This is a genomic window from Zhenpiania hominis, assembly GCF_014333425.1.
Lineage (GTDB): Bacteria > Bacillota > Clostridia > Peptostreptococcales > Anaerovoracaceae > Hominibacterium > Hominibacterium hominis.
Window position 1 is genome coordinate 346,029 of the sequence record NZ_JACRYT010000001.1, and the last position, 57,671, is coordinate 403,699.

A 57,671-nucleotide genomic window follows, 5' to 3' on the forward strand; every position below is an offset into this window, starting at 1 on the left:
GCGGCGCGGGCTGGAGGCGGCTTTCCGGGAGAAAACGGGACTTCTGATTGACGCTTATTTTTCAGCGACAAAGCTCAGATGGATCCTGGAAAATGTGGAAGGCGCCAGAAAGCGGGCTGAGGCAGGCGAGCTTTTGTTCGGAACGATTGAGACGTGGCTGATCTGGAAGATGACAGGAGGAAGGGTTCATGTGACGGATTATTCCAATGCTTCTAGGACAATGCTGTTTAACATCCGAACCCTTGCCTGGGATGAAGATATCCTCAGGGAGCTGGAAATACCGGCCTGCATGCTGCCTGAGCCGCGGCCGTCAAGTGAGATTTACGGGCGGACGGATCCGAATATTTTCGGAGGTCCGATTCCGATCTGCGGGGCCGCGGGAGATCAGCAGTCGGCGCTTTTCGGACAGACCTGCTTTGAGGCGGGGGAGGTAAAAAATACATATGGAACCGGAGGTTTTCTTCTGATGAATACCGGGGAACATCCGGTTTTTTCAGAAAACGGCCTTCTGACAACCATTGCCTGGGGAATTGACGGGACTGTGAACTACGCTCTGGAGGGATCGATTTTTGTTTCGGGAGCCGCGGTTCAGTGGCTGCGGGACGAGCTGGAACTGCTTTCCGATTCCGATCAGTCGGAACAGATGGCGGAACGTGTCGCGGACAGTAATGGCGTTTACGTAGTCCCGGCTTTCGTAGGACTGGGCGCGCCTTACTGGGACCCTTACGCGCGAGGCGCGGTTCTGGGACTTACGCGGGGCGCCAATAAAAATCATCTTGTGCGGGCCACACTGGAATCCATGGCGTATCAGACCTGGGAGCTGCTCCAGGTAATGGCTAGGGACACCGGGCAGCAAATTGTTGCGCTGAAGGTGGACGGCGGAGCCAGCGCCAATAATTTTTTAATGCAGTTTCAGTCCGATATTCTGGACAGGCCTGTATTGCGGCCGAAATGTATTGAAACCACATCGCTGGGCGCCGCGTATCTGGCGGGGCTCGCTTCCGGTTACTGGAAAGGCAGAGCGGATATTCTGGAAAACTGGCAGATGGATAGGACTTTTAAATCGAATATGACCAGTGAAAAAAGAGAGCAGTGTTTGAAAGGCTGGAAAAAGGCAGTAAAATGTGTTCTTGGCTGGGCAAAACGGGAGTGATAAATATGACAACAAAAGAACCAAGTATACATGAGTCAGGGAAAAAAGAACGGAATTATTTTTTTGATACCTTTCGGGGGATTTTAATCTGGATGATCCCGATTTCCCATTTCACAATGGTGGGAGGGAATTTTCATCAGGCGTCTTTTGGAGGCGTCGTCTATGTGACCATTAATGTTTTCGCCATGCAGGCTTTTGTATTCCTGTCCGGCTATTTTTCTAAAAAGCCTGCCAGAGCCAGAGAAACGGCCTTTAAAACCTTTTTGTTTCCATATTTGCTGCTGGTTCCTTTTTTCTATGGTGTCCGATATTTTCTAAATGGAGCGGCGAATTTGAACTGGATTGTTCCGCCATTGGCGTTGTGGTATCTGGTCGCGCTTTTTGTGTATCGATTTTTCCTTGTTGATCTGATTAAAATCCGTAGGATCCTGCCTTTGAGTATTGTGCTGTATCTTGCGGCGGGTCAGATTCCGTGGCTGGATACGGAACTGGCATTGGGAAGAATGGTATCTTACTTTCCATTTTTTATGATTGGATATTTCTGTACAAAAGAGCACATTGCTAAAATTCAGCGTTTAAAAGCGTGGCACTGCGTGTTTTTGGGCGTTGTGTTGGTGGCGGTTAATGTGGCTCTGGCCTATTCCCGCATTGTTCCGGTAGGATTTTATTTGCTGCGCTCACCGGCGGCTTCGTTAGGGATAAGCTGGTATATGGATATTCTGATGCGGATTGTGGACTTCATTCTTCCGTGTGGATGGATTATTCTATTGATGAACATTCTGCCCAGGAGTAAGAACTATCTGAGCTATGTAGGCAGGAATACCATGGCAGTCTATATTCTTCACTTGATTGTGCGGCAGGTTGTGAAAAAATACAGCTTTCCGGATCCGAATATGTTCGTCTACTATGCTTGTATATTTGGGCTGGCGTCCGTATGTGTGGTGGTATTCTCAAGTCCTCCGGTATCTAAGGCCTATAATTGGTTTTTTGATTTCTTGTATGAGAAAGGGTACGGTAGTCTGAAACGATTTGTAAAATGGGCGCTGGGCATTGGAACCACCGGCTAGAACCGCAGTATATAGGAAAATCTGGAAGAGACTTATCAATTTGATAGGTCTCTTTTTTTGAGAAATTTGTCGAAATTTGTCAAACAAAAAGGGGTTGTAAAAATTTACCAAAATGGTATACTGGACATGAAAAAAGTTAAAAAAAGTAATTAATGGTAAAAAAAACAAGAAAGGGAGATTATTATGAAAAAGGCAACCGTTTTTTTAGCAGTATTCGTGATGCTGTTTGCAATTGGAGGCGTCTCGGCTTATTTTACGGCGACGGATGAGGCGGAAAACCGCTGGACAGTGGGCGATGTTACGATTGAACTTCTGGAAGAAGAATATGACAAAGTGCCGGAAGAGGAGCGACACAATATTACGCCGGACAAAGTTTTTACAAAAGATCCAATTGTGAGGAATGTCGGAACCAATGACGCCTTTGTATTTCTGGAAGTTTCCGTCCCCAAAGCAAATGTAAGAACCGCGTCTGCAGACGGCACCGCTCAGCCCGCAGCAGTTCAGGAACTATTTTCCTACGGAATCAGCGAAGGATGGACGAAAGTAACAGAAGAAACCAGTGCTTCAGATAAGAATACATACGTTTACGCGTACGCTGATTCGGAAACAGCATGCAGCCCTCTGAAAGCGGGAGGTTCTACGCCGCCGTTATTTAAAAACCAGAAAGTGACTTTTATTAATATTCTGGAAGGTCAGGGGCTGGAAGGGAAAACATTGGAAATTCCGGTTCATTCTTATGGAATTCAAACGACTGATTTGGGTGAATCCGATGCGATATCCCCTTCCGAAGTATGGGATATACTGAAACGCCAGGTGGATTCAAAATAATGGCGGAGAGATGGAGGCATAGAAATGCTGAGAGAAGGAAAACAAATATTTGTTGCAATTGCCGCCTGTATTTTATGTCTGCTGCTGACAGCCACAGGAAGTTTCGCCTTTTATGTGACAAATACCGCCAGAAACAATACCATATCAGTCGGAGAAAATGTGACGGAAATCGAAGAGGTGTTCCAGCCGCCGGAATTTATGGAGAAAGGAAAAGACTATACAAAAAAAGTGACCGTAAGGAACCGGGGAAGTGTTCCATGCTATGTGAGAGTCTTTGCGGAAGCAGTCGATCCCGGTATGTCAGATGCTTTGGAAATCGACTGGAACCGGACGGAGTGGACGGACAAACAGAAAGACGGATATTATTACTATAAAGAACCCTTACCTGTCGGGGCCGTGACAGCGCCACTATTCACTACATTGCACGCGGCAGCGGAGCTGGAGAATTTCAGAATGATCGTATACAGTGAATCCATACAGGCAGAAGGAGCCTCGGCACCACAGGAAGCGTTTGGGGAACAATAAGGGGGAGGAAACCTATGGAAAGTGGAAAAAAACGAAGCTGTTTTCACAGCTTTTGGATTGTGGCAGTATGTCTTATCGTTTGGTTGTCTTTCGAACCTGCGTCAGTTCACGGCGCTTCTTGGTCGAAGTTAATGCCAGTCGGATATGTTCCAAGTACCGGAAGCGCAATTCCACTGAAAAACAGTAATGTGGTTGTGAAAAGTAAAGCGTCGAATATTAAGCAGATCGCTTATAATGGCTCAACGGTATGGTGTGCGAAAATTGCCAATGCTTCAAAAACACAGTCTTACAGCAACTTTTTGACGGTAACCTTCCCGAAAACGGCGAAAATACGTGGCCGAGAGATTGATATTACCATTGCGTTTACGGCAATGACCATTGGAAAAGGGCAGGGGAAAAACACCTTGCTCAACAAAGACGGTTATGCCGCTTTTGCTCGCTGTAACAGCAGCGGACGTTTTTTTCTAGGGGGAATTGGCGACAGTACCAGCCGTCCGTATAAAGCGAAAAAACAAATTACGACCAGCATTACAGCTGCTTGGTCGGACGGAGGGGGGATCGTGAATCTGCCATTTTATCAGGGGGTATCCGATGTGGATGCGGGCATGAGCGCGGATTACTATAAAGAGGCTTGGGAAGGCAGCAGTGGATTTTCCAGTACTTTTTATATCTGGGCAGATTGCAGGAATACCATCAGTGGGAATAAAATGACCGCTTCTTATGGAGACGTAGACGGGAATGATTCTTGGTATAAGGCAGGCCTGATCGCGCCGACAAACGGGGGTCAGTTTACCGTGAAATGGACGGAAGGAAACTGCGAAACCGGTTTTTTACTATATAATCAGTATAAAGATATGCCGGCGCCAACGAAAACAGTCGACCGTACATCAGCCGTAAAAGGAGATATCATCACTTGGGAAGTGAGCCAGAAAACAGGTATCTTTTATCGGAACACATTCAGTCCTTACACGAATTTCAGTTTTGCGGATTATATTCCAAGAGGGGTTGAATATCAGTCCGCGCGCGTTTTTCGCGGAGCAGCGGATATTACATCCCAGGGGATCCTGTCTTATAATCCAGATACAAGATACGCAACGTTTACTCTAAACAGCGGTCAGTTGGGGAGCGCTGCATTTTATCAGGGGCAGGCGATTACAATGAAGATTACGGCCCGGGCTGAGCTTCCGGAGGCCGCGGTCAGAACCGTTCAGAATCAGGCAGCTGTTACAGTTTCCGGGTACGCGCAGGATACAAATCCAGTAACAACGGTAATTCAGAGACCGGATTTGGAAATTTCCAAAGCAGCCGCGGGCAGTGAGTATAAAGGGGGAGATACCATTCCATATACCGTTACAGTAAAGCAGACAACCGCGAATTTGTCCGGGGAAAATATTGTTGTAACAGATGCGCTTCCGGAAGGACTGACCTTAAAGGGAAAGCCGGTTCTTTCAGGCGCAGAGGGGAATGTCACGGTGAAGGGAGATACCTGGAAGGCAGTATTTCCCTCCCTGGCGTATGGACAAACTGCGGTTATTAGTTTTTCAGCAGAGGCAGGGAATGTAACTTTAGAAAAAAGTGTGATAAATACAGTTTACGCCTCTATGGAAGATGCACCGAAAAAAGAGGCAGCCTCAACGATCCGATTGCTGCCCGAACCGCTTGTCGTTGAGGTGGAAAAAGTTTGGGAGGATGAAGATGATTTTTACGGACTCCGCCCGAAGAGTGTAAATGTAGAGTTGCTAAGGGACGGAAAGCCGATTCAAGAGCTGAGACTAAAAGATAGTAATGGTTGGAAGGGGACTTTTGAAAATCTGCCGCAATATCGAACGGAAAATGAAAGATACAACTATCAGGTGAGGGAAGCAGATGTTCCTACCGGATACAAAGCGGATGTAAAGCACATAGAAAACCGGAACGGAGAATTTGAACGGGCTTTTCGGATAACAAATTCTCTCGTTTATTATGAACTGACGATTCACAAACAGATCGCGAAGGCAGATTATTATGAGTACCACGGAAATGAGGTGTTTCTGTACCAGATAACATCTGAAAATAACCCGAACTGGCGCTGGTATGAGGAGATTTCTTTTACAGAAAAAGCTCAGAAACAAGAAGGGGCCGTCTTAACCGCGTCAAAGACAATGAAACTCCCATACGGAGTTTATGAGGCGACAGAGCTGGAAACATTGCGGTATCAGGGGGGAATTGTAAGCGTATCCGCAAACACCAGAAAAACCGGACTGCTGCAGGCGGAAGTGAAGCTGGGAGCAGATGGCGGATCCGAATCGATCACTTACAAGAATAAAAAAGTTCTCTGGGATCGCTACAGTCATAATGATCTGGTCATTAATGAACTGAGGTAAGGAGGCGGAAGCATACATGAAAAGAAAACGATGTGAAAAGAAACTGGTCTCCTGTCTGCTGCTTGCCTGTCTGTTTATCGGGGCAGCCGTATATGGGGCTGTTGGCAGTGGGATTGCGGTAACAAACCACTTTCAAACAGGAAGTGTGGACCTGGAATTGAAGACGTACAGAAAATCGGCAGACGGTATACAGGAGGCAGCGTCCGGAAGGAACATCACCGCTAATCAGAAGCTTTCTTACATACCGCGGATCACAGCCCTGCGGGCGGATTGCTATGTGCGTTTGAATGTCCATATTGCGATGGAAAAAAAGTGTGTGGAGCCTGTAACCATCGAATCGGTCGAACCTCTGGAAAACTGGGTGAAGAAAGGCAGCCAGCTCTATTATACAAAACCGTTAAAAACTGGAGAATCTGTGAACGCTTTTGAGTGGATCCATATTCCGGAGACATGGAATATGAAAACTGCGTCTGGATTCCAGGTGAATCTGACTGCTGACGCGATTCAGGCGGCCCACTTTACACCGGATTTCCATTCAGATATACCATGGGGATCTATAAAAATAGAAGAGGCAAAAGAAAAAGATAAAACGAATTACCGATCTGTGAAGAAAGCAGATCAAACGCATAGACTGATCTATCAGGGAGACGGGACTTTTGAGCTTTCTTCGGAAGATTTGTTCGAAAATTTTCAGACTGCCGTAGCCGGAGATGCTTTTGAGGATTCTCTGAAATTGATAAATCATGGAAAAAATAAGATCCGCCTGTCTTTTAAATGTGAAAGCCGGTCAGAAGAGACCCTGCTGGAAGCCGTTTCCGTAAACTTGCGAATCGGGGACCGGCTTGTTTACAAAGGACCTCTTTCTGCCAAAAAAATAAGTAACTATCAAGTGCTCGCGACGATCGCGCCAAAACAAGAAAAAATCCTGCGCTATGAACTGACGGTTCCTATAAAGTTGCAGAATCTGTTTTCTGTTGAAAAAGAAAAGCTAATCTGGTACTTTCAGGCGGAAGAGATGGACGAAGATGGACGCGCGGTGCAGACCGGAGATGACTCGCTTTTCGGGCTCTCGGCTGCGTTGATCGCAGGAGCCGCGGCAACCGTCCTGCTGCTCCTTTTCAAAAAAAGGAAAGTAAAATTATGAAAAGAAAAATCAGAAATGGAATATTGATGCTGCTGGGTATGCTGTTGGCGGCAGCCGCTCCCTTTGCGGCGGGAATCCGGATGGCCTATGTGAAAAGCGGGAGCATGGAACCGGAGATCCATGTGGGGAGCATTTGTCTGATGGACACAAATGTACGAAAACAGGAAATTCAAAAGGGGGATGTAATCGTGTTTTCCGTTGGAAAAGAGCAGGCGCTTGTAACTCATAGAGTGGCGGATATTACAGAGAAAGGATTCCGTACAAAAGGCGACGGGAACGACAGAAAGGACCCCTGGCTTGTTTCTCCGGATGATCTGAAAGGGAAAGTGCTGGGGGCGATCCCGTACTTAGGATATGTAGCGGCTTTTTTACAATCAGGGCAGGGTATCTTTCTGCTGAGTGGAGCAGGGATTCTTTATGCCGGTTATCTTTTCTGCAGAAAAAGAATGCGGCAGGAGTAGTTGGATAAAGGATGCGGGCAGAACGGAGCGGCTGCTTCCGAACTGCCTTTCAATATTATATTTTCGATTTTGGAGAATTTATAGCATTCCGATAAAGTGCTGCACAACTAAGGAAACCACAGCTACCATAAACCAGCAACACAGTCCAAGGACAATCGGTCTCAGTCCATTGGTCAAAAGTTTTTTTAAATTGGTGTTGAGACCAATGGCAGTCATTGCCATAACAATCATAAATTTACCGATTGTAACCAGGGATTCCGGAAAAACCGCGGGGAGAGGAAGAAAGGTATTAATGACAGCAGTCAGGACAAATCCCAGTACAAACCATGGGAAAATTTTGCGGAGGCTGTAAACGCTGCCTGCGGTACCGCTGTTTTCCTGTGCCCGAATTGCCTTGCGGGTGGTATATACAGCGAGAACCAGGGTAATTGGCACAATCATCAGTGTACGGGTCAGCTTTACGATTGTAGCGAAAGCAAGGGCTGTGTTGTTTCCTGCTGAGGCGCTCCAGGAAGCGCCTGCCGCCACAACGGAAGACGTATCGTTGATAGCGGTACCTGCCCACATGCCGAAGCCAGTATCCGTGAGTCCCAGTAAATGGCCTAACGGAGGAAAAATGAAGACTGCGGCAATATTGAACAGGAAGATTGTCGAGATTGCCTGGGCCACATCATCGTCACCAGCCTGGATGACAGGAGCAGTAGCTGCAATGGCAGAGCCTCCACAGATACAGGTGCCTACTCCGATAAGCGTTGTAGTCTTTCCTTCAACTTTCAGCGCTTTGCCGATAAAATAGGCAGTAAGGAAAGAGGAAGTCAATGTGAAAAGCATCACCATGAGAGACTGGCCTCCAACCTGAATGACATGAAACAGATTCATTTCAAATCCTAGCAGGATAATCGAATATTGAAGAATTTTCTTTGATGTAAATTTTATTCCGGCCGCAATTTTTTTTGGCTGCCAAAAGAGCGCGATGAGTATCCCGAAGAGGATGCCAAATACCGGACCTCCGATGATTGGAAAAGCAATCCCCAAAAACCAGGCGGGAAGGGCGATAACCAGACAGGCCAGGATTCCCGGCATGTTCTTTTTTACAACATTCATAGCATATACCTCGTTTCTTATTGTTCTATCGATATTATGCCACACACATATCATAAAATAAAATGATATATATTTATTTAATAATAAATATATGTTATGATAAGAATAGGAGGTGTTTCAATGCTTGACTTTCGGATTCATACGTTCCTTACCGTATGCAAATATATGAATTTTACAAGGGCAGCGGAAGAATTAGGACTCACACAACCAGCCGTTTCTCAGCATATCCGCTATCTGGAAGAAGCCTACCGGACAAAACTGTTTTTCTATCAAAAGAAAAAAATGTTTTTGACGGAAGAAGGGACGACCCTGCTTCGTGCCGCGGCGGCAGTGAATCATGATGAAATCCACTTGAAAAAACAGATCGCGGAATTGCGGGGAGGGGTGAAAACACTGTCCTTTGGTGTGACTCTGACAATCGGTGAATTCATCATGCCGCGAAAAATCGCGGAATATCTCAGAGCACATCCGGAAACGAATGTAAAAATGACGGTTGCCAATACGCAGGAACTTTTAAAACAATTGAACAGCGGGCTGTTGGACTTTGCGCTGGTAGAAGGATTTTTTACAAAAAGCGAGTATGACAGTCTCGTTTATTCAGAAGAACCGTATATTCCGGTATGCGGTAGAGAGTATTCACCGCGGAAAGAATTGCGCCGCATCGAGGATACCTTCGGTGAACGCCTTATTGCGCGGGAGGCGGGATCAGGAACCAGAGAAATTTTCGAACGGTATCTGGAAAGCCGCAATTTTCAGATCAGAGATTACAAACGAGTGGTGGAAATCAGCAATATAAGTGCAATCAAAGCGCTGACCGAGGCAGGAGCAGGCATCACTTTTTTGTATGAAGCGGCAGTAAAAAAAGAACTGGAAGCCGGAACGCTGGTGCGGATTCCATTGCAGGATTTTTATCTGGCGCATGATTTCACGTTTATCTGGCCGAAGAACAGTATTTTTTCCGAATACTACAAAGAACTGTTCGGGATACTGGCTGTCTGAACGGAAGAGCTATCAATGAAAGATACTTTTCTTTCACACTGGAAAGAGTTACAATAAAAGAAAGATATATCTGCATCAGAAGCAGGGGGTGAAATGATGAGCGCGAATTATGTGATTACGATCAGCAGACAGGCTGGAAGCGGAGGCACCATTTTGGGAAAAGGCCTTGCAAAACATTTCGGATTTTATTATTTGGATAATGAAGTTCTGAAAAGCAAGGCAAGAGAATGGAACCGGGAGCAGACGGATGAGTGGATCGGCAGCCCATCTATGGGTAAGTCATTTTTGGCTCCGAACCTGGGCGGTCTCCCATATCTTTCCGATACCTGGATGATTACGACGGACGCGAATCTTTTCCGGGCGGAGAGTGAGATTATGAAACAGACAGCGGAAAAGGGTTCCTGTATTATTACGGGCAGGTGCGGAGCGTATCTGTTTCGAAAACAGGAAAAGCATGTAAGCCTGTTTTTATACGCGGACGAAGCGTCCCGGATTGGAAGACTGGAGCGGGAACTTTCCTTTTCCCATGACAAAGCGAAGAAAGTAATTGACCGGGCGGATAAAGAAAGGGCCCGCTACTATAGCAGACATACGGGAGAAAAATGGCTGGATATGACAGGGTATGATTTGTGTATTGATACCGGAAAACTGCCGGAAGAAGAGGTAAAGCGGCTCGCGATCCATTATATTGAAGCGCGGTTTCCGCAGCTGAAACGATAAAAGATTGAAAAATAAGGGCTTCCGGCGGTAAAGTGAAAAGAGCGCTTCTGCCGGAAGTCTTTTTTCAATATCGTTAGAAAAGCTGTGGGCGCTGGATTTTTGCATGAGAGAGGGCCGGCAATAAATTTTTAGAAAAAATTTCAAGAAAATTTTCTAAAAGAGTGTTGACAATTCAATATAAGAGTGGTAAATTTAAACTGTAATTAGCACTCATGCAAAGAGAGTGCTAACAGGAGGGACTGAAGATGGATCTGAGTGAAAGGAAGCTGAGAATATTACAGGCGATTATAAGCGACTTTATTACAACAGCAGAGCCGGTGGGTTCCAGAACACTTTCCAAGAAATTCGATCTGGGAATTAGTCCAGCCACGATTCGCAATGAAATGGCGGATTTAGAGGAAATGGGATTTTTGACGCATCCGCACACATCAGCAGGTCGCGTGCCGTCAGAGAAAGCTTACAGGCTGTATGTAAATGACATGATGAAAAAGCGCGAACTGTCAAAAGAAGAGAAGGATGCGATTGCGAAAAAACTCTATGAAAATGTCGCAGAACTGGAGAAAACGGTGCAACACGCGGCTGAAATCCTGTCGGAAATTACCAATCTGACTTCATTCGCGCTGACGCCATCACCCGATGAGGATACGCTGAAGTACATCAATCTGCTTCCGGTGGATGAACATACGGTTGTACTGATGATCGTATCCCATAGCGGAAAAGTTTCCAATACGGCGCTGAAATTAAAAGTGCCTTATACGGAAGAAGGGTTAGAACTGCTGTCAAAGAATATGACCTATAACTATAGGGGGAAAACGATCAGCGAAGTATTGACTCTGGATATTATCGAAAGCTTTGAGACTGATATTGAAGCAATGAGTGTTCTGGCTAAGAAAGTAATGCCGAATTTTGTGAAGACACTGGAAAATATGCTGAATGTTCATTTGTATATGGACGGACTTACCAATATATTTTCCATTCCCGAGTACAATGACTTGGATAAAGCGAAGATGTTCCTTGAAATGCTCGGAAAAAAGGAGGACTTTACGAAAACTCTGATTAACCGGGAAAACGGTGTAATCATTACCATAGGGAAAGAAAACGCGGAAGACATGATGCAGGATTGCAGCCTGATTACCGCAACTTACCATGTGGACGGCAAACTGGCAGGCAAGATCGGTGTAATCGGGCCGACCAGGATGCGGTATGGTGAGATCACGTCAGTAGTTGAATTTTTAACGGAGAACATAAGCAACGCGTTCAAGTTGCCAGGAGGAGGTAAGGATGAGTAACGAGTCGAAGGAATGCAGAGAGAAAGGCACGGCGACGGAGGATGAACTGAAAAAAGGGCAGGATTCCGTGGAGGCTGATGCAGAAGATAGACCTTCCAAAGAGAAGGAGCCCGAACAGACGCAGGGAACGGAAGAAAACAAAGAGGAAGAACCTGCGGAAAAAGAAAAAAAGGAACCGGAAGAGGATGAAAGCACTCGCTATATGAGATTGATGGCAGACTTTCAGAATTACAAAAAAAGAGTGGAAAAGGAAAAATCCGATATCTACTCCTATGCCAATGAAAAATTGGTGACGGAACTTCTGAATGTACTGGACAATTTTGAACGGGCGCTGGAACATGAGGGAGAAGATAAGAGCTTCCATGAAGGCATGCAGATGATTTTCAAACAGCTCTTTGATGTCCTTGAAAAATCCGGTCTGAAAGAAATTCCGGCTCTGGGAGAGGAATTTGATCCGAATTTCCACAACGCGGTGATGAATGAAGACACCGAGGAATATGAAAGCGGAACGGTTTCGGGTGTGATGCAGAAGGGCTACACTTTGAACGGTAAGGTAATCCGGCCGTCTATGGTGAAAGTCGCCAGCTGATAAATGGTTTTTAAATTTAAAAAATAAATAATTTAGAATATAATATAAAGGAGAGATTAATATGGGAAAAGTAATAGGAATAGACTTAGGGACAACAAACTCGTGCGTAGCAGTGCTGGAAGGGGGAGAACCTGTTGTAATCGCTAATGCGGAGGGAAACAGAACCACCCCATCCGTAGTGGGATTCGCGAAAAATGGAGAAAGGCTGATCGGTGAGACCGCGAAGAGACAGGCAATCACCAATCCGGACAGAACGATTTCTTCTATCAAGAGATATATGGGTACCGATCATACGGTAGAAATTGATGGAAAGAAATATACGCCGCAGGATATTTCCGCGATGATTCTGAGCAAGCTGAAAGCGGACGCGGAAAGTTATTTGGGAGGCACTGTGACGGAGGCGGTTATTACAGTACCGGCTTACTTTACCGACAGTCAGAAGCAGGCTACGAAAGATGCCGGAAAGATTGCCGGACTGGATGTAAAGAGAATCATCAACGAGCCGACAGCGGCTTCACTGGCTTACGGCCTTGATAAAGATGAAGCGCAGCATAAGATCCTGGTGTACGACCTGGGAGGCGGTACATTCGATGTATCCATTCTGGAACTGGGAGATGGCGTATTTGAAGTATTGGCAACAAACGGAAACAACAAACTGGGCGGCGATGATTTTGACGAGGCGGTTTTAAATTACCTGGCGGATACGTTCGCGAAGGAAAACGGAATTGACCTGAGAAATGATAAGATGGCTCTGCAGAGATTGAAGGAAGCTGCGGAGAAAGCCAAGAAAGAATTATCGAGCGCGCAGACAACCAACATCAACCTGCCGTTCATTACTGTAAATCAGGACGGACCGCTGCATATGAATATGGATCTGACAAGAGCTAAATTCGATCAGCTGACTTCCGATCTGGTTCAGAAAACCATCGAACCGATGCAGAAGGCAATGAATGACGCGGGCGTAACCAACAGCGATATTTCGAAAGTTATCCTGGTCGGCGGTTCTACCAGAATTCCGGCTGTCCAGGAGGCGGTTAAGAAAGTAACCGGCAAAGAACCGTTCAAAGGAATCAACCCGGATGAATGTGTTGCAATCGGCGCGGCAATCCAGGCAGGGGTACTGACCGGTGAGGTAAACGACGTACTGTTGCTGGATGTAACGCCGCTGTCCCTGTCCATCGAAACTCTGGGCGGTGTAGCGACGAAGCTGATTGAAAGAAATACGACAATTCCGACAAAGAAGAGTCAGATCTTCTCAACCGCCGCGGATAATCAGACCGCGGTAGATATTCACGTAATGCAGGGTGAACGTGAAATGGCATCCGGCAATACAACGCTGGGACGTTTCCAGCTGACCGGCATTCCGCCAGCTCCGCGTGGCGTTCCGCAGATCGAAGTTACGTTTGATATCGACGCCAACGGTATCGTAAATGTACACGCGAAAGATATGGGAACCGGAAAAGAACAGAGCATTACAATCACTTCTTCTACAAAGCTGTCTGACGAGGAAATCCAGGCGAAAGTCAAAGAAGCCGAACAGTACGCGGCGGAAGACAAACAGAGAAAAGAAGAGGTTGAAGTAAGAAACCAGGCAGAAACTCTGGTATATGAAACAGAAAAGAACCTGAAGGAAATCGAGGGAAGCTTATCGGAAGAAGAAAAGACGGCCGTAAACACAGCCAAGGATGAACTGTCCAAGGCTCTGGAAGGCAATAACATTGAAGAAATCAAGGATAAAACAGAAAAACTGACGCAGCAGTTCCACTCCATCTCCGCGAAGATGTACCAGCAGGCGCAGGCTCAGCAGGGACAGGGAGCTGACGGAGCAGCAGGCGGATTTGATCCGAATGCGGGCCAGGCCGGCGGCAGCGCGGCAGGCGGTCCGGCGGGGGACAACGTAGTAGATGCCGATTACGAAGTCGTAGACGACGATAAGAAAAATAATTAATAGCCCTTTTGTCAGAGCACTCCTTTTCAGGAGTGCTCTGCATGGGTATATTACTTAAAGTGAGGAAAGGTAATGGCAGAAAATAAAAGAGATTACTACGAAGTCCTTGGATTGAAAAAGGGCGCCAGCGATGATGAAATCAAAAAAGCTTTTCGAAAGATGGCGATGAAATATCATCCTGACCGAAATCCGGGCGATAAAAACGCCGAGGAACAGTTCAAACAGATTAATGAAGCGTACAGTGTTTTATCCGATCCTGATAAGAAGAGCAAATATGACCGGTTCGGCCATGCGGGCGTAGACCCGAACGCCGGATTTGGCGGTGACGGCGGTTTCGGAGGATTTGGCGGATTCGGAGGCGCCGGCGGCTTTGAAGATATCTTCGATATGTTCGGAGGCATGTTCGGTGGTGGCGGCGGTTCGCGGCAGAGAAGAAGAAACGGCCCGATGAAGGGAAATGACCTGCAGAAGGCCATGACAATCACCTTTGAAGAGGCTGCCTTTGGAACGAAAAAAGAGATCCAGATCAGCAAGTATGTAGAGTGCGCGACCTGTAAAGGCAGCGGCGCAGAGCCGGGAACTTCCAAGAAGTCCTGTCCGAAATGCGGAGGAACCGGAGAGATCCGGACCACGCAGAAGACACCGTTCGGAACCTTCCAGAGTTCTTCACCGTGCCCGGACTGTGGAGGCACCGGGCAGATCAACGAGCATCCTTGCCGTGACTGCGGAGGAACCGGAAAAGTCAGAAAGAATGTTACGATTTCCGTGGATATTCCTGCCGGAGTGGATAATGATTCCGTGATTTCCATTAAGGGACAGGGAGAACCGGGCAGCAACGGAGGGCCAAACGGCGACCTGTATGTGGTGCTGACGGTAAAACCGCATAAATTTTTCGAAAGAAAAGGGCAGGATCTCTGGCTGGAGATTCCGATTACCTTTGACCAGGCGGCGCTGGGCGATGACATCACCGTACCGACGCTGGAGGGCAAGGTTTCCTATAAAGTGCCGCCGGGCACACAGCCGAATACGGTATTCCGCCTGAGAGGCAAAGGAATTAAGTCCCTTCGTTCCAGCAGAAAAGGCGACCTCTATGTGCGGGTAATTCTGGAAGTGCCGACAAAGCTGAACGGCAAGCAGAAAAAGGCAATCCAGAACATGGCCAAAGAAGTGAGGCATGACTGCTACAACAAGAAGAGCGGCTTCTTAGAGTCCATGAAAGAGTTCTTTAGCTAAGTGCAACTTTGATTCTGAATGAGCGGAATTCGAGAATTGAAGAAAAGACTTCTCTTGCTTTTGAGGATATTCAGAGCAGGAGAAGTTTTTTTATGGCAAGTGCGAAGAAGACAGGGGTGCGAACATTGCTGCCTTTCTGAAATCAGAATTGCGGATTTTGAAGCGAATTTTCCTATATATTCCATGTTTGGGAATTTAGACCTTAAAAACAGAGAGACGAAGGGAGAATTTTAGGGAAAAATGCAATTACGCGTTCCTTTTACCCAAAATGTTCGCGCGTCGCGCACCAAGTCCAGAATTTTTGCCGATGTGTTCGCGCGCCGCGACTTCTGTTCTACAATTTCAGGAATTTGTTCGCGCACGAGGGCTTCTCAGTGAACATAAGTCCATGGATAATACCGCCTACTCATCCATCAGCGGCAGCGTACTTTTTTCTATGCGCAAGAAAAAAGTTATGCTAAAATAGTAGAAAACAGCAGGAAAGGATCGAAATGCTATGCGAGTAATTGGAATCGGAGATAACGTGGTGGATCGTTATACCAACAAGCGAATTATGTTTCCGGGAGGAAACGCGGTGAATTTTGCCGCGTACGCTGCTCAGTGCGGAGCGGACTCAGCCTATCTGGGTATCATAGCAGATGATAAAGAAGGACGTCTGGTGCGGGACTCTCTCATTGAAACAGGGGTCGATGTTTCAAAATCCCCTCTCAAAACAGGGCTTGCGACAGAACGGTGCGATGTGATTTTAAAAGATGGAGATAGAGTGTTTACCGGATGCAGCTATGGAGAGGGAGAATATCGGACCTTGACTTTATCAGAAGAAAATCTGCGATATCTGGAACGGTTTGATGTAATTCACTGCGGATGTTACGCGTCCATGGAAGATGAGATAAAAAAACTGCAAGATTTGCGGGCGGTTCGAACGTATGACTTTTCATCTGAGGAAGAATACCGTACAGAGGATTATTTGGAAAAGGTCTGCCCTTATATTGATATTGCTCTCTTTTCCGCGGAAGAGATGACGGAACAGCAAACGGAAAAACTGCGAAAGCAGGTAATCCGGCTGGGAACAAAACTGGTACTGATTACAAATGGCACGAAGGGGCAGAAGCTGTGGGATGGAAGCCGTGAATATTCGGGAAAAGTAAAACTGGTGGAACCGGTAGATACCATGGGAGCAGGGGACTCCTTTTTTACCGCTTTTGTAATTTCCATGGTCAAATCCGGTTATGATAGAGAAAAAGCGGTTACAGTAGAAATGACAGACCGGGCCTTTTCAGAAGCGGCAGATTTTTCCGCACGGACATGTCTTGTGGAAGGAGCGTTCGGCTTTGGAACCTCATATTAATCCGATAAAGAAAAAAAGAGTGTTGACAAAGGATGTTTTGCTGGCGAAAGAGATGGAATATATGTTGGAATCAGAGCATTATACGGAAGGCATGCGGCTGCCTTCGGAACGGGAAATGGCCTCTGCGTTTGGCGTTCAGAGAGGGACAGTCCGAAGCGCGCTGCAAATCCTTCTGGATAAAGGTATGATTCTGGCAAAGCCGCGGGCGGGCTATTTTGTAGCGCCAAGGAGAGTGGATTTCAATCTCAACGCTTATGACTCCAGAAAGTCTGTAATCGAACAGATGGGAAAAACCACCTATGTAAAGCTTCTTACTTTTGAGAAGATTTCCGTGTCAGAAAAAATGGCGGAAAAGACAACATTGGAAGAAGACTCTCAGGTATACCGTATCATGCGCCTGCGTTTTGCCAGTGGTCTTCCTATGGCGTTGGAACGGACCCATATCCGGTGCGATCTGGTTCCGGGCCTGACAGAGGAGGATGTACACAACAAATCCATTTACGCGGCATTGAGGCAGAAATATAAAATACATATCGCCAGATCGGAAGAAAAAGTAACAGCTGTATACGCAAACGGGCTTGAGTCCGAACTGCTTAATACAACGCGTTTCCGGCCGCTTATGAGGTATGAAGGCATAGTATATGACAGCGAGGAACGGCTGATTGAATATTTTGATGATATCATTCTGAAGGAGAAAGTACAGTTTATCAGCGATGCAGTGCATGGCGGCGGGAAAACACATATGGGAAGATAGAAGAATGAAAAAGAAACCAACACGCGGAGGAGACAGCCATTCCCTCCGGATTCGTAAACGGATTATCCGGAAAATCGAACGGGGTGAATACCTGCCGGGAGAAAAGTTGGCCGGTGAACGGGAACTGGCAAAACAGTATGATGTTACCCGCAGGACCGTGCAGTATGCTCTGGACGAACTGGCAAAAAAAGGATATCTGGAGCGAAGACAGGGAAGCGGCACCTTTGTCAGAAAGAACATCGTTAATAAGATGGATCTAAACTATATTTCTGAGCGGGGAAACGCGGGGATCACCGCAATTGTAAAAAACCATGGAGCTAAGATATCTAACAAAATCCTTACAAGGGGAATTGTATCCGGAAAATTTTTTTCCTGCAGATTAGATCTGCCGGAAGGCGCGCCTGTTTATGCGCTGCACCGAATTCGTTATGGAAACGATGAGCCCATTGCCGTAGAGTATACCTATGTTCCGGCTCAGCTTTTTCCGGATATTGATGATATTGATTTTGAAAAAGTTTCTCTTTACGATTATATGGATTCAGAGACGCGTATGCCGAAAAAGTTCATTCAGAAGCTGCAGATTATTGAAGCGACAGAAAAAGAAAGAAATTATTTGGAACTGAACAAGAAAGAGCCGGTCTACTACTTTGAATTTATAGGTTATGATGAGACAGGAGTGATTGTGGAATACACAGAAAGCTACACTCGCTGCGACAAATTCGAATATAAATTTGACGCGAAGGCCTGAATTAATTTCAAATTGGTATAATTAAAAAAAGATTGAAATTTCATAAAAAAATAAGAGTTTTAAAACGTATCCATTGATTGGTATAGTAAAAACCTACAAATGAAACGTTTTTTCTTTTCCCGAAAAACTTGTTTTTCCCTGAAAATTTGCTATTCTTATGTTAAGGAATTGTTAAGAAATTCGTTAAAAAAATAATAATTTGAAAACCATAAAATTATGAGTGATTATTGCTCTCCATAGGTTATCAATAAAATCTTCCAAAAGCCTTGAATATAAAGGATTTTTCGCACTCTGCTCGCCTTATCCCTTTATATGATTTCACACAAGTTTACTCTTTCCCTGACTGCTTATAAGGGCAAAATCAAGGGCAAGAAAATCTCATGACAAGATATAACAGAATGTGGCAATCGGAGAACTGTGGCATATGTGCGAATATATTATACTGGAGGATTTTTTATGGACAAGTACATTTATGATGAAAGCAATGGTCTTTGGTATGAACTGCAAGGAGATTATTATATCCCTTGCCTTGTTTTACCAGCCGAAGAAGAACAGCCAGTCGGTTTGTGGGGACAGCGACACTTACACTATCTCAAAGAGTACCGCAGAGGTACATATATCAATCTTCTTACAAGCGGCAGGCTCAACGCCTACCTTGTGAAGATTGATAAACAGGCACAGGAACGCTTTGAAAGGCTCATTGAGGGCATGAAACGGACACAGGGTATTACTGAACAGTTAAAGGCTGAAAACGGTTTTGAATGGATAAGAAGAATAAATAACATACTGGCATGTGCGTGGGAGATTGTGAACGAAGAAATCATCTTTGCATAAGCAGACAATAAGGCAGCAGGGCGTAATCCCTGTTGCCTTATTGACTTTAAGGGCGGTTTTGATTATAATAAATCAACTGATGTAAAACCATTGATTTAATAAAAGGAGAAATAGAATATGCCACCAAAAGCAAAATTTACAAAAGGAGAAATTATTGAAGCCGCATTAAATATTGTCAGAACAGACGGATATGAAGCTTTAACTTCCAGAGCATTGGGAACATACCTCAGCAGTTCGGCAAGGCCGATTTTTACTGTATTCAAAAATATGGAGGAAGTTCAGCAGGCTATGATTGAAGCTGCTAAAACTCTGTATAAAGAATATGTCAATAAAGGATTAACAGCGGAACACCCTTTTAAGGGGGTGGGTACACAATATATTCTCTTCTCTGTTAATGAGTCAAAACTTTTTCAGCTCCTCTTTATGACGGAGCAAAAACAAATTCCCGACTTATCAGGCGTACTTCCGCTGATAGATGAAAGTTATGAGCAAATTCTATTATCAATTCAAGAAGATTACAAAATTTGCAATTCATCTGCGAAAAAGCTATATCATCATCTTTGGATATATACACACGGAATTGCATCGCTTTGTGCCACAAAAATGTGCCGCTTTACAGATGAAGAAATCAGTACAATGATTACTGAGGTATGTATGAGCATTTTGAAAAAGATAAAGGAAGAAGAAAATAAATAGGAGGAAATTGAATGAGCAATATTATTCAAATCAATAATCTTAACAAGAGTTTTGGAAGTGTAAACGCTGTTCAGAATTTAAGTTTTCGTGTGAAAAAAGGAGAGTTGTTTGCCTTTCTTGGTATCAATGGGGCAGGAAAATCAACTACAATCAATATTATGTGCGGACAACTGTCGAAAGACAGTGGAAGCGTTTTTATTGATAAACACGATTTAGATAAGGATATGGACTATATTAAGCGTGAACTGGGTGTAGTTTTTCAATCATCTGTCTTGGATTCTGCCCTTTCTGTTTATGATAATTTGGAAAGCCGTGCCGCTTTATATGGCATTACTGGAATGGAGTTTAAGAAACGACTTGAGGAACTGGCGAAAATATTAGATTTTGAAAACTTATTGAAACGCATCGTTGGTAAATTATCAGGAGGACAACGCCGAAGAATTGATATTGCAAGGGCTTTGTTTCATAAGCCTAAAATCCTTATTCTTGATGAGCCGACAACAGGGCTTGATCCGCAGACACGCCGACTTATTTGGGATGTTATATCAAGTTTTCGCAAAGATGAAAATATGACTGTATTTTTAACTACGCACTATATGGAAGAAGCTGCGGAAGCTGATTATGTTGTAATCATTGATGATGGGAAAATATCCGCAGAGGGTACTCCGCTTGAATTAAAAAATATTTATACTGGGGATTACATCACAATTTATGATGTAGATGAAAAGGATATTAAAGCACTTGATGTGGAATATGAGCAAATCCGAAACGGTTATCGCCTTTCTGTACCGAATACAAAGGCTGCAACTGAATTGATTATTCGTAATCCGCAGTTGTTTAATGATTACGAAATAACAAAAGGAAAAATGGACGATGTTTTTCTTGCTGTTACGGGCAAAACATTGGTGGGAGGTGCAGAAAAATGAGTATGGCTTTCATTCTTATCAAAAGAAATATCAAATTGTTTTTCAAAGATAAGGGAATGTTCTTTACCTCTTTGATAACGCCTGCTATATTGCTTGTACTTTATGTGACTTTTCTTGGGAATGTGTATCGGGATAGTTTTACATCTAATTTACCTAATTCATTAAAACTATCAGAAAGCATAATAGAGGGACTGGTAGGCGGTCAACTTATCTCATCTATTCTTGCTGTTTCGTGTGTAACGGTTGCTTTTTGTTCTAATTTTTTAATGGTGCAAGATAAAGCAAATGGTACGATAAGAGATTTAAGAATATCTCCTGTGAAGTCAGCTACACTTTCGCTGAGTTATTATGTTGCAACCTTGCTTTCGACACTTATTATTTGCTTTGCTGCAACGGGTATCTGTCTTACTTATGTGGCTATTGTCGGTTGGTATATGTCACTCGCAGATATATTCTTTTTGTTTCTTGATATTTTACTCCTTGTTTTGTTTGGAACAGCATTATCTTCGATTATTAATTTTTTCTTGTCAACACAAGGACAAATTTCAGCGGTAGGCACAATCATCAGTGCGGGATATGGTTTCATTTGTGGTGCATATATGCCTATTTCTTCATTTGGAGAAGGGCTGCAAAAAATAATCTCATTTTTGCCGGGAACTTATGGTACATCACTTATCCGAAATCATACAATGCAAGGGGCACTTGTCGAAATGCAAAATCAAGGTATTCCAACAGAGGTTATTGAAAAACTAAAAGATTCCCTTGATTGCAATCTTTATTTTTTCGGAAGTCAAGTAAATATGGGAACGATGTATATGATACTTGGAATCACTATTTTGGTGTTGATTGGAATTTATATTTTGTTAAACAAATCAAAAAAATATAACTGTTAATTTTGTAGCTGAAAATGATTATGTATGCCGCCGCTATGGGTAACACCATAACGGCGGTTTTTCAATGCCTATCGGCTATCTCTGTCAATGGATTTTTTACGCTGTTTTTGCGGTGGTTGCTGCTTGTTGCGTTCCTGTATCTCACGCAGATGTTTTAACACGCTCTCCCGTTGGGGCAGCGCTGTCTGTTCTTTTTCGGCTGGTCTGCGGTTCTCCCTGACCTTGCGCTCCCATTCGGCAAGCTCCCGGTTGTAGTTCTCTACCACAGCCTCCGCCTTGCGGTAGGTCGCCATGAACGCCCGTACATCGGGATAGCCGTCCTCTTTTAAGATTTCAGGCAGTGCTTCCAGCATGGCGGAAATGTTTTCTTCCGTCCGCCGGATTTTTGCTTCCAGCTCTTTCCGCTCCCTGCCTTTGAAGATACCCTTTGTTTCAGCAAGCTGCGATTTCAGCCTGGGGACTTCCTCCTGCAAGCTGCGGATTTCCCTTGCCCTGTCCTGCACCCGTATCATCAGCTTCTGCATGGCGCCAAACTCCGCCATATCCAGATTGAGCACCGGCTTGGGCGGCAGCTCCGTCTGGCGTATCAGGTTCTGCAAAAACTCTTTCGCTTTGCTAACGATACTGCGGAACAGGTTAGGCAGCCAGCCCTTGCTTTTGATAGACTGGCTCGTTTTTTCGTGTATCTCCGTCCGTTTGATTTCTAAAATCTTTGCCTCCTCTATCCCCGATAAAAGCGCCATATCCGCCGTCCTGTTCCACTCCTGCCTTGCGGCGTTGTCCGCTTCTATCTCGGCGGCTTTGGGATTGTTCTTGCCGATCTTTTTGGTCGGCAAGTAGATACTGTCGGGATTGAACACCCGTAAATGCTGCTCAGGATCGGCGATATGCCGGTTGATAAGGTCGGTGTAATTTCTCTTGACTTCCTCTAAAAACGGCTCGCTTTTGAAACGCCCGTCCTTTACCGTAAAAAGGTGCTGTTCGTAAACGCCGCCTTTCGGGATAACGGTGCAGCCCTTCCGTATCTGCCCGTCCTCCCCTGTGATTTCTTTTTTGGTGCGTACCCGTTTGCCCGTTTCGTCAAAGAATACGCTGCGGGTTGCAATCTTAACCTCCGGCTCGGCAAGCAGCCGCCGTTCGCTGAAGATAAGGTGGATGTGGTAATTGGTCTTTCGCTTGTTGTGATGGAGCGCCGACACGCATTCCACATCATACCGCCTGCGGAATTCCTCCGTGAAATCTTCCAGTACCTGCGACGGCTCGTATTGCGTGTAGGCTTCGGGGAGGGCGATAATCAGCTCCCTTGCTTCGATACACTTCCCCTCTGCGCCGCTTCTCTGAAACTCCTGCTGGCTTTCCCTTGCGAGGCTGCTCCAAAAGGAATGGTCTGCGGTGCGGTAAACCGCATAGAGGTTTTCTTGCTTGGCGTGGCTTGTGATATACGATATTCTTCCCCTGACATTGGACAGCTTTGACATCTGAATAAAGCTGTGGCGTGTCATACATCATCTCCGTTTCTGTTTGGTAAAATGCCTGTCTCATTTTGCAACCGGCTTGCCGGCTGCGGCTGTTCCGATAAGGAGCAGCCAAAGAAAATTGCGCCGCAATTTTCTCTGTATCACAGCGGCGGCAGCCCTGCAAGCGGTGATACAGGCTCCCCGCAGGGGCGAAATACCCGGAGTACAAACCGCAGGTTTGTGCGAGGGGTGTATTTCGCTCTCAAACGCCGAGGGCTTTGAGAAAGTGGTTACTCCACCTTTCGGACATCGTCGGGCTTCAGAAGATTCCTCCCCTGATTGACGGTCATAAACCGCTCCAGCGTGTCCCTGCGGATAATGGTCTTGCGCCCGACCTTCAGCACGGGCAGCTTCCCCCAGTCCACCAGCTTCCGCATGGTGTTCCTGCCGATCCCCGTACATTCCGCCGCTTCCTCTATGGTAAATCCCATTTTGACTGTGTCCATTCTCTCGACCTCCTTCCAAAATACTCATTCTGCAACTTCTACATTGTTATTATACTTACTTTGCTATCGCTTGTCAACTCGTATTAAGCCCATTCAATAAATTTTTACAAAGAAATATGCAAAACAGGGTTGCAAATTCAACTCGCTTATGCTATGATAGTACTCGTTAGGAGGTGAAAGCCTTGAATGACAGGAAAATGCTTACCGCAAAAGAGGTAGGGCTGCGAATCAAGGAACGGAGAAACGAACTGAAAATCTCCATGCCCGAACTCGGCAGGCGTGTGGGCGTAAACAAGTCCACCATTCAGCGGTATGAAACGGACGGGGTAAACCCCACAAGAAGCATGGTCATCAACGGGCTTGCGGAAGCGCTGCTGACCACGCCCGAATGGCTGACCGGCCTTTCGGAAGAAAAAGAGTATTCCGTCCCGACGCTCTGTGAAAACGAGCTGACGGAGCACATCAGGAAGTATCTGGATACGGTTGCTTCCACCGTCAAAGGGGACGGGCACCGGCAGCTTATGACAACCTTTCTCGGAAAGCTGATCGACCTTTACACAATCCTGACCTGCCATTTTGCAGACGCCATGGCCGAGGTTGACCGTGTAGCGGAGGACGAAGGCTTGAAACAATCGCTCAGGCGGTATGCGGTTGAATCCGGGGCGATTACCGAACGGGTATATCGCAGGGAAATGGAACAGCCTATCGAAGATATGAAGCGATTTCTTGACGGGATTTTACATATCTACGATGAGGGACGCACAAAGGTATCCATGGGCGACCTCTTCGGGATAGTGGCGGAAGCCGAAGCACGGCTGTCCGAAAAAGAAAATTCCGTGGCACCTTGACAAAAAAACAGGCCGGTTGAAACCAACCGGCGGAAGTGACACAACTTATTTTACGCACACCATATGTCACAGTCCCGATTGCCACGGATAGGAAGGAGAATTTTTATCTATGGCAAAAGGTTCTGTAAGGAAAAAAGGCAAGAAGTGGTATTACCGCTTTTATATCGAAGATGAAAGCGGCAGGCAGGTACAGAAGGAGTTTGCGGGCACGGAGAGCAAAAGCGAAACGGAAGCGATGCTCCGCAAGGCAATGGAAGATTACGAAGCCAAAAGGTTTGTCGGCAAGGCGGAGAACATCACCGTAGGCGAAATGCTGGATCTGTGGATTGAGGAAGATTTAAAGCCCAGCAGCTTGAGCAACGGGACGGTCATGGCGTACACGGCGGCGGTCAAAAAGATCAGGAAATACCCGATAGGAAGCCGCAGGCTGAAAACCGTCACAGCCGACCATTTGCAGGCGTTCCTTGACTTTATGAGCTACGGCGGCACAAACCCGGACGGGACGGTCTCTCCCCCTATGAGCAAGGGATATATGCTCCAGTTCTCTGCGGTGCTGCAAGGGGCGTTCCGCTTTGCGGTGTTCCCGAAGCGGCTGATTACCTTCAACCCGATGCAGTATGTACGGCTGCGGGGGCGGAAAGAGGAAGCGGACATCTTCTGCGGGGAGGAAGCCGGGGCGGTTTCCCGTCCGACCATCACCCACGGGCAATACCTGAAGCTGACCGGCTATCTGAAAGAAAGGGAAAACCCTGCGCTGCTGCCCGTACAGATCGCCTACTACACGGGGCTTCGCATTGGCGAGGTCTGCGGCTTAACCTGGCAGGACGTCAATCTGGACGAGCAGTACCTGACGGTATGCCGCAGTATGCGGTACAACGGCACAAGGCACAAGACCGAGATAGGGACGACCAAGCGGAGCAAAGTCCGTACCGTGGACTTTTGCGACACGCTGGCGGAAATCCTGCGGGCGGCGAAGGCGGAGCAGCACAAAAACCGTTTCCAGTACGGGGAGCTTTACCACCTGAACTACTATACTGTAGTAAAGGAAAAAGACCGCAGCTACTACGAGGTTTACAGCCTGCCGGGGACGGAGCAAGCCCCCGAAGGGTACAAGGAATTATCCCTTGTCTGCGTCAGGCCGGACGGGATGTTTGAAAGCGCCGGGGCGGTCGGGCAGGTATGCCGGAAGGCAAGGAAACAGGTCGAAGGGCTTGAAGATTTCCACTTCCATATGCTGCGGCACACCTACACGAGCAACCTGCTGTCGGGCGGGGCAAAGCCCACCGATGTGCAGGAGCTGCTGGGGCACTCCGATGTCAATACCACGATGTCCATCTACGCACACGCTACAAGGGAAGCGAAGCGTACTTCCGCAAGGCTGCTGGACAAGGTAGTCGGCGGGGCATAAAGAACTTTCCCTTGTTTCGGCTCGTAAGGGCAAAAACAAGGGGAAATACATGAAAACCGAGCATGGAGCAGGCGAAACGCCTTGTATTCTCAATGGTTTTTGGAAAACTGAGTTTTTAATGTTAATTTTTATTTTGGGAGGAGCAAGTCCAATGCGTAATTTTGACGTAAAAAAGTACATAGAGGAAGGAAAGACAACCTACAGCAAGCGAAAAGATATTGAAGCACTGGCAGACAAAGTGACTGCACGGGGATACAACAATATCGTAATTATCGGGATCGGCGGAACCTGGGCCGAATGGCATCCGGTAGTTCATGTGATGAAGCACTATACGGATCTTCCGATTTATCTGGAAAATGCCGCGGAACTTTGTATTAAGAAAGACAAGCGCTATCTGACAAAAGACTCGCTGGTAATTACCGTATCCGCGTCCGGAGATACAAAGGAAATTTTAGCGGCAGTCAAAATGTGTAAAGAGATGGGAATTGAAGTGGCCGGCTTTACAAAGAACAACGAGACACCTCTGGCAAAAGAACTGGATTATATTATCGCCAATCCGTGCGGAGACTGTGAAGACTCCTATATGATGTTCTTCATGCTTGGACTTCGACTTTTATACAACCGGGGGGAATTCCCGAATTATGAAAAGTTCGCAGATCAGATGGGCGTTCTGCATGAAAATCTTCTGCGGATTCGGGAAGAATTTGAACCGAGAGCAGCTGAAATTGCCAGGGCTTATGCGAAAGAGCCGTACAATATCTTCGTAGGCTCCGGTACCCTTTGGGGGGAAACTTATCTGTTCTCTATGTGTATCCTGGAGGAAATGCAGTGGGTGAGAACAAAATCCGTTACTTCTGCTGACTTTTTCCATGGAACATTGGAACTGGTTGATAAAGATGTACCTGTATTCCTGTTTAAAGGAGAAGACGAATATCGCGAACTGGACAACCGTGTAGAACGCTTTTGTCAGAAAATTACGGACAAGCTGATTGTAATTGATACCAAGGATTATGATCTGAAAGGAATTGACGAGGAGTTCCGAGTGATCTGCTCTCCAATGATTTTAACGGCGCTGGTAACGGAACGGTTGGCGGCTCATTACGAACTGAATACCGGACACAGCCTGGACTTCCGCAGATACTACAGACAATTTGATTATTGATAACAGGCGGGAGGAAGAGACGATGGGCGAACCGATTGTTTCGTTAAAGAAGGTAAATAAATTTTTTGGATCCAACCATGTTATTAAAGATATGGATCTGGATATTAATGAGGGTGAGTTTCTCACTCTCCTTGGCCCGTCCGGCTGTGGAAAAACAACGATCCTTCGCATGATCGCGGGCTTTGAAGATGCGACCAACGGCGTGATCGAAGTTCAGGGAGAACGGGTAGAAGAGAAAGAAGCTTACGAAAGAGATGTTAATACTGTTTTCCAGAGTTATGCCCTTTTCCCGCATATGACGGTTTATGATAATATCGCCTACGGACTGACCGTGAAAAAGGTGCCGAAAGACCAAATTCGGGAGCGGGTTAAGGAAATGCTGGAACTTGTGCAGCTGATGGGATTTGAAGGCCGGAAACCGGATATGATGTCCGGCGGACAAAAACAGAGAGTCGCTATCGCGAGAGCGCTTATCAATAACCCAAAGGTTCTGCTTTTGGATGAACCTCTGGGCGCGCTGGATCTGCAGCTCCGAAAGCAGATGCAGATAGAGCTGAAGCGGCTGCAGAAGCTTTTGAACATTACATTTGTATATGTTACTCATGATCAGGAAGAAGCGATGACCATGAGCGATCGAATTGCGGTTATGAATGCGGGCGTAATTGAGCACCTGGCCTCTCCAAGTGAAATCTACAATCAACCGAAGACAAGGTTTGTTGCCAATTTTATCGGGGAATCCAATATTTTCACCGGAGAAGTGAAAAAAATGGAGGACCATATTGCGGAGATAAAGGTGGAGCAGGGAAACGTCAAGATGGAGCTTTCCGGATTTGAACAGGGAGAGCAAATCCACGTCTGCGTGCGGCCGGAAGTTATGAAATACAGTAAAACACCAATTGACGGATTCAGCCTGGAGGGTACGGTAAAGAATGTAATCTTTGTAGGAGCGCAGTACCGCACTCTGGTTACCATGGATAACGGATATGATGTGAAGATAAACCGTGTGAAACATGATAATGATCTGAAAGAGGGAGATCGGATTTATCTGTATTGGGATTTAGAGGATGCCACCGGAATCAAGGCACAGGAGGTGGAAGCATGAGCGGCTTCAGAAGGAAAATGCCGGTTGCGGTTACAGCGGGACCCATTTCCATATGGATGCTGATTTTCATACTGCTGCCAATGCTATATATTCTATTCATCAGCTTTATGACGAGAGATGTTTACGGCAACATTGAATACACCTTTACTTTGGATAATTATAAGGAAATGTTTCAGCCGCTGTACCTTTCGGTAATTGGAAAGTCGATAAAGATGGCCTTTATTACAACGGTGATTTGTCTGGTGGTCGGCTATCCGCTGGCTTACTATATTGCCAGCAAGCCGTCGAAAACCGCGGCAAAGCTTCTAATGCTGGTAATGATTCCGTACTGGACCAGTTCTCTGGTGCGGCTGTTCAGTATCAATCAGCTGGGGATGCCGAATGGCTTTATCAATTTGATTTTGCTGAAGCTTGGAATTATATCCGAACCAATTAATTTCCTGTTCAGCGATGGAATTGTCATAGTGGGGCTGTTGATCGCAATGCTGCCGTTTTCGGTACTGCCTCTTTACTCATCCATTGAAAAACTGGACAAATCTCTGCTGGAGGCGTCAAAAGATCTGGGAGCGAAACCGGCGAAGACCTTTTTTAAAGTGACGGTTCCTTTGACTATGCCGGGAATTGTAGGCTGTGTGCTGCTGGTATTCATTCCGTCTCTGGGCATGTACTATGTTCCGGAAATGTTGGGTGGAGGCAAGGTTATGCTTATCGGTACGCTGATTAAGAATCAGTTCCTGATGACAAAGAACTGGCCCTTTGGAGCGTCGCTGGCGATCCTTCTGATTCTGATTACACTTGCTATGATGTGGATCTACACAAGAGTTGGCAAGCTGGATGATCTGGAGGTGTGCTAGATGTCGGAACAGAAAAAGCTAAGTAAGCGACTAAGAAGAAAAAAAACTTGGGGGAGGATCAGCAATGTATACGCGTTTCTGGTATACTTGTTCATCTATATCCCGATTATCGTTATGATCATTTATTCTTTCAATGATCAGAAAAACAATTATTACTGGAACGGTTTTACGCTGGAATGGTACGAAAAGATCTTTACGGATTCGGATCTGTTGGAATTTTTGTGGGTATCTCTGATTGTGGCTATCGCGGCAACGGCAATTTCTATTATTATTGGAACCATTGGAGCCATGGGGCTTGTAAGGTTTGAGTTTAAGCTAAAGCAGGCGGTTAGCAGTTCTCTTTATATCCCGATTGTAGTGCCCGAAGTCGTTCTTGGTATCTCGCTTCTGATGCTGTTTGAGGTAGCTAATTTTCCTCTCGGCATGACAGCTATGATTTTGGCCCACGCGACCTTCTGTATTCCTTTTGTGGTGATTATCATGCGGGGCAGAATGTCGGGAATGGATCTTTCCATTGAAGAAGCTTCTATGGATCTGGGCGCGAATCGTCTGGTGACTTTTTTTCGGGTCACACTACCCATGTTGGTCCCGGGAATTTTATCCAGCGCGTTCATGTCTTTTACCTTGTCCATTGACGATGTTATTATCAGTAACTTTGTTTCAGGGCCATACGCGACGACTCTGCCGGTTAAAATTCTTTCAATGGTAAAAGTCGGATTGTCTCCGGAGGTAAACGCACTGACCTCCCTCATGGTCGCGGTGTTGTTGATCGGTATTTTACTTAATAGTGTTGTTCAGGCGATCCTTAAAAAGAGAGCTTCGACAAATATTAAATCTTATTTTTAAGAATGGAGGAAGATGACAATGAAGAGGTTAAAGAAATTCCTTGCATTTGCCGTGATCGGCGTAATGGTGTTCTCGCTTGCGGCCTGTGGAGGCGGAGGAGAAGAAGAAAACACAGGTGAAGTAAATGTTTACATGTGGTCGGACTATATGTCGCAGGACGTAGTTGATAAGTTTACGGAGGAAACCGGGATCAAAGTGAACTTTTCCTATATGAGTACGTCTGAAGAAGCGGCAGCTAAGATTACCAGCGGAGGCGGAGAACAGTACGATCTGGTGATGCCGTGTGACGCGGATATGACAAGTTTGATCGAAGGCGGTTACCTGGAAGAGATCAATCTGGACAATATTCCGAATTTCGAGAACCTGGGTGATGCCTATAAATACAGAGAGTTTGACCCGGAAAACAAATATGCGATTCCTTATTTCATGAATTATGTATATGTAATCTATAACAAGGATACTTGTCCGGTCGAAATTACATCTTATGAGGATTTGCTGGATCCACAGCTGAAAGGGCAGATCGCGTCTGTAACAGGTCCGCGTAATCTGTTCCCGATTGCCCTTGTTTCTCTGGGGTACGATCCGAACAGTACAAATGATAAAGAAATTGAAGAAGCTTATGAATGGCTGCAGGATTATGTACCAAATGTAGCCGGATTCGATTCTGACAGCGCGGAAAAACTGCTGATTAACGGAGCGGCTTCTGTAGGTTTTGTATTCGACGGTCAGGCAACCAGAGCCTTTGACGCTATGGATAATCTGGAAGTTGCTGATTTAAGTGATCCGATTCAGCTGGGCGTGGATGAGTTCGTAATTCCGAAGGGCGCGAAAAATAAGGAAAACGCGGAAAAATTCCTGAACTTCCTGCTGGATGCGGAAAACATGGCAGAAAACCTGCAGGATGATAATTTCTATTCCTGCCCGAATGAAGCGGCGGTAGAACTGATGCCGGATTCCTACAAAAAACACCCGGCAATTAATATCCCGCAGAAAATGAAAGAAAATTATTTCCTGCAGCTGGATGTCGGTGACGCTATGAAGACATATGATAAATACTGGACGATGCTGATGTCGGAAGAACAGTAAATCAGTCCTGTTATAAAGAACAGAGATGAGGCGGAAAAACCTGGTGTGCCTGGCGGTACGCCGGGTTTTTTCTTGGCTGTGGACACAGGGACAGTATCAGAGTGGAACAATTACTGAAAGGAGAGAGTATCCATGAAACTGAAGCGTAAGACAAAAATTTCATATGGGCTGGCAGGTGTTGGAGACTCGGCCTTTTATAATCTGGCAGGAACCTTTTTTATCTTTTTCCTCAGCACCATTGTAGGATTGGATCCGGGTGTCGCTGGGACCATTGCGGCTGTCGGCGCAATTTGGGAAACCTTATGCGGAGCGGTTGTTGGATATCTATCGGATCATACGAGAACCAGATTCGGGAGAAGGAAACCCTATCTTTTGATTGCGGCTTTCCCGCTGGCACTCTTTACAAGCCTGGTTTTTACCGCTATCGACGCGGGGGCAGGTTTTCGGGCTTTTTATTATACAGTGATGGTAATTCTTTTCTGGACCTCATTTTCTGTCTTTTTTGTGCCTTATCTGGCCTGGGGTGCGGAGCTGACCCAGGACTACGATGAGCGGACCGTATTGAGAGGATATACGTTTTTGTTTAACAATCTGGGGATGGCCATTGGAATGATTCTGCCAAATATCCTCGTGGATCTGCTGATGCAGTGGGGGAAAAGCGAGTCCGGAAGCTGGCAGATGATGGCGATTTTCTGCGGCCTGTGCTCGGGTCTTACGATTTTTGCCGGCGCTCTGGGAATTCGAGATCCGAAAGAGCTGGAGCCAGAGGGGGAAGAACTGGGAAAAAAGAAAGACAAGAGCGCAAAAAGAAGAACGGACAGTCTGAAAAAAATTTGGAATGTCGTGGCGGATATGGTAAAAAACTATGTTCAGATTTTGCGGCTGAGGGCCATCCGTTTTATTTTAGGAGCCAGTATTTTTTATCTGATCGGGTACGCCATCTTTTGTTCCGATCGAATGTATTTTTTCACCTATAATATGCGGCTTTCTCCGGGAGCAATTACGGTTGTCATGGCGATTATGACCTTCGCCTCTTCCGTGTTTGTGCCGGTCATTCCGGCGCTCGGCAGGAGATTCGATAAAAGGACGCTGTTTATCGCCGGAATGGCGTTTTCCGTAGCGGTAATGGGGCTGTATGGATTTATCGGCGTTTCCTCCTTAGCGGCGGCCGGAATTTACGCTATCGCCTACTGCATGGGAAGCATCTGTTACTGGCAGCTGATTCCGGCCATGATTTATGATGTATGCGAAGTGGATCAGCTGGTCAATCGGAAAGAACGGGCCGGACTTGTCATTTCTCTGCAGTCCCTTTCTGAATCCCTGGCAAATGCTGTGGGACTGCAGCTTCTGGGGTTGATTCTTAAATTCGCGGGATTTAACGGAACGGCTTCGGTGCAGGCGCAGTCCACCTTGCTGTGGACCCATCTGTGTTTTACTCTGATCCCGGTCCTCTTTATGATTCTGTCCATTGTGATGATGGCGCGCTATCCGGTAACAAAGGAGATGTACAATCGGGTGCTTTCCGCCCTGGAACAGAGAAAACGCGGAGAGGAAATCGATATGGAGCCCTTCAAAGGCTTGAAATAAATGTTCGCGCGTGGAGGTTTTCCATGAACGAGCCTGTGGATCATGTCTCCTATCCATCCATCAATGGCAGAGAAAGCTTCAGTGTGTAGTTGTCATAACCTTTGACTGACATTTCATCCAGGAGTACATCTTCGTAAATATGCGAGCCTGGAGAAAACCCGTGTTCCGCCGCATAATTGAGGAGTTTCTGGCAGATTCCCACCACATTTCGATAGCCCTGGTTATCACAACAGACCGCGAATACGCCAGCCGGTCGGACAACTGCTTCCGGGAACCCTGCGTTGGAAATTTTTGTATAAAAATGGGAATAGACGTAGTTATTTTCATTTTTTAGACATTCTACCGGAATCATACCTCCGATAGCGTAAGGGCTGTAAATATCCAGACTGTGACAGAAATTCAGATGTTCCGTCATAGCGGTGGTAATAGCCTTGTCTTCGTCTTCCCCGTTATACTCGGTTACAATCAGGTATTCTTCGGGGCGGTTTTCCAAAAGAATCTTTCCTACAGGTATAGAAAGCCCCGCTTTGGTAAGACCCATTTTTGTATGTATAAAGCGCTTGAGCCACTGCAGCTCTTTGATTTTTTCATCAACCTCTTTTTTCTGCTGCTCCAGAAGTTCCAGGAAGGCCTGGGGGCTGCGGTGATCCAGATAGTCTTTAATTTCCGCGAGAGGCATATCCAGTTCTTTCAGCATGGAAATAGTGGAGAAGATTTCAAGCTGTGTGTAGGAGTAATAGCGGTATCCATTTTCTCCCACTACTTCAGGAGAGAGGATACCGATATCATCGTAATGGAATAGGGTTTGTTTTTTTACATTGCATAACCGGGCGAATTCTCCAGTAGTAAAATAGTCTTTTAGGTTCGTCGTCATTTTTTTGATCTCCTATTGACTGTTTGGTTACCGTATACTTTATCATATTTTTTGTGAAAAGGAAAGGCAGGATAGAATGGAACATTTATTTGATAAAGAAGTAAGACTTGGGAATTTTGTGAAGTTTGTTACGCCATCCGTAATCATGCTGGTGGTAATCGGACTCTATTATATCATCGACAGTATTTTCGTCTCGAATTTTGTCGGTTCGGACGCGCTGGCATCTCTGTCTATCGTATATCCGATCCAGGGAATTGTCTGGGGTGTTTCGGTCATGCTGGCCGCCGGCTCCAGCGCGGTAGTGGCCATTAAAATGGGTGAAAAAAAGTATCGGGAAGCGGATGAGAAGTTTACCCTGATCTGTATTGTTTCCGCAGCCATCGGGGTAGCGATGATTATCGCGGGATTTATTTTTATTGATGAGATAATTGGTTTTCTGGGAGCAACGGAACGTCTGTGGGATTATTGCAAGGGGTACGCGCAGATTTTGATTCTGGCTATTCCGGCGGCTTTTCTGGGAGTGCTGTTTGAGTACTTTATCCGTGTGGACGGACGTCCGGGCTTTACGCTAATGTTATATCTGTCCGGCGGAATCGTACATCTTGGTCTGGATTATGTATTTATCGTTGTCTGTGACTGGGGGATTAAAGGCGCCGCGTGGGCAACTCTGGCCGGTATGGTGACCGTCATGTTAATCGGAGCGGGTTATTTTGTTTTCCGGGAGACGCAGTTAAAAATTGTAAAGCCGAAATGGGACGGCAGATATATCGCTCATTCCATGCTGAACGGATCTTCCGAGATGGTATCAGAGGCTTCGGTAGGAATTACAACTTTCTTCTTCAATATGATTGTCATACGGTTGGCGGGAGAAAACGGCGTGGCGGCCCTGAGTATTGTGCTGAACTCCCATTATCTTCTGATTTCCGTACATCTTGGCTATATTACAGGCGTAGCGCCGCTGATCAGCTATTTTTATGGGGCGAAAGAATATCTGAAAGTAAACGTATTTTTGAAATATTCAAGGGTCTTTATGCTGTCTTCCTCTGTGATTCTGGCAGTATTGTGCTTTATCTGCGCGCCCCTTATCGCTCAGGCTTATGAGCCAAAGGGAACTCCGGTCTACGAAATGGCGGAGACAGGGATTCGGTATCTGTCGGCAGCGTTTTTGTTTACCGGTGTGAATGTGTTTGCCTCCGGCTTTTTCACAGCTTATGGAAACGGCCAGATTTCCGCGCTGATCTCTTTGTCAAGAGCGCTGATTATGGTGCTGGTTGGAGCTTTCCTCCTGTCCTGGCTGTTCGGCCTGCACGGAGTCTGGATGACCCTTCCCTTCGCGGAGGTTACAACAACGGCGCTGGCGCTTGGAATGTTCAAACGGTATAAAAATGTGTATCACTACGATTTGCTGTACCGGGGAGACGGAAAAACGGCATAAAAGCCTTTTCGTACAAACTGCGCAAAAAAACAGGGCAGCCCTTGTCGGAAGCCCTGTTTTTCTATATAATAAAACAGATGCGGGAGGTTGCAGATGAAATTTATTGAAGTTAAGATTTATACCAGCCATCAGGGAGTCGAACCGTTGACGGCAATGCTGATGGAAAAGGGCATCAGCGGAGTGGTCGTAGACGATCCGCAAGATGCGGAGGAGCTGTTGGATAAAAAGAATGAGTACGAATGGGACTATATCGATCGATCTCTTTTGGAAAATCAGGAGAAGGAACCGGTAGTCTCTGTATTTTTTGAAGATACAGAGGAAGGCCGCAGGCAGGTCCAGGAATTGAAGATTTCTGTGATGATGTTAAAAAGCAAAGAGATGGAAGGCGTGTTCGGCTGGGATGCGGATCTGGGACGGCTCTATGCGGAAGACCGGGTTGTAGATGATGAGGACTGGAAGGATAAATGGAAGGAGTACTTCAAACCGGCGAAAGTAACGGAGACTCTGGTTGTAAAGCCGACCTGGGAAACTTACGAGAAGACCGGCAGCGAAAAGGTAATTGAACTGGACCCGGGAATGGCCTTTGGTACCGGCACCCATGAGACGACGACCATGTGTATGGAGCTGATGGAGCATTATTTGAAAGAGGGGCAGAGCGTCTTGGATATCGGATGCGGATCCGGAATCCTTTCCATTGCCGCGGCGTTTCTGGGGAGCAGCCGGGTGCTGGGAATTGAAATCGATCCGGACGCGGTGCGTACGGCTAGGGAAAATGTCAGCGCCAACGGCGTAAGCGAATTGGTGGAAATCAGAGAAGGCGATCTGACAAAGGACGTGGATGAGAAAGCGGATCTCATCGCTGCCAACCTGATCGCGCCTTTAGTGATTCAGCTTGCGGAGCCTGCGGCGGAACATCTGAACGAGGGCGGAGTCTTTATCTCTTCGGGAATTCTCACAGAGAGGAAGGAAGAGGTGGAAAAAGCGATTCGCGAGGCGGGATTTGAGATCTTGGAAATTCGGGAAAAAGGAGAATGGTGCGCGATTGCGGCACGGAAATAGAAACGGATGAGCAAATTTTTTGTTGACGCGTCGGATGTTCAAGGAGGAAGCATTTTTATCCGTTCCAGAGAAGATGTCCGGCATATTGTAAAGGTGCTTCGCCTGAAAGAAGGCGCGGAGATTGAGATTTCCGACTCCGCTCAGTGGGAATATACGGCGCGGATCTGCTTTATCGGAGAAGACGAGGTGGAAGCCGAGATCCTGGACAAACAGAAATTCGCAAGAGAGCCGGAACTCCAGGTGACCTTGTTTCAAGGCATTCCCAAACAGTCGAAGATGGAGACGATCATCCAGAAATGTGTGGAGCTGGGCGTTTACGAAGTCGTTCCGGTATTTATGGAACGGACGGTTGTTGTAGATAGAGGAAAGTTCTATAAAAAGCAGGAGCGCTGGCAGAAAATTTCCGCGGAGGCAGTTAAGCAGTGCAGGCGAGGGATTATTCCAGAGATCGGAGACGCGCGGAATTTCAAGGAAATGGTCAAAGCGCTGGATGGATTTGACCGGATCGTATTTCCGTACGAAAACGAGACGGGGAGGACGATAAAAGACTGTTTGCGTGGATTTGAAACGAAGCCTCGGCGGGTGGCGCTGATTATCGGACCGGAAGGGGGATTCTCCGATGAAGAGGCGCGACAGCTGAAAGAGAGAGGCGCGGACTGTGTTTCTCTGGGAAAAACGATTTTGCGGACGGAAACAGCGGGCCCTGCGGCTATGGCGATGCTGATGTATGAGTTGGAATTATAGACGGGAGGAAAAACGATGAAGTTTGGATTGCTGAAAGATATTAAGAACGGAGAATACCGCACCATTGTAACGCCGGTGGAGGTGCGGAGCATTGCCGGCTGCGGGCATGAGGTGCTGGTTCAGGCCGGAGCGGGAGAGCGGGCCGGATTTGAAGACCGCGCCTATGAGGAAGCCGGAGCGGAAATCGTTCCTGCGGCAGAGGACATTTTCGGTCGGTGCGATCTGGTTACGAAAGTAAAAGAAATCGAACCTTCCGAATACGACCTTTTGAGGGAAGGGCAGATTCTTGTGACCTGTATCCATCCAGCGGCTCATCCGGAAGAAGTACAGGCGCTTTTAGACAAAAAGGTGATCGCCTTTACCGCGGAAGACTCTCACCGCTATGGATCGCCCAACTGTGAAGCGGCCGGAAAACAGGGAGCCCTTGCGGGATTGAACGCAATGCTTACCACCAATGGCGGAAAAGGAAAATTTGTAAGCGGACTTGCGGGTGCTCCGGGGATGAATGTTCTGATTCTGGGAGCGGGAATTGTCGGAAAAGCGGCGCTGTCCGTGCTCCACGCCCTGGGAGCGAAAGTGACGGTGATGGATATTAATCTGGGCGTGCTTCGCGAGGTGGAGGCGCGGTATCAGAACGCGGTAGATACCATGTACTGTACGAAAGAGAATATCCGCAGCCTGCTGCCGGAGACAGACATGATTCTCAATTGTGTGAAGTGGCCGAAAGGAAACCCGGATTTCCTTGTGGATCGGGAAATGCTGAAGCTGATGGAGAAGGGTTCCGTTCTTGTGGATATCAGTAACGATACAGATGGAGCTATTGAATCCTTTCACGAAACGACTCATGAAAACCCGACCTATGTGGAAAACGGAGTCATTCACTATTGCGTAAGCAACATTCCAGGTGCCATTGCGGGATCGACATCCGTAGCGTACGCGGCTTCCATGCTTCCGCATTTCCTCAAACTGCTGAATGACGGTGTAGCGGAAGCATGTGTACAAGACGGTTTCCTTCGCAGGAGCCTAACCGTATATAAAGGGTATCTGACACATGAGGAAACCAGCGCTCTGCAGGGCAGGCCGTGGATTCGTCCGGAAGAGATCCTCGGCATCACCGATCGGGAGCTGGATCCGGCGCCGCCGGCAACGGTAACGCGTTCCGACAACTTCCTGAAACGGTAGACAAAAGCGGGGAAAATTTACTTTTTGCCCATTGTTTCAAAAAAGCGGGCGCTTGATTTTTCAGGAGTCCTCAGACAGCGTTTTAAAAAGTAAAGGCTGTCGGGGTCTCCTTTTTTTATGGTGTTAATTCCTTCTTCGCAGCCCAAAGACGCTTTAAATCCCAATTTTTTAATCGTTTTCAAACTGCTCCTGCTGACAGCGCCGAAGGGGTAGGTGAAAGTGCTGGGCGCAGTGCCGGTGGCATCCTGTATTTTCGTTTGAAGTTTTGATAAGTCCTTTTTTAGAAATCTGTCATACGCCTGTCTGCTTTCACCGGATTTTCGTTTTACTCCGTTCCTCCCGCCTGTGTTTTTATGACAGTTGTAAGAGTGGTTTTGAATCTCTACAAGTCCGGAAGCAGCCATTTCCTGAACCTGTTCCCAGGTTAGACTGGAATAAGTGGCGTGGCCGCCGCCGCTGCGGCTGTCTTTATCGGTCTCTTTCCCAATAATGGAGATAACCGCTTTTTCTTGATATTTTTTTAACAGGGGAAAAGCGTAAAGATAGTTATTATAGTAGCCGTCATCAAAGGTAATCAGAATCGGCTTTTCCGGAAGCGGTCTTCCATTTTCCACATAGGCAATAAGATCAGACATGAGGATTGATGTATAGCCGTGTTTTTTTAAATATTTCAGATCTTGTTCAAAAAGCTTGGGGCTAATGACATAGCTGTTCTGCATCGCAGGGTCCTTTAAAAGACTGTGATACATCAGAACAGGCAGGCGTACCTGCTGTCTCGGATCCTGGGCCGTATCAGACTCCTGCGGCTGAGAATTCTCCAGAGTCTGTGTCTGCTGCAATTCCTCTTTCGCGGAAGCCAGATAATAACTTTCCTCCGAGAACTGGTATCTGCGCACGTACTCTTCTCCATCCGGGACAACCTCAGATGTATGATGGGACAAAAGCTTTGTGAGGGCGTAAAGATCGATCCAGACCTGATTCGGACTATCCTTTGCTTCTTCATCGAGAACCAGCTGCATGCCGAAATGAAGGTGGGGTGTATCAATATTGTTGGTGTTCTCTTTCAGGCTGTAGCCGGTCTGCCCCACATACCCGATTACCTGGCCGGCTGTGACGGACTGGCCGACGTACAGATTTTCCACATAAGGGTGATCTTTTTGCAGGTGCGCGTAGTAGTAATACCGTTCCTTGTCAAAACTCCGGATTCCGATCCGCCAGCCTCCATACTGATTCCAACCGATGGCTTCGATGATTCCTCCCTCCGCGGCCACAACGGGCGTTCCGGTAGCTGCCGCCAGATCATGTCCCAGATGTTTCCTGCTGTAACCATAGCTGCGGGGCTTTCCAAAATCGTCTGCATGGGTATAATGGTATCCTTCCGCAAGGGGAAAAAATCCTTTTAACCCGTACTGCTCCACCCAGTGGGTTTCCCCGCTTCCGTCCTCGTTTGGAACTTCCCGCTTGAAATAGCCGAGGAATCCATTTAGAACAGCGCCGTAAGCTTTTTTATAATATGGAAAATACTTGTAGTCTTTTGTGAAGTCTTCCAGCTTCTGGCCGCTTTGGAGGTGTGAAACAAAAGGCTCCAGATCGGTTTGGTCATATTTTGAAAAATCGCCTCCGTATTTAGCGCCCAGATAAGCAAGAGAGTCGATCCAATTGATATGAGGCTGCTGATCGTAGGTTTGAATATCCAGCTCCATCGTTTGTTCAAGAGCTTCATATGTTACGTCGAAATCGACCCATTTTATATTTCCGCTGCTGTTGACGGAGGGTTGGACAGAGTGCTGGCAGGCAAAAAGCGAGAAGCCCGCAATAAGACCGGCTGCCAGAGCCGCAAGAAGTTTGAACAGTTTTTGTTTCAAGACCGTCCTCCTTTGTATTCGGGGTATATAGAAAATATATGCGGGAAAATGGAAAATATAAAAAAGTTTTCATCTGTTTGTTGGCGCGCTCGGTTTCCTCGCCGCCTCTTTACTTTTTCTGCGATTTCAATATAATAAGGAAAGAAGCCGCGAGCGGATATCAGGAGAAAGGAAAAAACAGACAATGAAAGCTGCGTTTCACACATTAGGGTGTAAAGTGAATCAATATGAGACAGAAGCTCTGTGTCGACAGTTTCGGCAGCAGGGCTATGAAATCGTGGAGGAAACGGAATTTGCGGATGTGTACGTAATCAACACCTGTACGGTGACAGGGCTTGCGGATCGCAAATCCCGTCAGTATATCCGCAGAATGAAAAAAGTAAACCCGGAGAGCATTGTGGCGGTAACCGGATGCTACGTGCAGATGAAGCCAGAGGAAGTCGCGGATATAGAGGGGGTGAATCTGACGGTCGGCATCAATGAGAAACACCGCCTAATCGAGTATATCGAAGAATTCCTGAAAGAGCGGAAAGCGCAGACGCATGTGCTGGCTTACGAGGAATTGAACGACTATGAAGAGATGGGACCTGTGACAGCGGTGGAAGACCGGACGCGAGCGTATATCAAAGTACAGGAGGGGTGCAACCGATTCTGTTCCTATTGCGTGATTCCCTTTGCCAGGGGAAATGTTCGGAGCAGACCGGTTTCCCATATCCTTGAGGAAGCGGAGCTCCTGCTGGCGAAGGGATATAAAGAGCTGGTTCTGACCGGGATCAATACGGCGCTCTATGGTGCGGAAGCGGGATTTTACAGAGAAGAAGGAGCTCCGGACGGAATTGAACAGGTCATTGAGCGGCTGGACCGTCTGCCGGGAGAATTTCGCATCCGCCTGAGCTCTCTGGAACCTGCGGTTGTCAATGCGGAATATGTAAAACGACTGCTTTCATATGAGAAACTTTGCCATCATCTGCATCTTTCCGCTCAGAGCGGAAGCGACCGAATTTTAAAAGCCATGAACCGTCCTTACGGGAGGCAGGAGTACCTGGATATTGTAAAAGCGCTGAGAGACTATGAGCCGGAATACGGGATTACTACGGATCTGATCGCGGGGTTCCCAGGGGAAACGGAAGAAGATTTTCAGGACAGCCTGCGTCTGATTGAAGAAGTGGGATTCGGCAGGGTACATGCCTTTAAATATTCCAGGCGGCCAAATACAAAGGCGGCGGCTATGGAGGGACAGATCCCGGAACCGGTGAAAAAGGCGCGGAGCCAGATGCTGATGGAGGCAGGTGAAGAGGCTTGCCAGCGTTTTTTGGAACAAAACCGGGGGAAGGTTCGGAAGGTCCTGTTGGAAGAGTACAAAGAAGAAGAACACGCTCTGACCGGTTATACCGATAATTACATTCGCGTGTACCTTCCTGCGGAGGAGGGCCAGGATAGCGAATTGGATGGCCTGCTCAACAAATTTCGCGATGTAAGGCTGGTAGAACCATTTTTAGATGGAATGAAAGGCGAATTTCTGGTATACTGAAAAAAAGGAGGTACAGGACAATGAGCAGGAAAACTTATGTGATAATTGTTGCTTCGATGGCGGCTGTCATGGCTTTTGTGCAGTTCAGCGGACTGGGACAGCTCATACGGGACAATACGCCGCAGGCATTCTGCGAGGGAGGTACCTGTGCCATGAAACTTTACGATAAAATGATGGAGGAAAAGTGATATGGGAGATTGTGTCTTCTGCAAGATCGCAGAAAAGGAAATTCCGTCAAATATTGTTTACGAGGATGACCAAATAATCTGTTTTCATGATCTGGAGCCTCAGGCTCCGGTACATGTGCTGATTATTCCGAAAAAACATATTGCCTCAATGGATGATGTATCGGCGGATGACCAGCAGCTGATGGGTTATATTATGACAAAAGTAAAAGAAATCGCGAAGACCCTGGGGCTTGAGAATGGTTATCGCCTTGTCAATAACTGCGGGGAAGATGGGTTCCAAACCGTAAAACATCTGCATTTCCACCTGCTTGGAAAGCGGAAAATGACCTGGCCTCCAGGCTGAGGCAGCAGGCTTTGTACCAAAAAAGCCTTGCATAATTGTACAAAGAATAGTATAATAGCACCGTTATCAATAAGACCGTTCCAGAGCATCTATGTGATTTCAGAATACGTCAGGAGGTGAAACGGAAATGGCACAGGTAATTGTTAGAGAAAACGAAAGCTTGGAAAGTGCGCTGAAGAGATTTAAGCGTTCTTGCGCGAGAGACGGCGTTATGTCCGAACTCAGAAAAAGAGAGCACTATGAAAAGCCGAGTGTAAAGAGAAAGAAGAAGTCTGAAGCTGCGAGAAAAAAGGCAAAGAAATACTAAGTCGGCAGCGTAGATTCGAGGTGTTTTAGAAGTGACCTTAAAGGAACAACTGATGGCTGACTTCAAAGACGCTATGAAGGCGAAAGACGAAGTCAGAAAGAATACGATTAGCTTTGCTCGTGCCGCAATCAAGCAATATGAGGTTGACAATCGGCAGGAGCTGGATGATGAAGGGATTATCGCGATTTTATCGAAACAGGTTAAGATGAGAAAAGATGCCCTCTCTGATTTTGAAAAAGCTGGACGAACGGACTTAGCGGATGACTATAAAGCCGAAATTGAGATTCTGATGAGTTACCTTCCCGAACAGATGGACGCATCCAAAATCAAAGAAGCCGTACAGGCTGCGGCGGATGAGATGGGGATTGAAAAGGACAAGAAGAACATGGGCAGGCTCATGGGCGCTGTGATGAAGAAGGTAAAAGGCCTGGCGGACGGAAACGACGTCCGGAAGGCAGTGGAAGAATTTTTAAGTGAATGACTTTACTTAGGGGTGGGGGAACCTGCCCCTTTTTGTTTTTTTGAAAAACGTGTTTCGCCGGATAATGCCGTATTGGGCGTCCGGGTACTCTCACAAAATTTTGGCCGGCTGGAGGGGCTGAAGTTATGATGTACCGTGATTCATATCGAAAACTGAAGAAAGGGTTCGCGCTGCTGATCGCTGTGTGTATGCTGACGGTCATGATTCCGGCGGAGGCGCTGGCGGCGGGCGATGAGGATGGGGTTAAGACCAGCGGATTTGTGGGTTCTTTGACGTGGACAATTGACAATGATACGCTGACGATAAAAAAGGCGCCATCTTCAGATCCGGATAAAATGTCAGAAATGCCGAATTACAGCGAGAACGAACCTGCGCCCTGGGCGCAGGCGGACAGCTTGTTTTCAAAAGTGGTTATTGGAGAGAACATTGATACAATCGGCAATTATGCTTTCTACGGTCTGGATATTGATTCCATTGAGTTCCCGGACGTATTAGACGAAATAGGGGATCATGCCTTTATGAAATCAGGGCTTCCGGAAGTGATGCTTCCGGAGAGTGTGCGATATATCTATGACCACGCATTCGCGTATTCGGATCTTGAGAAAATTGATTTTCCGGCCTATGTGATTCGTATTTCGGACGAGGCTTTTGCAGGATGTAAGAATCTGGTTTCTGTTGAGCTTCCGGAAATAGACGAAGATATAAACGGGAGTTATCTTTTTAAGGGATGTACATCTCTGGAACGTGTTGTCTTTCCTGAATCAGATAACCGCCTTGGGGTTAATAACGGGATGTTCGAAGGCTGCATAGCGCTTACGGATGTGACGCTCCCGAAAAAATTGTCGATTGTTCGTAATGCGGCATTTAAAGATTGTACCAGCCTTCGGCAGATTGTGTTTCCGGAATCAGACGTGCGCGTCTCTTTGGGAAGGCGCGTTTTCAGCGGATGTACAAATTTGAAAAAAATTTATTTTCAAGGTTTGGCGCCAGAGATTGAGGATAATGGACAGGCGGACGAATTGAGTTTTTCCGGGTTGAAAAATGTAGCTGTCTGCTATTTTAAGGACAGCGAGGAATGGGAACGTATTTTGCAGTTTAGTGAAAGGTATGGCGGCTATGGATGCCCTGACATCACGTATCATCTGCTGGATGAAGAAGACGGTATAATAGAAGAGAAGGAAATCCCTTTGGAGCCGGGTCAGGAAACCTACATTGAAGAGCACAGGACCTTCATCAACGGGACAACGTATGATTTTCTTGTGGACGGCTGCGATGTGGGAAGCGAATTTCTGACCGATTTCGGAAGCCTGAAGCCGAATTACGAAACCTGGAAGGCGGCGCGGGGCGAGTGGTTTGACAGCCCTTACGATCAGGTGCTGGCGACTATGATTCTCAGCGAGGAATCGGTGGAAACCCAGGAAAAGGCTTTCACCGGCGATTATCTGGCCACAGAGCGGGCGATTGTCGAGGATATAACCGCTCTGATAAATCGGGAAGGTCCTGATTTCAGTGAAGCAGAAAAGGGGATCATCGAGAAGATTCTGATGGGCGAGGATCATTCGGGAGAGCCGGTTTATGAGGCGCTGGATGAGCTTTTAACCAAATGGGGAGGAAACGGCGTGCTGAAAAAGCTGTTTTTTGCTTATGACTGTTCTTCCGGGTTTTTGGGGCTTCTCGACCATATTGACGACGGAGTGGAAGTGGTTCGGGAGATGACGCAGAAGATCGCTGTCCTGCAGGCTTATGCCAACACAGATGAAAACTTCCGTCAGGTTCTGTCGGAAATGGCAGATCAGGCAGAGGCGGACGGAAATGCAGATATGGCAAAGAGCCTGAATTACTATGTTTCTTTGAAGGACGATTACGATATTGAAAAGGCAATCCAGGAGGTGAAAATCGGAGCCGGCGGAGAAGGTCTGGGCGTGATTTACGGAGAGAAGATCAAATGGAATGTGGGAAAATTCCTGTATGAGCGGATTTCACCAGAAATCGCAGGAAGCTTGGGCTCTTTCCTTGGAGGGATTGTGATCGGCTATGATCTGACGGTTGCTCTGGATAAAAAGCTTCGCAATACGGACGGAGTTTCGGACGCGTATTTGTACGCCTACGCGGCGGCGGATTTACTGAACACCATGAAGCCGGTTTTGGAAAAGAAGAAAGAAGCGTTTGTGAACACAGGAGACGCCATTGATCGGCCAACCTGGGAAAAGGCGGAGCAGTTCTGCCATTCCTTCGGAATGTACACGCGGCTGTCGCTGGAGGTCTGCCGGAAGGTGGCAGAATATTTTTCCAGCCAGATGTTCGCCGGCATCATTGACCGGGGTGGCGATACAGGCTGCGAGGCTCTTGCGGCTCAGTGGAATGTAAAACAGATCGACTGGCTGGATGTCAAGTGCCACAGCGGAGCGATTCCAATCAGCGGCGGAACGACAACCATCATCCACGGAGAGGAAATCGACAATCTGGATATCCGGGTCTGCGGAATCGACAGTGATGAAGTGCTTTTGGAAATCAAAGACGGAACGGTTCTTGCCGCGGCGGGAGTCAGAGTCGCGGCGGCGATTTCCGATAATGGGATGGTGCTGATTTCCCTTCCGGAAGGAGAAGCCTGCCGAATTGAGTTGTCTTCCGATGAAGTGCGCGAAGCTGCCTGCGCGGTCTATGCGTTTTCAAGAGCAGACCAGGAAAAACTTCAGCTGGAACGAATCGCGGGAAGCGATCAGGTTTCTTTGAGGGATGAAGAGACAGAGGTGTATCTGAACAAGGAATCCAATCTGCTTACGATTCCGGACGCCGAGGTGTTCGACGTTTCACAAAAGGATTATATTCCGGCGGAGTCTGTCCGGATTGATCCGGCTTCGATCCGCCTTCCGCAGGGAACGACGCTGCAGCTTAACGCGGAAGTCTTGCCGGAGAACGCGACCAGTAAAAGGGTTATCTGGTTTTCGGAAAATCCGCTGGCAGTGTCTGTCACAGCGGACGGCCTTGTGACAGGGAAGCAGAAAGGAACGGCTAAGATTTATTGTGTGACTCCGGAGGGAAAGGAAGAGGAAAAAACGTTCTGTTCGGTGCAGGTTTTAGAGGTAATCAAGCCGACGGAACCGGATAAAACGGTGGAGCCGGCCCCGACCATGAGACAGACGATTTCCGGGCCATCGTCCTTTAAAAAGGTGGTAAACGCGAAACGTTTTTCTCTGAAAGCGAAGGCGAAAGGCAGGCTCTCTTTCCGTTCTTCGAATCCGCGGGTCGCGTCTGTAAGCGGCAATGGAATGGTAACTGTCAGAAAAGTTGGGAAAACGACAATTACGATTACAGCGGCTGCGACGGGATCCCATCGGACCGCTTTGAAGAAGGTGGCGGTTACCGTAATCCCAGAGGGAACGAAGATAAAAAGTGCGAAGGCGCTGAAGGGGAAGAAGAAAGTCCGGCTGACCTGGAAACGGAACCGGGCGGCTACCGGTTATCAGATTCAGTATTCCCGCTACCACTCTATGAAAAAGGCAAAACAGCAGAGGATCCGGAAAAACAGGATCATAAAAAAGACGATTTCACGATTAAAGAAAGGAAAACGGTATTATGTTCGGATCCGGACTTATAAAACGGTGGGTGGAAAAAAATATTACTCCAACTGGAGCGGCAAAAAGCGCGTAAAGGTGCGGTAACAGTGCGGTAAAAAAGATGGGGAATTTGAAATTTCCTCTTGCATTGGGAGGCGTTTTTGTGTATACTAATTCTTGCGAGTCAGAAAAGACGCACTCCATGCGGATATGGCGGAACTGGCAGACGCGCACGGTTCAGGTCCGTGTGAATATTGTTTTCGTGGAGGTTCGAATCCTCTTATCCGCACCAAATAAAAAACAGCTTTTCAAGTCGGAAAGCTGTTTTTTATTTGGTGCGGATTCCTGAGGCATCAAGGGAACCAATAACTTTCAGCCATTCATAAGCCTTTTCGGTAAACATACGAATTCTTAAAAGTCAAGCGTGCCGGGGACTATCTTCGCGCCAATCCTGTCGCTGCTCAAAGAGGCATTGAACGCCGGGCGCTTTTCGGTTATAATTTTTTCTGGAAAACCGCGGGACGATTGGTTCCGGGAGAGGAGAGAGACTTTGATTTTAGTTGCCTGTGCAGATGATAATCTGGGAATGCTGTTTCATGGCAGACGGCAGTCCCGGGACCGGCGGGTGCGCGAAGCCGTTTTAGAAAGCTGTGGAAAGCGCCCGCTTTGGATGAACCGATATTCGGCAAAACAGTTCGCTGACAGGAAGGGTGATGTCCGGATCGATGAGGATTTTCTTTTTAAAGCTGGACTGGGAGACTGGTGCTTTGTAGAAATGGACAGCGCGCAGGCTGTGGAAAAGCGGATAGAAACCATTGTCCTGTACCGGTGGAATCGGGTGTATCCGGCTGATTTCTGGTTCGACATCCCCCTTGCGGAGCACGGGTGGAGCCTTATAGAAACCAGCGACTTCAAAGGCTTTTCCCATGAAAAAATAACGAAGGAGATTTATATAAAATGAAAAGACGAATGCTCAGTCTGGCCGCGGTCCTTTTGATCTGTCTGCTCAGTATTGCGGGCTGTTCTTCCGGACAGACCGGATCGGAGGCGGACGGCGCGGGAGGAAACGCCGCAGCGGAATCTTCGGCTTCCGAAAGCGCGAGGGCGGATTCTCCGGGACAGGTTCCGGCCTACTCGGGAAAGCCGTATATTGTAATCAATGACAATCAGCCGGAGTTTGAAGAAGGAGATTTTCAGAAAGAATCCTTTGAATCCTACAGCGATCTGGACAGCCTCGGCAGATGCGGCGTGGCATTTGCCAATATCGGAACGGATCGGATGCCCCATAAAGAACGGGAAAGCATCGGCATGATAAAGCCTTCGGGCTGGAAGACCCAGAGATACGAAGAGGTAGACGGAAAATATCTTTATAACCGGTGCCATCTGATCGGATATCAGCTGACAGGAGAAAATGCCAATGAATGCAATCTGATTACCGGCACCAGGGCGATGAATGTAGATGGAATGCTTCCCTTTGAGAACATGACGGCGGATTACATAAAAGAAACGGGAAACCATGTTCTTTACCGGGTGACGCCGATATTTGAGGGAGACAATCTGGTAGCCAGCGGCGTGCAGATGGAGGCGGAGTCCGTGGAAGACGGCGGCGAGGGAATCTGTTTCAATGTGTACGTTTATAACAACCAGCCGGACATTGAAATCGATTATGCCACAGGAGAAAGCCGGCGTGTGGAAGAAACTTCTGGAACAGCAGGCGGGCAGAGGACGGAAAGCGGGGAACAGGGTTCCTACGTTCTGAATACTAATACCCACAAATTCCATCGTCCGGCGTGTGGCAGCGTATCGGAGATGAAAGCCGCGAACCGGGAGGATTTTGAAGGCAGCCGGGCTGAGCTGCTGCGACAGGGGTATGAGCCGTGTCAGAACTGCAATCCGTAAATCGGGGAATTTGAAAAAATATGTGAATTAATGATTGACAAATGTGAGGCTTTCTTGTAGAATAGTACAAGTAAGCCAACATATGCGGATATGGCGGAACTGGCAGACGCGCACGGTTCAGGTCCGTGTGAATATTGTTTTCGTGGAGGTTCGAATCCTCTTATCCGCACCAAAGGATGACCTGCGAGTGATATGCTCGCAGGTTTTTGTATACAAAAAACTGCGGACTATGCCTGTGATTCTAAACCAATCGCCCTTGAATTTCGAGCGCCATCTGCGAGCTTGTAACTTCCAATGATAGGATATTGACAAAAAGCAATCAAAAAGTTATAATGATGATAGAAAAAATAAAAAAATATATCATGTGCTCTGCGGAGGATAAAGTATTGAACATAGATCAGAAAGACATAGAGCAGTACCTTTCCGAGGTGAAGAATGCTGTTGAAAAGGACAAATACAGGATTGACAGGAATGCAAAGCGACAGGATAACATCAATCTGTTTCTGGATTATGTGATTGATGAGGCAAAAGCCAAGGAAATTATATTGAGTCTTACTGCAATGGATTTTTCAGAAATCCTGCAGAATGAGCATAAGGGATTTGAACATGAACGACTGTATGTATTTGGAAAAGATGTAGTTCTTTTGGAGAGAACCGGGACAGAAGAAAAAACAGTATCTCTGTATATCAAGTTCAACAAGCTGGAAAACTGTTTTGTGATCGTAATTTCGTTCCATGAACAGAAGTGCCCGCTTACATACTATTTCAGATAATCAGGAGACAAATCGGAGGTGAGCATTATGACAGAGAAGGTAAGAAGAGACTTCTGCATAGAATGCAGGAAAGAGACCGAGTATTTTTTACAGAAGAAGGACATCGTAAAGAATATAAAGGATAAAGAGTATATTTTTGCTATCACCGTGGCTGTCTGTGCAGAGTGCGGAGAGGAAATGAGCCTTCCGGGTCTTATTGATAAGAATGTTCAGGAAATCGATGAACAGTATAGAACTGCAGAAGGGCTTGTATCGATGGATGATATCGAAAGGCTGATGAAGATTTATAAGATTGGAAAGACTCCTCTGTCCTTGGCGCTTGGATTCGGAGAGGTGACGATTCCGAGATATCTGGAAGGACAAATGCCTTCCAAAGAGTATTCGGATATTATTAAAGTAACTCTTTCATCCCCGGCGCAAATGAAGCAGAAGCTCATGGAGAACCGTGAAAAATTGACGGATGCGGCATTCAGGAAAGCTTTTGCCGCGGCAGAAAGCCTAGAGAGCCTGTTTTCCGTTTCGGATAAGATGCTCCGGGTAATAGCGTATATATTCGAAAAGTTGGAAGAGGTAACGCCGCTTATGCTGCAGAAGCTTCTGTATTTCATCCAGGGCGTTTATTCCGCGTTGTATAAAAGGCCGATCTTTGCAGAGGATTGCAGGGCGTGGGTTCATGGTCCGGTTTATCCGGAGGTGTATGAGCTGTTCCGGGATTTCAAATATAATCCGATCGATGACGCACGCTTCGCGCTTCTGGAAGGAACGGTGGATGCCCTGACGGATGATGAGAAGAGGGTGATTGGTCTTGTTGTGAATACGTTCGGAATGTATGGAGGGAAGGTATTGGAGAGGATCACGCACAATGAGGCTCCTTGGATAGAAGCGAGAAAAGGATATGGCGACAGCATTCCTTCCAGTGAGCTTCTGCCGAAAGAGAGGATCATGAAGTATTATATCCTGATTAACCAGAAATACGGCATAGATACGGAGGACGGATTACGGGCATATATCCATGACATGCTTGGTAAGGCGTCATAATCCATAACAGCTGAATCTGGATTAGAGAGTCAGTTCATAAGGCTCAGAAGAGTTCATTCTTCTGGGTCTTATTTTTTTAGCGCCTAAAGGCATGAATAAACCACCAGTTCAACTGGTGGTGACAGACTGTAGAATTGAAGCCTGTGGACTATGCCTGTAGTTCTAAACCAATCGTCTTTGAATTTCGAGTGCCATTTGTGCGCTTGTAACGGCGATCATTGTTTTTACGTCTGCTGTCTGATATAATTGTCCTAACGTTTATAACTCAAAAAAATTTGGTCTGCTTAAGGATTGTGAGGCTTTGAACGCGGTATCGAAGATGCCGATGAGTTCGTGTCTGACGATACTGATAGAAGGAAATAGTGCTTAGGGACATATTTCGCGGCAAAGAAAAATAGAAAGTCAGGTACCACTGATGAAGATTTTTGATAATATCAAGGAAACTGTTAATGAGATATTCAAGATACCTGCTCCGGATACCCGGGTAAAAGTGATTTAAGGAGGACTAGGTATGACAAAAAAAGAAATGACTCCTATTGATCACAGTTTTTTGGAAAGTGTTGCCAAGGTGCTCACGCAAGCGCGAGAAAACGCTAAAACCGCTGTCAACCTTTCCATGGTCTACGCTTACTTTGAAATTGGCCGGATGATCGTGGAGGAAGAACAGCACGGTGCAAACCGTGCTGCATATGGAACGCAGCTTTTAAAAGAACTCTCATTATACTTGACACAGCAGTTTGGAAAAGGCTATTCTGCAGAGAACCTGAAACTTATGCGTCGTTTTTATATGGTGTATTCTCAGGATCAAATTGGGGAAACAGTGTTTACCCAATTTGAAGATCTCCCTGTCGTCAGTACTGGCCGTAAATTTTGCCTAAGTTGGTCACATTATTTGAAACTTATGCGTATTGCCAATATAGAGGAACGACATTTTTATGAAATCGAGGCGGTTAAGAATGATTGGAGCCTGAGTGAGCTGAAACGACAGTACAACAGTTCTCTTTATGAGCGATTGGCACTCAGTACAGATAAAGAGAAGGTTTATCGACTTTCGGAAGAGGGGCAGACGGTAAAGACACCAAGTGATTATAATCGTTTGCTACGCTGTTTTGTCCTCTTCGACCTGAAGATTGGAGAACTCAAGCATCAGGATATTGGTCAAATGCAGATGTACGTACACTACTACGACCGCAAGGTCAAACTGCCGGATGAAAATCCGACCATCGGTATCGTCCTTTGTAAAGATAAAAATAACGCGATCGTAGAAATGACACTGCCGGAGGATAACGCGCAGATTTTTGCCAGCAAATATGAGACTGTTTTACCGAGCAAAGAATCTCTGCAAAAGCTGCTTCAAGAACAGATGTTGGACGTAAGCGGAGATGAGAACGAGTGAGGTGCAGTCGTATATCGCGTTGTAGACAGCTATAAGAAGCTCTTGGAAAAAGTCATGAAATAAGAGCTGCCTTCTTTACGATGGCCTAAGAAAGATCTGCCAAGAGGGACGAATCCCAATTGGCAGGTCTTTTGCTATTGTTATGAGCCGGCAGAGGGAGCGGGATATAGGCGTTTTATGGATAAGCCCGCCGCCAAGCGAAATCCTGCTCGACTTTCCTGCCCCGGACATGTTAAAATAGAAGAAAACTTAAAGGGGAAAGAGCGGATGAAATTTTGAAGAGACTGATTCTGGCAGAAAAGCCGTCCGTAGCGAGAAACATCGCGGACGCGCTTGACATTAAAGGCAGAAGGGACGGCTACATGGAAGGGGAAGACTATGTCATCACATGGGTGTTTGGACATCTTTTGCAGCTGTGTGACGTAAAGGACTACGATCCGGAGCGCAAAGGCTGGAGAATGGAGAACTTTCCTTTTATCCCGGAGACCTTTCAGTATAAAATAAAATCAGCGGACAGGAAACGGGCGACAGAGGATGAGGGCGCGAAAAAGCAGCTGCGTATTATCGGAGAACTGCTGCGACGGGAAGATATCGGGTCTGTAATTTCCGCGACGGACTATGACCGGGAAGGTCAGATCATTGCGGATGAAATTTTTTTGTATCTTAAGACGGATAAACCGATCGATCGGCTTCTTCTGAATGAATGGACCAGAGATGAGGTTCTGGCCGGCCTGGAAAACTTAAAACCCAATACTCAGCTTCAGCCTATGCAGGACGCGGGATTCGGAAGACAGATCGCCGACTGGCTCATCGGGATCAATCTGACCTCTGTGGCGACTGTAAAATATCAGAACGCCAATCATAATAAGGTTCTGAATATCGGAAGGGTTCTTCTTCCGACACTGAAAATCCTTTATGACCGGGACAGAGAAATTGAAACTTTCCGGAAATCCAAATATTACAAGCTGAACGCTCTGTTTCTGACGGAACAGGGAGAGCCGATTGAGGCGGTTTACTGCGAAAAGGATAGCGAAAAATTTGAGGACAGAGATGAGCTTGAGAAAAAGCGGCAGATACTGCAGGGAAAGCAGGCGAAAATCAAAAAAAAGGAAGTGGAGAGAAAAAAGGAATACGCTCCCTATCTTTTCAATTTATCCAATCTGCAGGGGTATATTACCAGCAAGCAAAAAGGGTGGACTTCGGAGAAGGTGCTTAAGGTTGCTCAGGATCTTTACGAAAAGAAACTGATTACGTATCCGAGGACCTCCAGCAGCGTTCTGGACGAGAGCCTGAAAGAAAAGGCGGCGAGAGTTCTGGACACAATCAAGCAGGGGCTTCCCTATGAAGAGGAACTTGTATTTACTGATTCCAAGCGAATTTTTGACAGCAAAAAGGTAGAAAGTCACTCGGCCATCATACCGACTTATGTAGCGCCCAAAAATCTGAGTCCGGATGAAAAGATTGTCTACGAAGCGGTGCGCAACCGGTTTGCCGCCCAGTTCCTTCCGGTTTCGGAAAGTGAAGAGACAAAGCTTATAATTGAGCCGGAAGAGGCAGGCTGCGGAGGCGTTTTTCACGCCAGGGGAAAAGTCCAGCTGGTGGCAGGCTGGAAAAAGGCGGAGGAGGTCGGCGCGAAAGAAGTGTTGATGCCGCAGGTAAAGGAAGGCGAACTGCTTCGGATGAAGACGCTTTCGGTAAAAGAAGTGGTAAAAAAGCCTCCCAAGCATCATACGGAAAAAACGCTGCTGCGAGTTATGGAAACCTGCGGGAAACGCTATGAGGAAGAAGATTCGGAAGAAATGATGATGGCGATCCTCAGCGGGTTCAGCATCGGAACTCCGGCGACCAGGGCTGAAACGATCCGCAGGCTGAAAGAGATCGGTTATGTTGCGGCAAAGGGAAAATCTCTGATCTGTACCGAGCTGGGACGCATGATGGTCGAGACCTTTCCGGTAAAGGAACTGTTTGATCTGGAATATACCGGAAAGTTGGAAAAGACTCTCGCGGATATTGAGAAAGCCAAATTCCAGAAAGAGGATTTTCTCAAAATGATAAAAGAGTTTACCGCGCAGTCGGTGAAAACAATCAAAGAGGATAAAATATTCGCCTCAAAAGTCGCGGTTCCGGACTCGGTTAAGGTAATCGGCCTTTGCCCGGAATGCGGAAACCCGGTTATTGAGTCGGAAAAAGCCTACGGATGCAGCAACTGGAAAAACGGATGCCGTTTTACCGTCTGGAAACAGGATCGATTTATCGAATCTATGGGAAAACATGTTTCCGAAGAAATGGTGCGGCTGCTCCTGCAGAACGGGAAGGTCGGATTTCGCGGACTGATCAGTAAAAAGGGAAATAAATTCAGCGCTTATCTGCGATATGTGAAAGATCCGGAAGGAGACAGATATAGGTGGAAGTTAGAATTTATAGAATAATCGAACAAATTTGCGTTTGCTGATTTTATTTGACTTTTATGATATTTCCGATTAACGTATATAGTAGGAGTTTAAAAAAGAGAAGGGAACGAATAAAGGAAGAAGATCATGAACATTATCAAGAAATGGAACAACATCAGCCTGGTAAAACGGATTATCGCGGGTCTCGCGGCAGGCATTATTTTGGGACTTGCCGTTCCTCAGGCGGAAATGATTGGGATTTTGGGAGATCTGTTCGTAGGCGCGCTGAAAGCTCTGGCGCCGCTTCTTGTTTTTTTTCTGGTCATGCATTCACTCTGCAGACATCAGAAGGGAAACAGCAGCAATATGAAACAGATTATCATTTTGTATTTTGCAGGCATGCTGCTGGCTGCCTTTACGGCGGTTGTCGCGAGCTTTCTGTTTCCGTCAGAGTTGGCGCTGGCGGAAAGCGCGGAAGCTTCCGCGCCGGGAGGAATTGTTGAAATTCTGGAGAACCTTCTGTTGAGCGCGGTCAGCAATCCCATCGGAGCGATTGTAGACGCCAACTATGTAGGTGTTCTGGTATGGGCGGTGATATTCGGACTTGCCCTGCGCGGCGCCGGAGAGGTGACCAAAGATGTACTGGGAAATATTACGGACGGACTTTCGGTCGCGATCCGCTGGGTGATCAACTGCGCGCCCTTTGGAATTCTCGGTCTGGTATTTACTACACTGTCTACAACAGGTATTAAAGCATTTGCTTCTTATGGCAAAATCATCCTGGTGTTGGTAGGATGTATGCTATTTGTAGCCTTTGTTGTGAATCCGATCCTGGTATTTCTGAATATCCGTCAGAATCCATATCCGCTGGTGCTTACCTGCATTAAGGACAGCGGTATCATGGCGTTTTTTACAAGAAGTTCGGCGGCCAATATTCCGGTAAATATGGCGCTTTGCAAAAAATTGGGACTGGACGAGGAAAAATATTCGGTTTCCATCCCGCTCGGATCGACCATTAACATGGCAGGCGCGGCAATTACGATTACAACGCTTACCATGGCGGCGACAAATACAATGGGCATTACGGTTACATTCCCTATGGCTCTGCTGCTCAGCGTGGTGGCGACGATTTCCGCCTGCGGGACTTCAGGTGTCGCGGGGGGATCGCTTCTCCTGATTCCTTTGGCGTGCAGCCTGTTTGGAATTTCAAACGATATCGCCATGCAGGTAGTCGGTGTCGGATTTATAATCGGCGTCATACAGGATTCCTGCGAAACCGCGCTGAACTCTTCCTCAGACGCGCTGTTTACCGCTGCCGCGGAATTCCGTAACTGGAGAAAGCAGGGAAAGAAAATCCAATGGTAGGAAGGAGGATGTGTGATGTATCTTTATGAGCACAAACTAAAAACGCAGAAACCGCAGCAGATGATTAAGATCACCAATTCGATAAGAGAGGATCTGCAAAAGAGCGGCATAAAAGAGGGGATCGCTGTGATTTTTTCTACCCATACGACAGCAGGCTTTACGATCAATGAAAACGCGGATCCGGACGTGCTGCACGATATGCTGTACGGGTTTGAAAAGAATTTTCCTACAGAGGATATGAAGTACCGCCATCTGGAGGGGAATTCACACGCGCATATTAAGACAACGATCTGCGGACCGTCGCAGACGTTGATTATCCATGAAGGGGATATTTTGTTCGGGATCTGGCAGGATCTGTATTTCTGTGATTTTGACGGACCGAGGAACCGGACATACTATGTAAAGATTATTGAGGGATAAGAGATTCCCCCAGGAAAACGGGAGGTAAAAATGAAGAATTTAGACGAATATCTGAAAGAGCAGTCCAGATTGTGCAGAGAACACGATTATATTACAAGCGACCTGTTTCACGAGCATAATGTGAACCGGGGACTGCGCGATAAAAACGGAATCGGAGTTCTTACGGGACTGACGTCCATCTCAAAGATTCAGGCATATAAAGAATACCTGGGGCACAAGGTTCCGTGTAAGGGAAAGCTGTTTTACCGGGGTTACAATATTGTTGACCTGGTAAAAGGGCCAATCGCGGAAGAGCGCTATGGGTTTGAGGAGATGGCCTATCTTTTGATTTTCGGAGAGCTTCCTACAGAAGAAGAATTGAAAGAGTTTCAGCAGGTGGTTGGCAGAATGAGGGGGCTGCCGACTAATTTTGTCCGCGATGTGATTATGAAAGCACCGGGAAAGGACATCATGAATACGATGACCAAAAGCGTTCTGACTCTTTCCTCCTACGATCCCAATGCGTCGGACACATCCATTAAAAACGTGCTGAGGCAGTGCCTGATGCTGATCAGTGTATTTCCAATGCTGGCGGTATATGGGTATCACGCGTACAATCATTATGAGCGGGACAGCAGCATGTATATCCACAGACCGAATCCGGATCTTTCTACCGCGGAAAATCTGCTCCGCATGCTGCGGCCGGATATGAAGTATACGGAACTTGAAGCTCATGTGCTGGATATTGCCCTGATGCTTCATATGGAACACGGAGGCGGGAACAATTCAACCTTCACCACCAGAGTCATTACTTCCGCGGGATCGGATACTTACGCGGTTATCGCGGCTGCCCTTTGCGCGCTGAAGGGTCCGAAGCACGGCGGAGCCAACATTAAAGTTGTGGAGATGATGCAGGATCTGGAGGAAACAGTAAAGGACATCACCGACAAGGATAAGATTCGAAAATATCTGGAAGATATCGTAGATAAAAAAGCCTTTGATGAAAAGGGTCTGATCTATGGAATGGGCCACGCGATTTACAGTGTATCCGATCCGCGGGCTGAGATTTTCAAGGGTTTTGTGAAAAAGCTGGCGGAGGCAAAGGGTTACGATAAAGTGTTCGCTATGTATTCGGCGGTGGAAGAACTGGCGCCCCAGGTCATTGCGGACAAACGCAAGATCTATAAAGGGGTCAGCGCCAATGTGGACTTTTACAGCGGGCTTGTTTATCGTATGTTGGATATACCATTGGAACTTTATACTCCGATTTTTGCCATTGCCAGAGTTGTAGGATGGAGCGCCCACCGGATCGAAGAATTGATCAATGTGGATAAAATCATCCGGCCGTCTTATCTGAGTGTAGGAGAGGAACGGATTTATAAACCGATTGAAAGACGAAATGTCATCGAGCTTGCCGGCAGTGATCCGTCCAAGTACAGGCTGGAAGAGCACTTTGCGCATGAAGAGGAAGAATGAAAATAATAGCGAAGAGCTGCCGTAAATTTACGGCAGCTCTTTTGATCGGATTAATCTAACTTGATAAACTCCGGTTTTCTTTTGCGAAATATACATTGATAACGAAAACCCAGCTTTTTCGCAAGGGCATGAGCTTCTTCGAAGTGATCCAGAAAATGTTCCGGATCATGGGAGTCCGACCCGAAGGTGAGAATTTCTCCGCCCAGATCTTTGTAAAGTTTCAGCACATCTTCACGGGGCAGCCAGATCCCGGTACCGTATTTAAAGCTGGAAGTATTGATTTCCAGTCCTTTTCCATCATAGATAATTGTTTTGAGCGTATCTTCAATGATATCCATATAGGGATGATAATCGTAAATTTTTCCGATATAACGGTCGATCAGGGTAAGATGTCCGGCGATATCGTAGTCTTTGTATTTCTTAAAGCAGCGGTTGATATAGGTGTAAAACCGCTCCAGGAGAGAAGGGCCGTCCGTATTTTCATAATCAATCCGATACAGATTCTCCTTTCCGATACTATGAAAGGATCCAATGATAAAATCATAGGGGTACTCGCTTGCCGCGCGTGTACATTCGTCCAGCTCTTCCTCCATGATGCCGACTTCCATTCCCTTTACAATCTGAATCCGACATCTATAAGCTTCTTCCGCCTCCAGGAGCGCTTTAAAATATCCGTCAAAATCCAGAGTAAACGGAAATTCAGGGTCTTCATAGCCGGGGTCATAATGATCGGTAATGGCAAGTTCCTCAACGCCCCGGGCAATCGCGCCCTCAATCATTTCTTCCATAGGAATATCGCAGTCATCGGAAAAAGCAGTATGTGTGTGATAATCGTACATGTTTCCGTTTTCCTTTCTTACGAATTAAATTGGTACAGGTTTGCTTCCTTTT

General features: G+C 46.7%; 53 protein-coding genes and 2 tRNA genes (1 of these 55 only partly in view). 49 read left to right on the top strand and 6 right to left on the bottom strand.

Translation table 11 applies throughout. The features are described 5' to 3' along the window. From glpK to H9L42_RS01770, 7 genes are all read left to right on the top strand, one after another. Window positions 1-1,153: the 3' portion of a glycerol kinase GlpK gene (gene glpK, locus H9L42_RS01740; protein WP_187301717.1), read on the top strand. Its footprint begins 344 nt before the window's first position; 1,153 of the gene's 1,497 nt are visible here — the last part of the coding sequence; its start codon lies off the left edge, out of view; its stop codon occupies window positions 1,151-1,153. A 5-nt stretch (window positions 1,154-1,158) separates the two neighbouring features. Further along, window positions 1,159-2,220, top strand: a complete 1,062-nt coding sequence (locus tag H9L42_RS01745) for an acyltransferase family protein (RefSeq protein WP_187301718.1) — start codon at window positions 1,159-1,161, stop codon at window positions 2,218-2,220. 183 nt (window positions 2,221-2,403) lie between these two features. Beyond that, a complete protein-coding gene (locus tag H9L42_RS01750; protein WP_187301719.1) occupies window positions 2,404-3,048 on the top strand; it encodes a SipW-dependent-type signal peptide-containing protein in 645 nt (214 codons plus the stop codon). A 24-nt stretch (window positions 3,049-3,072) separates the two neighbouring features. Next, window positions 3,073-3,573 (top strand): hypothetical protein, encoded by a 501-nt coding sequence (locus H9L42_RS01755; protein ID WP_187301720.1) that lies wholly within the window; start codon window positions 3,073-3,075, stop codon window positions 3,571-3,573. 14 nt (window positions 3,574-3,587) lie between these two features. Continuing rightward, window positions 3,588-5,936, top strand: coding sequence for a Cna B-type domain-containing protein (locus tag H9L42_RS01760; RefSeq protein WP_187301721.1), 2,349 nt, complete (start codon window positions 3,588-3,590; stop codon window positions 5,934-5,936). A gap of 16 nt (window positions 5,937-5,952) precedes the next feature. Further along, window positions 5,953-7,080: a hypothetical protein gene (locus tag H9L42_RS01765; protein WP_187301722.1), complete on the top strand. Its 1,128-nt coding sequence runs from the start codon at window positions 5,953-5,955 to the stop codon at window positions 7,078-7,080. Beyond that, window positions 7,077-7,541, top strand: a complete 465-nt coding sequence (locus H9L42_RS01770; protein WP_187301723.1) for a signal peptidase I — start codon at window positions 7,077-7,079, stop codon at window positions 7,539-7,541. The genes H9L42_RS01765 and H9L42_RS01770 overlap by 4 nt, the downstream gene beginning before the upstream one ends. Window positions 7,542-7,619: 78 nt before the next feature. Here the strand turns inward: H9L42_RS01770 and H9L42_RS01775 are convergent, their stop codons facing one another. Beyond that, a complete protein-coding gene (locus tag H9L42_RS01775; RefSeq protein WP_187301724.1) occupies window positions 7,620-8,645 on the bottom strand; it encodes a YeiH family protein in 1,026 nt (341 codons plus the stop codon). A gap of 120 nt (window positions 8,646-8,765) precedes the next feature. Here H9L42_RS01775 and H9L42_RS01780 point away from each other — a divergent pair, with 120 nt between their 5' ends. From H9L42_RS01780 to H9L42_RS01840, 13 genes are all read left to right on the top strand, one after another. Beyond that, window positions 8,766-9,644 (top strand): LysR family transcriptional regulator, encoded by an 879-nt coding sequence (locus H9L42_RS01780; protein WP_187301725.1) that lies wholly within the window; start codon window positions 8,766-8,768, stop codon window positions 9,642-9,644. Window positions 9,645-9,740: 96 nt separating this feature from the next. Further along, on the top strand, window positions 9,741-10,364 hold the full coding sequence (locus H9L42_RS01785) for a cytidylate kinase-like family protein (RefSeq protein WP_187301726.1): 624 nt from the start codon (window positions 9,741-9,743) through the stop codon (window positions 10,362-10,364). Between the two features lie 245 nt (window positions 10,365-10,609). Continuing rightward, window positions 10,610-11,653 (top strand): heat-inducible transcriptional repressor HrcA, encoded by a 1,044-nt coding sequence (gene hrcA / locus H9L42_RS01790; protein WP_187301727.1) that lies wholly within the window; start codon window positions 10,610-10,612, stop codon window positions 11,651-11,653. Then, on the top strand, window positions 11,646-12,242 hold the full coding sequence (gene grpE, locus H9L42_RS01795; RefSeq protein WP_187301728.1) for a nucleotide exchange factor GrpE: 597 nt from the start codon (window positions 11,646-11,648) through the stop codon (window positions 12,240-12,242). Before hrcA ends, grpE begins: the two co-directional genes overlap by 8 nt. A 61-nt stretch (window positions 12,243-12,303) precedes the next feature. Next, on the top strand, window positions 12,304-14,190 hold the full coding sequence (gene dnaK, locus H9L42_RS01800) for a molecular chaperone DnaK (RefSeq protein ID WP_187301729.1): 1,887 nt from the start codon (window positions 12,304-12,306) through the stop codon (window positions 14,188-14,190). A gap of 72 nt (window positions 14,191-14,262) precedes the next feature. Further along, the gene (gene dnaJ, locus H9L42_RS01805) at window positions 14,263-15,423 is read left to right on the top strand and encodes a molecular chaperone DnaJ (RefSeq protein ID WP_187301730.1); all 1,161 of its coding nucleotides are present in this window, start codon (window positions 14,263-14,265) and stop codon (window positions 15,421-15,423) included. Between the two features lie 496 nt (window positions 15,424-15,919). Beyond that, window positions 15,920-16,771, top strand: a complete 852-nt coding sequence (locus tag H9L42_RS01810) for a PfkB family carbohydrate kinase (protein ID WP_187301731.1) — start codon at window positions 15,920-15,922, stop codon at window positions 16,769-16,771. Continuing rightward, entirely contained in the window at window positions 16,755-17,525 is a 771-nt protein-coding gene (locus H9L42_RS01815) for a GntR family transcriptional regulator (RefSeq protein WP_187301732.1), read from the top strand. Before H9L42_RS01810 ends, H9L42_RS01815 begins: the two co-directional genes overlap by 17 nt. 4 nt (window positions 17,526-17,529) lie before the next feature. Next, a complete protein-coding gene (locus H9L42_RS01820; protein WP_187301733.1) occupies window positions 17,530-18,273 on the top strand; it encodes a GntR family transcriptional regulator in 744 nt (247 codons plus the stop codon). 456 nt (window positions 18,274-18,729) lie between these two features. Beyond that, entirely contained in the window at window positions 18,730-19,107 is a 378-nt protein-coding gene (locus H9L42_RS01825; protein ID WP_187301734.1) for a TnpV protein, read from the top strand. Between the two features lie 117 nt (window positions 19,108-19,224). Continuing rightward, entirely contained in the window at window positions 19,225-19,803 is a 579-nt protein-coding gene (locus H9L42_RS01830) for a TetR/AcrR family transcriptional regulator (protein ID WP_187301735.1), read from the top strand. Window positions 19,804-19,814: 11 nt separating this feature from the next. Then, window positions 19,815-20,729 carry an ABC transporter ATP-binding protein gene (locus H9L42_RS01835; RefSeq protein WP_187301736.1) on the top strand — a complete coding sequence of 305 codons (915 nt, stop codon included), beginning with the start codon at window positions 19,815-19,817 and terminating at the stop codon, window positions 20,727-20,729. Beyond that, complete coding sequence (locus H9L42_RS01840) at window positions 20,726-21,622, top strand: ABC transporter permease (protein WP_187301737.1); 897 nt, start codon at window positions 20,726-20,728, stop codon at window positions 21,620-21,622. The genes H9L42_RS01835 and H9L42_RS01840 overlap by 4 nt, the downstream gene beginning before the upstream one ends. 68 nt (window positions 21,623-21,690) lie before the next feature. On the opposite strand, the gene H9L42_RS01845 is transcribed toward H9L42_RS01840, so the two are convergent. Together H9L42_RS01845 and H9L42_RS01850 are read right to left on the bottom strand one after the other, a co-directional pair. Then, a complete protein-coding gene (locus H9L42_RS01845; RefSeq protein ID WP_187301738.1) occupies window positions 21,691-23,124 on the bottom strand; it encodes a MobA/MobL family protein in 1,434 nt (477 codons plus the stop codon). A gap of 245 nt (window positions 23,125-23,369) precedes the next feature. After that, window positions 23,370-23,585 carry a helix-turn-helix domain-containing protein gene (locus H9L42_RS01850; protein WP_187301739.1) on the bottom strand — a complete coding sequence of 72 codons (216 nt, stop codon included), beginning with the start codon at window positions 23,583-23,585 and terminating at the stop codon, window positions 23,370-23,372. Window positions 23,586-23,767: 182 nt separating this feature from the next. On the opposite strand from H9L42_RS01850, the gene H9L42_RS01855 reads away from it, so the two are divergent. From H9L42_RS01855 to H9L42_RS01890, 8 genes are all read left to right on the top strand, one after another. Next, window positions 23,768-24,433, top strand: coding sequence for a helix-turn-helix domain-containing protein (locus H9L42_RS01855; protein WP_243235609.1), 666 nt, complete (start codon window positions 23,768-23,770; stop codon window positions 24,431-24,433). A 109-nt stretch (window positions 24,434-24,542) separates the two neighbouring features. Beyond that, window positions 24,543-25,841 (top strand): tyrosine-type recombinase/integrase, encoded by a 1,299-nt coding sequence (locus tag H9L42_RS01860; protein ID WP_187301740.1) that lies wholly within the window; start codon window positions 24,543-24,545, stop codon window positions 25,839-25,841. Between the two features lie 151 nt (window positions 25,842-25,992). Beyond that, on the top strand, window positions 25,993-27,003 hold the full coding sequence (locus H9L42_RS01865; RefSeq protein WP_187301741.1) for an SIS domain-containing protein: 1,011 nt from the start codon (window positions 25,993-25,995) through the stop codon (window positions 27,001-27,003). Window positions 27,004-27,025: 22 nt separating this feature from the next. Beyond that, on the top strand, window positions 27,026-28,105 hold the full coding sequence (locus H9L42_RS01870; RefSeq protein ID WP_187301742.1) for an ABC transporter ATP-binding protein: 1,080 nt from the start codon (window positions 27,026-27,028) through the stop codon (window positions 28,103-28,105). After that, entirely contained in the window at window positions 28,102-28,959 is an 858-nt protein-coding gene (locus tag H9L42_RS01875) for an ABC transporter permease (protein WP_187301743.1), read from the top strand. Before H9L42_RS01870 ends, H9L42_RS01875 begins: the two co-directional genes overlap by 4 nt. Continuing rightward, window positions 28,960-29,805 (top strand): ABC transporter permease, encoded by an 846-nt coding sequence (locus H9L42_RS01880; protein WP_187301744.1) that lies wholly within the window; start codon window positions 28,960-28,962, stop codon window positions 29,803-29,805. It begins immediately after the preceding gene. Window positions 29,806-29,823: 18 nt separating this feature from the next. Continuing rightward, a complete protein-coding gene (locus H9L42_RS01885; protein WP_187301745.1) occupies window positions 29,824-30,891 on the top strand; it encodes a polyamine ABC transporter substrate-binding protein in 1,068 nt (355 codons plus the stop codon). A gap of 132 nt (window positions 30,892-31,023) precedes the next feature. After that, window positions 31,024-32,478, top strand: coding sequence for an MFS transporter (locus H9L42_RS01890; RefSeq protein ID WP_187301746.1), 1,455 nt, complete (start codon window positions 31,024-31,026; stop codon window positions 32,476-32,478). A 49-nt stretch (window positions 32,479-32,527) separates the two neighbouring features. Here H9L42_RS01890 and H9L42_RS01895 read toward each other — a convergent pair whose 3' ends face one another. Beyond that, entirely contained in the window at window positions 32,528-33,352 is an 825-nt protein-coding gene (locus H9L42_RS01895) for a MerR family transcriptional regulator (protein ID WP_187301747.1), read from the bottom strand. Between the two features lie 76 nt (window positions 33,353-33,428). Between H9L42_RS01895 and H9L42_RS01900 the strand changes: the two genes are divergently transcribed. From H9L42_RS01900 to H9L42_RS01915, 4 genes are all read left to right on the top strand, one after another. Continuing rightward, window positions 33,429-34,787, top strand: a complete 1,359-nt coding sequence (locus H9L42_RS01900; protein WP_187301748.1) for an MATE family efflux transporter — start codon at window positions 33,429-33,431, stop codon at window positions 34,785-34,787. 93 nt (window positions 34,788-34,880) lie between these two features. Beyond that, window positions 34,881-35,846, top strand: coding sequence for a 50S ribosomal protein L11 methyltransferase (gene prmA / locus H9L42_RS01905; RefSeq protein WP_187301749.1), 966 nt, complete (start codon window positions 34,881-34,883; stop codon window positions 35,844-35,846). Between the two features lie 6 nt (window positions 35,847-35,852). Then, window positions 35,853-36,590 (top strand): RsmE family RNA methyltransferase, encoded by a 738-nt coding sequence (locus H9L42_RS01910; RefSeq protein ID WP_187301750.1) that lies wholly within the window; start codon window positions 35,853-35,855, stop codon window positions 36,588-36,590. Between the two features lie 15 nt (window positions 36,591-36,605). Further along, window positions 36,606-37,772: an alanine dehydrogenase gene (locus H9L42_RS01915; protein WP_187301751.1), complete on the top strand. Its 1,167-nt coding sequence runs from the start codon at window positions 36,606-36,608 to the stop codon at window positions 37,770-37,772. 17 nt (window positions 37,773-37,789) lie between these two features. On the opposite strand, the gene H9L42_RS01920 is transcribed toward H9L42_RS01915, so the two are convergent. Further along, the gene (locus tag H9L42_RS01920; RefSeq protein ID WP_187301752.1) at window positions 37,790-39,637 is read right to left on the bottom strand and encodes a polysaccharide deacetylase family protein; all 1,848 of its coding nucleotides are present in this window, start codon (window positions 39,635-39,637) and stop codon (window positions 37,790-37,792) included. A gap of 184 nt (window positions 39,638-39,821) precedes the next feature. Between H9L42_RS01920 and mtaB the strand changes: the two genes are divergently transcribed. The 17 genes from mtaB to H9L42_RS02005 all read left to right on the top strand — a co-directional run bounded on the left by mtaB (window position 39,822) and on the right by H9L42_RS02005 (window position 56,780). Then, window positions 39,822-41,168: a tRNA (N(6)-L-threonylcarbamoyladenosine(37)-C(2))-methylthiotransferase MtaB gene (gene mtaB / locus H9L42_RS01925; protein ID WP_187301753.1), complete on the top strand. Its 1,347-nt coding sequence runs from the start codon at window positions 39,822-39,824 to the stop codon at window positions 41,166-41,168. A 20-nt stretch (window positions 41,169-41,188) separates the two neighbouring features. Continuing rightward, window positions 41,189-41,356, top strand: a complete 168-nt coding sequence (locus H9L42_RS01930) for a hypothetical protein (protein ID WP_187301754.1) — start codon at window positions 41,189-41,191, stop codon at window positions 41,354-41,356. 1 nt (window position 41,357) lies between these two features. Further along, the gene (locus H9L42_RS01935; RefSeq protein ID WP_187301755.1) at window positions 41,358-41,699 is read left to right on the top strand and encodes a histidine triad nucleotide-binding protein; all 342 of its coding nucleotides are present in this window, start codon (window positions 41,358-41,360) and stop codon (window positions 41,697-41,699) included. Window positions 41,700-41,826: 127 nt separating this feature from the next. Further along, the gene (gene rpsU, locus H9L42_RS01940) at window positions 41,827-42,006 is read left to right on the top strand and encodes a 30S ribosomal protein S21 (RefSeq protein WP_022146591.1); all 180 of its coding nucleotides are present in this window, start codon (window positions 41,827-41,829) and stop codon (window positions 42,004-42,006) included. A 31-nt stretch (window positions 42,007-42,037) separates the two neighbouring features. Then, on the top strand, window positions 42,038-42,487 hold the full coding sequence (locus H9L42_RS01945; protein ID WP_187301756.1) for a GatB/YqeY domain-containing protein: 450 nt from the start codon (window positions 42,038-42,040) through the stop codon (window positions 42,485-42,487). A 125-nt stretch (window positions 42,488-42,612) separates the two neighbouring features. After that, complete coding sequence (locus tag H9L42_RS01950; RefSeq protein ID WP_187301757.1) at window positions 42,613-46,149, top strand: leucine-rich repeat protein; 3,537 nt, start codon at window positions 42,613-42,615, stop codon at window positions 46,147-46,149. Between the two features lie 99 nt (window positions 46,150-46,248). Then, window positions 46,249-46,336: transfer RNA gene (locus tag H9L42_RS01955), tRNA-Leu, on the top strand. Window positions 46,337-46,594: 258 nt separating this feature from the next. Continuing rightward, the gene (locus H9L42_RS01960; protein WP_207734891.1) at window positions 46,595-47,005 is read left to right on the top strand and encodes a ribonuclease Z; all 411 of its coding nucleotides are present in this window, start codon (window positions 46,595-46,597) and stop codon (window positions 47,003-47,005) included. After that, window positions 47,002-47,943 carry a DNA/RNA non-specific endonuclease gene (locus tag H9L42_RS01965; RefSeq protein ID WP_187301758.1) on the top strand — a complete coding sequence of 314 codons (942 nt, stop codon included), beginning with the start codon at window positions 47,002-47,004 and terminating at the stop codon, window positions 47,941-47,943. Before H9L42_RS01960 ends, H9L42_RS01965 begins: the two co-directional genes overlap by 4 nt. An 84-nt stretch (window positions 47,944-48,027) precedes the next feature. Further along, a tRNA-Leu gene (locus tag H9L42_RS01970) sits at window positions 48,028-48,115 on the top strand. Window positions 48,116-48,329: 214 nt separating this feature from the next. Next, window positions 48,330-48,716, top strand: coding sequence for a type II toxin-antitoxin system MqsR family toxin (locus H9L42_RS01975; protein WP_187301759.1), 387 nt, complete (start codon window positions 48,330-48,332; stop codon window positions 48,714-48,716). Window positions 48,717-48,743: 27 nt separating this feature from the next. Further along, window positions 48,744-49,754, top strand: coding sequence for a Panacea domain-containing protein (locus tag H9L42_RS01980; protein ID WP_187301760.1), 1,011 nt, complete (start codon window positions 48,744-48,746; stop codon window positions 49,752-49,754). 511 nt (window positions 49,755-50,265) lie between these two features. Beyond that, window positions 50,266-51,150, top strand: a complete 885-nt coding sequence (locus tag H9L42_RS01985; RefSeq protein ID WP_187301761.1) for a PDDEXK nuclease domain-containing protein — start codon at window positions 50,266-50,268, stop codon at window positions 51,148-51,150. A gap of 275 nt (window positions 51,151-51,425) precedes the next feature. Further along, on the top strand, window positions 51,426-53,579 hold the full coding sequence (locus H9L42_RS01990) for a type IA DNA topoisomerase (protein WP_187301762.1): 2,154 nt from the start codon (window positions 51,426-51,428) through the stop codon (window positions 53,577-53,579). A 105-nt stretch (window positions 53,580-53,684) separates the two neighbouring features. After that, on the top strand, window positions 53,685-54,905 hold the full coding sequence (gene sstT / locus H9L42_RS01995) for a serine/threonine transporter SstT (RefSeq protein ID WP_187301923.1): 1,221 nt from the start codon (window positions 53,685-53,687) through the stop codon (window positions 54,903-54,905). Between the two features lie 15 nt (window positions 54,906-54,920). Continuing rightward, a complete protein-coding gene (locus tag H9L42_RS02000; RefSeq protein ID WP_187301763.1) occupies window positions 54,921-55,325 on the top strand; it encodes a secondary thiamine-phosphate synthase enzyme YjbQ in 405 nt (134 codons plus the stop codon). A 30-nt stretch (window positions 55,326-55,355) separates the two neighbouring features. After that, a complete protein-coding gene (locus tag H9L42_RS02005; protein WP_187301764.1) occupies window positions 55,356-56,780 on the top strand; it encodes a citrate/2-methylcitrate synthase in 1,425 nt (474 codons plus the stop codon). A gap of 50 nt (window positions 56,781-56,830) precedes the next feature. On the opposite strand, the gene H9L42_RS02010 is transcribed toward H9L42_RS02005, so the two are convergent. Beyond that, on the bottom strand, window positions 56,831-57,619 hold the full coding sequence (locus H9L42_RS02010) for a histidinol-phosphatase HisJ family protein (RefSeq protein ID WP_187301765.1): 789 nt from the start codon (window positions 57,617-57,619) through the stop codon (window positions 56,831-56,833). Window positions 57,620-57,671 lie beyond the last annotated feature (52 nt).

Excerpts from the sequence above, each read along its gene's own strand:
- H9L42_RS01745 (WP_187301718.1), top strand. The coding sequence starts at position 1,159 with ATGACAACAAAAGAACCAAGTATACATGAGTCAGGGAAAAAAGAACGG.
- H9L42_RS01750 (WP_187301719.1), top strand. The coding sequence starts at position 2,404 with ATGAAAAAGGCAACCGTTTTTTTAGCAGTATTCGTGATGCTGTTTGCA.
- H9L42_RS01755 (WP_187301720.1), top strand. The coding sequence starts at position 3,073 with ATGCTGAGAGAAGGAAAACAAATATTTGTTGCAATTGCCGCCTGTATT.
- H9L42_RS01760 (WP_187301721.1), top strand. The coding sequence starts at position 3,588 with ATGGAAAGTGGAAAAAAACGAAGCTGTTTTCACAGCTTTTGGATTGTG.
- H9L42_RS01765 (WP_187301722.1), top strand. The coding sequence starts at position 5,953 with ATGAAAAGAAAACGATGTGAAAAGAAACTGGTCTCCTGTCTGCTGCTT.
- H9L42_RS01770 (WP_187301723.1), top strand. The coding sequence starts at position 7,077 with ATGAAAAGAAAAATCAGAAATGGAATATTGATGCTGCTGGGTATGCTG.
- H9L42_RS01775 (WP_187301724.1), bottom strand. The coding sequence starts at position 8,645 with ATGAATGTTGTAAAAAAGAACATGCCGGGAATCCTGGCCTGTCTGGTT.
- H9L42_RS01780 (WP_187301725.1), top strand. The coding sequence starts at position 8,766 with ATGCTTGACTTTCGGATTCATACGTTCCTTACCGTATGCAAATATATG.
- H9L42_RS01785 (WP_187301726.1), top strand. The coding sequence starts at position 9,741 with ATGAGCGCGAATTATGTGATTACGATCAGCAGACAGGCTGGAAGCGGA.
- hrcA (WP_187301727.1), top strand. The coding sequence starts at position 10,610 with ATGGATCTGAGTGAAAGGAAGCTGAGAATATTACAGGCGATTATAAGC.
- grpE (WP_187301728.1), top strand. The coding sequence starts at position 11,646 with ATGAGTAACGAGTCGAAGGAATGCAGAGAGAAAGGCACGGCGACGGAG.
- dnaK (WP_187301729.1), top strand. The coding sequence starts at position 12,304 with ATGGGAAAAGTAATAGGAATAGACTTAGGGACAACAAACTCGTGCGTA.
- dnaJ (WP_187301730.1), top strand. The coding sequence starts at position 14,263 with ATGGCAGAAAATAAAAGAGATTACTACGAAGTCCTTGGATTGAAAAAG.
- H9L42_RS01810 (WP_187301731.1), top strand. The coding sequence starts at position 15,920 with ATGCGAGTAATTGGAATCGGAGATAACGTGGTGGATCGTTATACCAAC.
- H9L42_RS01820 (WP_187301733.1), top strand. The coding sequence starts at position 17,530 with ATGAAAAAGAAACCAACACGCGGAGGAGACAGCCATTCCCTCCGGATT.
- H9L42_RS01825 (WP_187301734.1), top strand. The coding sequence starts at position 18,730 with ATGGACAAGTACATTTATGATGAAAGCAATGGTCTTTGGTATGAACTG.
- H9L42_RS01830 (WP_187301735.1), top strand. The coding sequence starts at position 19,225 with ATGCCACCAAAAGCAAAATTTACAAAAGGAGAAATTATTGAAGCCGCA.
- H9L42_RS01835 (WP_187301736.1), top strand. The coding sequence starts at position 19,815 with ATGAGCAATATTATTCAAATCAATAATCTTAACAAGAGTTTTGGAAGT.
- H9L42_RS01840 (WP_187301737.1), top strand. The coding sequence starts at position 20,726 with ATGAGTATGGCTTTCATTCTTATCAAAAGAAATATCAAATTGTTTTTC.
- H9L42_RS01845 (WP_187301738.1), bottom strand. The coding sequence starts at position 23,124 with ATGACACGCCACAGCTTTATTCAGATGTCAAAGCTGTCCAATGTCAGG.
- H9L42_RS01850 (WP_187301739.1), bottom strand. The coding sequence starts at position 23,585 with ATGGACACAGTCAAAATGGGATTTACCATAGAGGAAGCGGCGGAATGT.
- H9L42_RS01860 (WP_187301740.1), top strand. The coding sequence starts at position 24,543 with ATGGCAAAAGGTTCTGTAAGGAAAAAAGGCAAGAAGTGGTATTACCGC.
- H9L42_RS01865 (WP_187301741.1), top strand. The coding sequence starts at position 25,993 with ATGCGTAATTTTGACGTAAAAAAGTACATAGAGGAAGGAAAGACAACC.
- H9L42_RS01870 (WP_187301742.1), top strand. The coding sequence starts at position 27,026 with ATGGGCGAACCGATTGTTTCGTTAAAGAAGGTAAATAAATTTTTTGGA.
- H9L42_RS01875 (WP_187301743.1), top strand. The coding sequence starts at position 28,102 with ATGAGCGGCTTCAGAAGGAAAATGCCGGTTGCGGTTACAGCGGGACCC.
- H9L42_RS01880 (WP_187301744.1), top strand. The coding sequence starts at position 28,960 with ATGTCGGAACAGAAAAAGCTAAGTAAGCGACTAAGAAGAAAAAAAACT.
- H9L42_RS01885 (WP_187301745.1), top strand. The coding sequence starts at position 29,824 with ATGAAGAGGTTAAAGAAATTCCTTGCATTTGCCGTGATCGGCGTAATG.
- H9L42_RS01890 (WP_187301746.1), top strand. The coding sequence starts at position 31,024 with ATGAAACTGAAGCGTAAGACAAAAATTTCATATGGGCTGGCAGGTGTT.
- H9L42_RS01895 (WP_187301747.1), bottom strand. The coding sequence starts at position 33,352 with ATGACGACGAACCTAAAAGACTATTTTACTACTGGAGAATTCGCCCGG.
- H9L42_RS01900 (WP_187301748.1), top strand. The coding sequence starts at position 33,429 with ATGGAACATTTATTTGATAAAGAAGTAAGACTTGGGAATTTTGTGAAG.
- prmA (WP_187301749.1), top strand. The coding sequence starts at position 34,881 with ATGAAATTTATTGAAGTTAAGATTTATACCAGCCATCAGGGAGTCGAA.
- H9L42_RS01910 (WP_187301750.1), top strand. The coding sequence starts at position 35,853 with ATGAGCAAATTTTTTGTTGACGCGTCGGATGTTCAAGGAGGAAGCATT.
- H9L42_RS01915 (WP_187301751.1), top strand. The coding sequence starts at position 36,606 with ATGAAGTTTGGATTGCTGAAAGATATTAAGAACGGAGAATACCGCACC.
- mtaB (WP_187301753.1), top strand. The coding sequence starts at position 39,822 with ATGAAAGCTGCGTTTCACACATTAGGGTGTAAAGTGAATCAATATGAG.
- H9L42_RS01930 (WP_187301754.1), top strand. The coding sequence starts at position 41,189 with ATGAGCAGGAAAACTTATGTGATAATTGTTGCTTCGATGGCGGCTGTC.
- H9L42_RS01935 (WP_187301755.1), top strand. The coding sequence starts at position 41,358 with ATGGGAGATTGTGTCTTCTGCAAGATCGCAGAAAAGGAAATTCCGTCA.
- rpsU (WP_022146591.1), top strand. The coding sequence starts at position 41,827 with ATGGCACAGGTAATTGTTAGAGAAAACGAAAGCTTGGAAAGTGCGCTG.
- H9L42_RS01950 (WP_187301757.1), top strand. The coding sequence starts at position 42,613 with ATGATGTACCGTGATTCATATCGAAAACTGAAGAAAGGGTTCGCGCTG.
- H9L42_RS01965 (WP_187301758.1), top strand. The coding sequence starts at position 47,002 with ATGAAAAGACGAATGCTCAGTCTGGCCGCGGTCCTTTTGATCTGTCTG.
- H9L42_RS01980 (WP_187301760.1), top strand. The coding sequence starts at position 48,744 with ATGACAGAGAAGGTAAGAAGAGACTTCTGCATAGAATGCAGGAAAGAG.
- H9L42_RS01985 (WP_187301761.1), top strand. The coding sequence starts at position 50,266 with ATGACAAAAAAAGAAATGACTCCTATTGATCACAGTTTTTTGGAAAGT.
- H9L42_RS02000 (WP_187301763.1), top strand. The coding sequence starts at position 54,921 with ATGTATCTTTATGAGCACAAACTAAAAACGCAGAAACCGCAGCAGATG.
- H9L42_RS02005 (WP_187301764.1), top strand. The coding sequence starts at position 55,356 with ATGAAGAATTTAGACGAATATCTGAAAGAGCAGTCCAGATTGTGCAGA.
- H9L42_RS02010 (WP_187301765.1), bottom strand. The coding sequence starts at position 57,619 with ATGTACGATTATCACACACATACTGCTTTTTCCGATGACTGCGATATT.